The 56,918-nt window shown below is 53.4% G+C and carries 55 protein-coding genes and 1 other annotated feature (2 of these 56 running past the window's edge); of the genes, 29 read left to right on the top strand and 26 right to left on the bottom strand.

Translation table 11 applies throughout. From position 1 onward, the window contains the following. The 9 genes from ACMGG1_RS16270 to ACMGG1_RS16230 form a co-directional block, all read left to right on the top strand. On the top strand, window positions 1–583 hold the 3' portion of the coding sequence (locus ACMGG1_RS16270; RefSeq protein ID WP_122077940.1) for an ABC transporter ATP-binding protein. The gene continues 158 nt to the left of window position 1, outside the view; only the last 583 of its 741 coding nucleotides appear in the window; the start codon falls outside the window, past its left edge; it ends in the stop codon at window positions 581–583. Window positions 584–614: 31 nt separating this feature from the next. After that, window positions 615–2,513, top strand: a complete 1,899-nt coding sequence (locus tag ACMGG1_RS16265) for a DUF4422 domain-containing protein (RefSeq protein ID WP_414160858.1) — start codon at window positions 615–617, stop codon at window positions 2,511–2,513. Between the two features lie 7 nt (window positions 2,514–2,520). After that, window positions 2,521–3,675, top strand: a complete 1,155-nt coding sequence (gene glf, locus ACMGG1_RS16260; protein WP_414161455.1) for a UDP-galactopyranose mutase — start codon at window positions 2,521–2,523, stop codon at window positions 3,673–3,675. Further along, entirely contained in the window at window positions 3,672–4,568 is an 897-nt protein-coding gene (locus ACMGG1_RS16255) for a glycosyltransferase (protein WP_128864049.1), read from the top strand. The genes glf and ACMGG1_RS16255 overlap by 4 nt, the downstream gene beginning before the upstream one ends. 14 nt (window positions 4,569–4,582) lie before the next feature. Continuing rightward, the gene (locus tag ACMGG1_RS16250) at window positions 4,583–5,725 is read left to right on the top strand and encodes a glycosyltransferase family 4 protein (protein WP_122077945.1); all 1,143 of its coding nucleotides are present in this window, start codon (window positions 4,583–4,585) and stop codon (window positions 5,723–5,725) included. A 16-nt stretch (window positions 5,726–5,741) separates the two neighbouring features. Next, window positions 5,742–6,932 carry a polysaccharide pyruvyl transferase family protein gene (locus ACMGG1_RS16245; RefSeq protein ID WP_259216717.1) on the top strand — a complete coding sequence of 397 codons (1,191 nt, stop codon included), beginning with the start codon at window positions 5,742–5,744 and terminating at the stop codon, window positions 6,930–6,932. Window positions 6,933–7,069: 137 nt separating this feature from the next. After that, window positions 7,070–8,476: an NADP-dependent phosphogluconate dehydrogenase gene (gndA, locus tag ACMGG1_RS16240; RefSeq protein ID WP_020826040.1), complete on the top strand. Its 1,407-nt coding sequence runs from the start codon at window positions 7,070–7,072 to the stop codon at window positions 8,474–8,476. A 174-nt stretch (window positions 8,477–8,650) separates the two neighbouring features. Continuing rightward, window positions 8,651–9,496 carry a glycosyltransferase family A protein gene (locus ACMGG1_RS16235; protein ID WP_122077953.1) on the top strand — a complete coding sequence of 282 codons (846 nt, stop codon included), beginning with the start codon at window positions 8,651–8,653 and terminating at the stop codon, window positions 9,494–9,496. A 28-nt stretch (window positions 9,497–9,524) separates the two neighbouring features. Further along, complete coding sequence (locus ACMGG1_RS16230) at window positions 9,525–11,468, top strand: HAD-IA family hydrolase (RefSeq protein ID WP_414160857.1); 1,944 nt, start codon at window positions 9,525–9,527, stop codon at window positions 11,466–11,468. Between the two features lie 106 nt (window positions 11,469–11,574). Here ACMGG1_RS16230 and hisIE read toward each other — a convergent pair whose 3' ends face one another. The 9 genes from hisIE to hisL all read right to left on the bottom strand — a co-directional run bounded on the left by hisIE (window position 11,575) and on the right by hisL (window position 18,979). Beyond that, window positions 11,575–12,189: a bifunctional phosphoribosyl-AMP cyclohydrolase/phosphoribosyl-ATP diphosphatase HisIE gene (gene hisIE, locus ACMGG1_RS16225; RefSeq protein WP_128864052.1), complete on the bottom strand. Its 615-nt coding sequence runs from the start codon at window positions 12,187–12,189 to the stop codon at window positions 11,575–11,577. After that, window positions 12,183–12,959 carry an imidazole glycerol phosphate synthase subunit HisF gene (gene hisF / locus ACMGG1_RS16220; RefSeq protein ID WP_046374042.1) on the bottom strand — a complete coding sequence of 259 codons (777 nt, stop codon included), beginning with the start codon at window positions 12,957–12,959 and terminating at the stop codon, window positions 12,183–12,185. Before hisF ends, hisIE begins: the two co-directional genes overlap by 7 nt. Next, window positions 12,941–13,678, bottom strand: coding sequence for a 1-(5-phosphoribosyl)-5-[(5-phosphoribosylamino)methylideneamino]imidazole-4-carboxamide isomerase (hisA, locus tag ACMGG1_RS16215; RefSeq protein WP_020826043.1), 738 nt, complete (start codon window positions 13,676–13,678; stop codon window positions 12,941–12,943). Before hisA ends, hisF begins: the two co-directional genes overlap by 19 nt. A gap of 5 nt (window positions 13,679–13,683) precedes the next feature. Beyond that, the gene (gene hisH / locus ACMGG1_RS16210; RefSeq protein WP_046374040.1) at window positions 13,684–14,274 is read right to left on the bottom strand and encodes an imidazole glycerol phosphate synthase subunit HisH; all 591 of its coding nucleotides are present in this window, start codon (window positions 14,272–14,274) and stop codon (window positions 13,684–13,686) included. Next, window positions 14,274–15,341 carry a bifunctional histidinol-phosphatase/imidazoleglycerol-phosphate dehydratase HisB gene (hisB, locus tag ACMGG1_RS16205; protein WP_128864053.1) on the bottom strand — a complete coding sequence of 356 codons (1,068 nt, stop codon included), beginning with the start codon at window positions 15,339–15,341 and terminating at the stop codon, window positions 14,274–14,276. The genes hisH and hisB overlap by 1 nt, the downstream gene beginning before the upstream one ends. Next, window positions 15,338–16,426 (bottom strand): histidinol-phosphate transaminase, encoded by a 1,089-nt coding sequence (hisC, locus tag ACMGG1_RS16200; RefSeq protein WP_128864054.1) that lies wholly within the window; start codon window positions 16,424–16,426, stop codon window positions 15,338–15,340. Before hisC ends, hisB begins: the two co-directional genes overlap by 4 nt. After that, entirely contained in the window at window positions 16,423–17,730 is a 1,308-nt protein-coding gene (gene hisD, locus ACMGG1_RS16195) for a histidinol dehydrogenase (protein ID WP_122077964.1), read from the bottom strand. The genes hisC and hisD overlap by 4 nt, the downstream gene beginning before the upstream one ends. A gap of 4 nt (window positions 17,731–17,734) precedes the next feature. Beyond that, a complete protein-coding gene (gene hisG, locus ACMGG1_RS16190; RefSeq protein WP_041414374.1) occupies window positions 17,735–18,634 on the bottom strand; it encodes an ATP phosphoribosyltransferase in 900 nt (299 codons plus the stop codon). Window positions 18,635–18,829: 195 nt separating this feature from the next. Then, window positions 18,830–18,956 (bottom strand) — a sequence feature (His leader region). Beyond that, window positions 18,932–18,979 carry a his operon leader peptide gene (gene hisL / locus ACMGG1_RS16185; protein WP_101495319.1) on the bottom strand — a complete coding sequence of 16 codons (48 nt, stop codon included), beginning with the start codon at window positions 18,977–18,979 and terminating at the stop codon, window positions 18,932–18,934. Its footprint overlaps the feature before it by 25 nt. A 229-nt stretch (window positions 18,980–19,208) precedes the next feature. Between hisL and ACMGG1_RS16180 the strand changes: the two genes are divergently transcribed. Beyond that, entirely contained in the window at window positions 19,209–20,033 is an 825-nt protein-coding gene (locus ACMGG1_RS16180; protein WP_020826049.1) for an SDR family oxidoreductase, read from the top strand. Here the strand turns inward: ACMGG1_RS16180 and ACMGG1_RS16175 are convergent. Next, entirely contained in the window at window positions 20,026–20,967 is a 942-nt protein-coding gene (locus ACMGG1_RS16175) for a LysR family transcriptional regulator (RefSeq protein WP_020826050.1), read from the bottom strand. The genes ACMGG1_RS16180 and ACMGG1_RS16175 overlap by 8 nt on opposite strands. Before the next feature lie 246 nt (window positions 20,968–21,213). On the opposite strand from ACMGG1_RS16175, the gene speB reads away from it, so the two are divergent. Both speB and ACMGG1_RS16165 read left to right on the top strand, forming a co-directional pair. After that, the gene (gene speB / locus ACMGG1_RS16170; protein ID WP_414160856.1) at window positions 21,214–22,146 is read left to right on the top strand and encodes an agmatinase; all 933 of its coding nucleotides are present in this window, start codon (window positions 21,214–21,216) and stop codon (window positions 22,144–22,146) included. Window positions 22,147–22,219: 73 nt separating this feature from the next. Beyond that, window positions 22,220–23,602, top strand: a complete 1,383-nt coding sequence (locus ACMGG1_RS16165; protein WP_149573128.1) for a sodium:solute symporter — start codon at window positions 22,220–22,222, stop codon at window positions 23,600–23,602. A gap of 39 nt (window positions 23,603–23,641) precedes the next feature. On the opposite strand, the gene corA is transcribed toward ACMGG1_RS16165, so the two are convergent. Together corA and ACMGG1_RS16155 are read right to left on the bottom strand one after the other, a co-directional pair. Next, window positions 23,642–24,622: a magnesium/cobalt transporter CorA gene (corA, locus tag ACMGG1_RS16160; RefSeq protein ID WP_122077970.1), complete on the bottom strand. Its 981-nt coding sequence runs from the start codon at window positions 24,620–24,622 to the stop codon at window positions 23,642–23,644. Between the two features lie 11 nt (window positions 24,623–24,633). Further along, a complete protein-coding gene (locus ACMGG1_RS16155) occupies window positions 24,634–25,053 on the bottom strand; it encodes a GNAT family N-acetyltransferase (RefSeq protein WP_115059333.1) in 420 nt (139 codons plus the stop codon). Between the two features lie 131 nt (window positions 25,054–25,184). On the opposite strand from ACMGG1_RS16155, the gene ACMGG1_RS16150 reads away from it, so the two are divergent. Continuing rightward, on the top strand, window positions 25,185–26,330 hold the full coding sequence (locus ACMGG1_RS16150; protein WP_217330991.1) for a PQQ-dependent sugar dehydrogenase: 1,146 nt from the start codon (window positions 25,185–25,187) through the stop codon (window positions 26,328–26,330). On the opposite strand, the gene ACMGG1_RS16145 is transcribed toward ACMGG1_RS16150, so the two are convergent. Then, on the bottom strand, window positions 26,322–26,942 hold the full coding sequence (locus tag ACMGG1_RS16145; RefSeq protein ID WP_020826056.1) for a glutathione S-transferase family protein: 621 nt from the start codon (window positions 26,940–26,942) through the stop codon (window positions 26,322–26,324). The genes ACMGG1_RS16150 and ACMGG1_RS16145 overlap by 9 nt on opposite strands. A 106-nt stretch (window positions 26,943–27,048) precedes the next feature. Then, window positions 27,049–27,705, bottom strand: a complete 657-nt coding sequence (locus ACMGG1_RS16140; protein WP_048761769.1) for an HAD family hydrolase — start codon at window positions 27,703–27,705, stop codon at window positions 27,049–27,051. A gap of 294 nt (window positions 27,706–27,999) precedes the next feature. Here ACMGG1_RS16140 and ACMGG1_RS16135 point away from each other — a divergent pair, with 294 nt between their 5' ends. Continuing rightward, window positions 28,000–29,019 (top strand): isopenicillin N synthase family dioxygenase, encoded by a 1,020-nt coding sequence (locus ACMGG1_RS16135; RefSeq protein WP_129940971.1) that lies wholly within the window; start codon window positions 28,000–28,002, stop codon window positions 29,017–29,019. Between the two features lie 69 nt (window positions 29,020–29,088). Here ACMGG1_RS16135 and ACMGG1_RS16130 read toward each other — a convergent pair whose 3' ends face one another. Further along, window positions 29,089–30,234: a trans-sulfuration enzyme family protein gene (locus ACMGG1_RS16130; RefSeq protein WP_046374031.1), complete on the bottom strand. Its 1,146-nt coding sequence runs from the start codon at window positions 30,232–30,234 to the stop codon at window positions 29,089–29,091. A 14-nt stretch (window positions 30,235–30,248) separates the two neighbouring features. Then, window positions 30,249–31,616: a pyridoxal-phosphate dependent enzyme gene (locus tag ACMGG1_RS16125; protein ID WP_122077983.1), complete on the bottom strand. Its 1,368-nt coding sequence runs from the start codon at window positions 31,614–31,616 to the stop codon at window positions 30,249–30,251. 464 nt (window positions 31,617–32,080) lie between these two features. Between ACMGG1_RS16125 and ACMGG1_RS16120 the strand changes: the two genes are divergently transcribed. Further along, complete coding sequence (locus tag ACMGG1_RS16120; RefSeq protein WP_020826062.1) at window positions 32,081–33,286, top strand: serine hydrolase; 1,206 nt, start codon at window positions 32,081–32,083, stop codon at window positions 33,284–33,286. A gap of 68 nt (window positions 33,287–33,354) precedes the next feature. On the opposite strand, the gene ACMGG1_RS16115 is transcribed toward ACMGG1_RS16120, so the two are convergent. The 4 genes from ACMGG1_RS16115 to deoC form a co-directional block, all read right to left on the bottom strand. Further along, complete coding sequence (locus ACMGG1_RS16115; RefSeq protein WP_020826063.1) at window positions 33,355–34,722, bottom strand: L-serine ammonia-lyase; 1,368 nt, start codon at window positions 34,720–34,722, stop codon at window positions 33,355–33,357. A gap of 90 nt (window positions 34,723–34,812) precedes the next feature. Beyond that, on the bottom strand, window positions 34,813–36,108 hold the full coding sequence (locus ACMGG1_RS16110) for an HAAAP family serine/threonine permease (protein ID WP_020826064.1): 1,296 nt from the start codon (window positions 36,106–36,108) through the stop codon (window positions 34,813–34,815). Between the two features lie 968 nt (window positions 36,109–37,076). Further along, window positions 37,077–37,841, bottom strand: a complete 765-nt coding sequence (gene deoR / locus ACMGG1_RS16105) for a DNA-binding transcriptional repressor DeoR (RefSeq protein ID WP_046374028.1) — start codon at window positions 37,839–37,841, stop codon at window positions 37,077–37,079. 141 nt (window positions 37,842–37,982) lie between these two features. Next, complete coding sequence (deoC, locus tag ACMGG1_RS16100; RefSeq protein WP_020826066.1) at window positions 37,983–38,663, bottom strand: deoxyribose-phosphate aldolase; 681 nt, start codon at window positions 38,661–38,663, stop codon at window positions 37,983–37,985. Between the two features lie 218 nt (window positions 38,664–38,881). Between deoC and ACMGG1_RS16095 the strand changes: the two genes are divergently transcribed. After that, window positions 38,882–39,721, top strand: coding sequence for a hypothetical protein (locus ACMGG1_RS16095; protein WP_217330994.1), 840 nt, complete (start codon window positions 38,882–38,884; stop codon window positions 39,719–39,721). Window positions 39,722–39,755: 34 nt separating this feature from the next. Here ACMGG1_RS16095 and ybjG read toward each other — a convergent pair whose 3' ends face one another. Both ybjG and ACMGG1_RS16085 read right to left on the bottom strand, forming a co-directional pair. Then, window positions 39,756–40,361 (bottom strand): undecaprenyl-diphosphate phosphatase, encoded by a 606-nt coding sequence (gene ybjG, locus ACMGG1_RS16090; RefSeq protein ID WP_041415284.1) that lies wholly within the window; start codon window positions 40,359–40,361, stop codon window positions 39,756–39,758. Between the two features lie 5 nt (window positions 40,362–40,366). Continuing rightward, window positions 40,367–41,101, bottom strand: coding sequence for a phosphatase PAP2 family protein (locus ACMGG1_RS16085; RefSeq protein ID WP_115061067.1), 735 nt, complete (start codon window positions 41,099–41,101; stop codon window positions 40,367–40,369). Between the two features lie 160 nt (window positions 41,102–41,261). On the opposite strand from ACMGG1_RS16085, the gene ACMGG1_RS16080 reads away from it, so the two are divergent. The 3 genes from ACMGG1_RS16080 (at window position 41,262) to ACMGG1_RS16070 (ending at window position 43,936) form a co-directional block, all read left to right on the top strand. Next, a complete protein-coding gene (locus tag ACMGG1_RS16080) occupies window positions 41,262–42,110 on the top strand; it encodes a 5'-methylthioadenosine/S-adenosylhomocysteine nucleosidase (protein ID WP_129940208.1) in 849 nt (282 codons plus the stop codon). Window positions 42,111–42,250: 140 nt separating this feature from the next. Continuing rightward, window positions 42,251–42,763 carry a serine protease inhibitor ecotin gene (eco, locus tag ACMGG1_RS16075; RefSeq protein WP_046374026.1) on the top strand — a complete coding sequence of 171 codons (513 nt, stop codon included), beginning with the start codon at window positions 42,251–42,253 and terminating at the stop codon, window positions 42,761–42,763. 204 nt (window positions 42,764–42,967) lie between these two features. After that, window positions 42,968–43,936: a threonine/serine dehydratase gene (locus ACMGG1_RS16070; protein WP_197820445.1), complete on the top strand. Its 969-nt coding sequence runs from the start codon at window positions 42,968–42,970 to the stop codon at window positions 43,934–43,936. Window positions 43,937–44,220: 284 nt separating this feature from the next. Here the strand turns inward: ACMGG1_RS16070 and ACMGG1_RS16065 are convergent, their stop codons facing one another. After that, window positions 44,221–45,909, bottom strand: coding sequence for an aspartate:alanine antiporter (locus ACMGG1_RS16065; protein ID WP_041414378.1), 1,689 nt, complete (start codon window positions 45,907–45,909; stop codon window positions 44,221–44,223). Window positions 45,910–46,336: 427 nt separating this feature from the next. On the opposite strand from ACMGG1_RS16065, the gene ACMGG1_RS16060 reads away from it, so the two are divergent. Further along, window positions 46,337–46,726 (top strand): inner membrane protein YbjM, encoded by a 390-nt coding sequence (locus ACMGG1_RS16060; protein WP_048761796.1) that lies wholly within the window; start codon window positions 46,337–46,339, stop codon window positions 46,724–46,726. Between the two features lie 43 nt (window positions 46,727–46,769). Here ACMGG1_RS16060 and ACMGG1_RS16055 read toward each other — a convergent pair whose 3' ends face one another. Then, window positions 46,770–47,033 (bottom strand): GrxA family glutaredoxin, encoded by a 264-nt coding sequence (locus ACMGG1_RS16055; protein WP_012006074.1) that lies wholly within the window; start codon window positions 47,031–47,033, stop codon window positions 46,770–46,772. Between the two features lie 242 nt (window positions 47,034–47,275). On the opposite strand from ACMGG1_RS16055, the gene ACMGG1_RS16050 reads away from it, so the two are divergent. From ACMGG1_RS16050 to rlmC, 9 genes are all read left to right on the top strand, one after another. Beyond that, a complete protein-coding gene (locus tag ACMGG1_RS16050; protein ID WP_044549449.1) occupies window positions 47,276–47,581 on the top strand; it encodes a YbjC family protein in 306 nt (101 codons plus the stop codon). A 56-nt stretch (window positions 47,582–47,637) separates the two neighbouring features. Then, the gene (gene rimK, locus ACMGG1_RS16045) at window positions 47,638–48,540 is read left to right on the top strand and encodes a 30S ribosomal protein S6--L-glutamate ligase (RefSeq protein ID WP_046374023.1); all 903 of its coding nucleotides are present in this window, start codon (window positions 47,638–47,640) and stop codon (window positions 48,538–48,540) included. Between the two features lie 161 nt (window positions 48,541–48,701). Continuing rightward, on the top strand, window positions 48,702–49,181 hold the full coding sequence (locus ACMGG1_RS16040; protein WP_020826077.1) for a YbjN domain-containing protein: 480 nt from the start codon (window positions 48,702–48,704) through the stop codon (window positions 49,179–49,181). Window positions 49,182–49,589: 408 nt separating this feature from the next. Beyond that, entirely contained in the window at window positions 49,590–50,699 is a 1,110-nt protein-coding gene (gene potF, locus ACMGG1_RS16035) for a spermidine/putrescine ABC transporter substrate-binding protein PotF (RefSeq protein ID WP_020826078.1), read from the top strand. A gap of 137 nt (window positions 50,700–50,836) precedes the next feature. After that, window positions 50,837–51,970 (top strand): putrescine ABC transporter ATP-binding subunit PotG, encoded by a 1,134-nt coding sequence (potG, locus tag ACMGG1_RS16030; protein WP_020826079.1) that lies wholly within the window; start codon window positions 50,837–50,839, stop codon window positions 51,968–51,970. A 25-nt stretch (window positions 51,971–51,995) separates the two neighbouring features. Then, the gene (gene potH / locus ACMGG1_RS16025) at window positions 51,996–52,961 is read left to right on the top strand and encodes a putrescine ABC transporter permease PotH (RefSeq protein ID WP_020826080.1); all 966 of its coding nucleotides are present in this window, start codon (window positions 51,996–51,998) and stop codon (window positions 52,959–52,961) included. Next, entirely contained in the window at window positions 52,958–53,803 is an 846-nt protein-coding gene (potI, locus tag ACMGG1_RS16020) for a putrescine ABC transporter permease PotI (protein WP_020826081.1), read from the top strand. The genes potH and potI overlap by 4 nt, the downstream gene beginning before the upstream one ends. A gap of 225 nt (window positions 53,804–54,028) precedes the next feature. Beyond that, window positions 54,029–54,508, top strand: a complete 480-nt coding sequence (locus tag ACMGG1_RS16015; protein WP_116691166.1) for a YbjO family protein — start codon at window positions 54,029–54,031, stop codon at window positions 54,506–54,508. 68 nt (window positions 54,509–54,576) lie between these two features. Next, the gene (rlmC, locus tag ACMGG1_RS16010) at window positions 54,577–55,704 is read left to right on the top strand and encodes a 23S rRNA (uracil(747)-C(5))-methyltransferase RlmC (protein WP_413510696.1); all 1,128 of its coding nucleotides are present in this window, start codon (window positions 54,577–54,579) and stop codon (window positions 55,702–55,704) included. 63 nt (window positions 55,705–55,767) lie between these two features. Here rlmC and artJ read toward each other — a convergent pair whose 3' ends face one another. Then, window positions 55,768–56,502, bottom strand: a complete 735-nt coding sequence (artJ, locus tag ACMGG1_RS16005) for an arginine ABC transporter substrate-binding protein (protein WP_116690833.1) — start codon at window positions 56,500–56,502, stop codon at window positions 55,768–55,770. Between the two features lie 207 nt (window positions 56,503–56,709). Beyond that, window positions 56,710–56,918, bottom strand: the end of a protein-coding gene (gene artM, locus ACMGG1_RS16000) for an arginine ABC transporter permease ArtM (RefSeq protein WP_129940212.1). 460 nt of this gene lie beyond the right edge of the window; the window shows 209 of its 669 coding nt (coding positions 461–669); its start codon lies off the right edge, out of view; its stop codon occupies window positions 56,710–56,712.

Below are 56,918 nucleotides of genomic sequence, written 5' to 3'. Positions count from 1 at the left end.
ACAGAAAGGAGAGTCCGTCGCACTTATTGGTCGTAACGGTGCAGGAAAAAGTACTTCACTTGGTTTGGTCGCTGGAGTAATGAAACCATCGTCGGGTACGGTTAGCGTCGTTGGGCGTGTTGCATCGATGCTGGAGTTGGGCGGGGGATTCCACCCTGAACTCACTGGGCGTGAAAATATACGGCTTAATGCCACCTTATTGGGGCTACGTCGTAAAGAATTAAAACAACGTCTGGATAAAATTATAGAGTTCTCTGAATTGGGTGAGTTTATCGATGAACCCATCCGTGTCTATTCAAGTGGTATGTTGGCGAAGTTAGGATTCTCCGTGATAACACAGGTAGATCCGGACATATTAATCATCGATGAGGTTCTGGCTGTAGGTGATATTGCTTTTCAGCGAAAATGTCTGAATACTATTAATGAATTTAAGAAAAAGGGCGTTACCATTCTTTTTGTTAGTCATAATCTTGAAGATGTTGAAAAAATTTGTGATAAAGTCATTTGGATTGAAAACCATAAAATGAGAGACATGGGGGAAGCCCATTCTGTTATCTCTCAATATAAAATAGCAATGGCCTGAAATTTATGATTATGACTATTAGGTAATTAAAATGAATTCTATTAAAATTTACACTTGCCATCATAAACCCAGTGCATTTCTTGATTCCACACTGATTCAGCCGATACATGTTGGTAAGGCAAATAATTTAAATGAGATCGGTTGTCCTGGTGACGATTCTGGCGATAATATCTCTTTCAAAAACCCATTTTACTGTGAATTGACCGCTCATTATTGGGTATGGAAGAATGCGCAACCAGCAGACTATGTTGGGTTTATGCATTATCGACGTCATTTTAACTTCTCTGAAGATCAACAAGTCCCGGAAGATAACTGGGGCGTAATTAATTATGAGAAGATTGATGCGTTATATCATGAGAAATTTGGTTTAAACGATAAGAATATATCTGATTGTCTGGCAGGTGTTGATATTATCTTGCCGAAAAAATGGGATGTTAGTGCTGCAGGTAGTAAGAACAACTATCAACATTATAAAGTATCTAACTACCTGCATATTGAAGATTACGATGCCGCATTAGAAATTCTTTCAGATATTTATCCGGAGTATAAGTCTGCCGCAGATATGTTTAATAACTCATCAGATGGTTATTATACTAATATGTTTGTTATGCGGAAGGATATCTTCAATGATTATTCTGAGTGGCTATTCGCAATTTTGGAAAGGCTTGAGGATAAACTTCGCTTTAAAAATTATAATGCGCAAGAGAAGCGCGTTGTTGGTCATATATCTGAACGATTGTTAAATATTTATCTGGCGTACCAAATCGAGCAGCGCTCTTTTAAAGTTAAGGAGTTACAACGAACCTTTATCGAAAAAGAAACTTTCAATGCTACTCTAAGACCTGCATTTTCGACAAGAAATGTTCCTGTAGTGATTTGTTTTGATGATAATTATGCTATTAGTGGTGCAGCGTTAATTAATTCTATTCTTGCTCATGCAAATCCAGAGCTAAATTATGATCTGGTTGTTCTGGAGAATGGGGTTTATTTAAAAAACAAGCACCGCTTCTTATCGCTTGTTGCCGATTTTAAGAATGTTAGCCTTCGTTTTTTTGATGTGAATGCTTTCACTGAGATAAAAGATGTCTTTACTCGTGCTCATTTTAGTGCTGCAACCTATGCGCGTTTGTTTATCCCAAATCTATTTTCCGAGTTTGATAAAGTAATATTTATTGATGCGGACACGGTAGTTGAAAGTGACTTGGCTGAGTTAATGAGTATCCCTCTTGGGAATAACTTGATCGCTGCGGTAAAAGACATTGTTATGGAGGGCTTCGTTTTGTTCGGCGCGATGTCCCAGTCCAGTGATGGTGTAATGCCAGCCAAAGAGTATTTGGAAAGTTCATTGGGAATGGATAACCCAGATGGCTATTTCCAAGCTGGGATTTTAGTATTTAATATCGCGCAGATGAACCAAGAAAATACATTTTCCAGCCTGATGGATGCGATGAAAAGCAAAACCTATTGGTTCTTGGATCAGGATATTATGAATAAGGTATTCCATGGCCGCGTGCACTATTTGCCAATGGAGTGGAATGTTTATCATGGTAACGGCAATACGGAAGATTTCTTTCCCAATCTACCCTTCAAAACTTATATGAATTTTCTTGAGGCGCGTAGAGATCCGAAGATGATTCATTTTGCGGGTGAGAATAAACCGTGGAACACGCGTCGCGTTGACTTTTTTGATAACTATCATAAAAATATCGTGAATACGCCATGGGCGTATGAAGCTTATGAACGTCTGATTGGCACCGCAGTATCACATGTTCCTACAGTGCAACTTGTGAGTAATACGCCGGTTTTGCTGCAGACTAAATTAAAACGCGCTCTGATGCCCATGCTTAACAAATGGGCACCAATAGGCACGTCGCGACGCAATTTTATGACGAAATACTACTACAAAGTTAGACGCGCAATTCTTGGGTAACTTAATGATAAACGGTAAAAAAATACTAATTGTGGGTGCTGGTTTCTCTGGTGCGGTAATCGGCCGTCAACTGGCAGAGCAGGGGCATTTGATCCAAATCATCGACAGCCGGGATCATATTGCAGGAAACTGTTACGATGCCCGCGATGTGAAGACGGACGTTATGGTGCATACCTATGGCCCCCATATCTTCCACACTGACAACGAGCAGGTATGGAATTTTGTTAATCGTTACTCCACCATGATGCCCTACGTGAATCGGGTTAAAGCGACTGTTGGTGGTCAGGTTTTCTCGTTGCCGATAAATCTTCATACGATTAACCAATTCTTTAGACAAACCTGTTCGCCAGCGGAAGCCAAAGCGCTAATTGCTGAAAAGGGTGACCGCAGCATTACTGAGCCACAATCGTTTGAAGAGCAGGCTCTGCGTTTTGTCGGCAAAGAGCTTTATGAAGCCTTCTTTAAAGGCTATACCATTAAGCAGTGGGGGATGTCTCCGGCGCAACTGCCAGCATCGATCCTTAAACGTTTGCCTATCCGCTTTAATTATGATGATAACTATTTTAATCATAAGTTTCAGGGGATGCCGAAAGATGGCTATACCAAAATGGTTGAAGGTATTTTAAACCATGCAAACATTACCGTATCGCTAGGCGTACAGTTCCAGCCGCAAGATCGCGAGCAGTATGATCATGTTTTCTACAGCGGGCCACTGGATGCTTTTTATGACTTCCAGTTTGGGCGTTTAGGTTACCGTACGTTAGACTTTGAAAAATTCTCGGTGGAGGGTGATTATCAGGGGTGTGCGGTTATGAACTATTGTGAACAATCAGTGCCTTACACTCGTATCACTGAACACAAATATTTTTCGCCTTGGGAGCAGCATGAAGGCTCGGTTTGTTACAAAGAATACAGCCGTGCATGCGAGGAAAACGACATTCCTTACTACCCAATTCGACAAGTTGGTGAAATGAGCCTTCTGGAAAAATATGTCGATTTGGCGGAAAAAGAAAACGGTATGACTTTCATCGGCCGTTTAGGGACTTACCGCTATCTGGATATGGACGTGACTATTGCCGAAGCGTTGAAAACCGCTGAGATTTATCTGAGCAGTCTGGAGCAAAAAACGACTATGCCAGTCTTTACGGTCAGCATCAGATGAAAGCCACGGCGTTAATTGTTACTTTTAATCGCCTGGAAAAATTGAAACAGTGCTGGATGGCAACTGCTGCGTTGTCATTTGAGCACATTGTTATTGTTGATAATGCTTCAACCGATGATACTCAGGCCTGGTTGGAAGGTATTGAGGATACGCGCCTGCACGTGCTCCGCGCCGGTCAAAATGATGGCGGTGCCGGTGGGTTTAAACTCGGAGCGGAATTCATTGCTGAAAAAATAGATACCGATTGGGTATTTATGTTTGATGATGATGCTTACCCGCAAGCTGAGTTGTTGGCGCGTTTTGCTAAGTTGGAACAAACCAATCATGCTGCATACTGTTGCCGTGTGATAGATAAGCAAGGCATGCTTTGTAAAATGAACGTGCCCTTCAGTAAGATGCCAACATCACTGATGCGCACGCTCGATTATATTGCAAGACCTGATCGCTACACTCCGACAGGGCTGGAGGCGTCAGAGGTGATTACGCTTTCATTCGTTGGTGCAATAATTCGCAAAGACGTTTTAGCTGCCAACACAGAGTCTATCCGCTCGGAGCTTTTTATTTATTATGATGATCTTTACTTCTCTTACAGGTTGAGTCAACAGGGGTATCGCTTTCGATACTCACCAGAGTTGCTGTTCTTGCATGATGTGGCACCAACCAGTGGGGGAATAAATCCACCATGGAAGGTGTATTACCTGGTCAGGAATTTGCTTCTTTCTAGAATGTTGTTTAAAAAAAATGAGAGGCCTTACTCATTTGGAGCCATCGTGTTACGTATTGCTAAATATTTACTTTCTTTTACCTCTCAAGGTAATAAAATCGAATATATTAGATATGTAATACGCGGTATTGTTGACGGTATATCACTTAAAAATGGTAAGCGACATTAGCCGGTAAGAGTTTAATGAAAAAGATTTGTTATTTTATCAACTCGGATTGGTACTTTGAACTTCACTGGGTTGAAAGAGCCTTGGCAGCTAAGGCTGCAGGCTATGAAATTCATGTTGTCAGCCATTTTGTGGGGGGCGACATTCAGCAAACGCTGACAGAAAAAGGTTTCATTTGCCATGACTCTTCTATCTCGGAACAGTCTGTTAATCCGATAAATTTTTTCAGTTCGTTGGTCAAGGTATGGCAACTGCTCAGAAGAATTAATCCGGATGTTCTACACTGCATCACCATCAAGCCTTGCTTGATGGGGGGATTTTTTGCCCGCTTTTATAACAAGCCTATCATTCTTGGCTTCGTTGGGCTGGGGCGCGTGTTTATGGAAGATAAGCTGTCAATGAACGTTATTCGATTTCTGACGCTACACTCCTATAATCATATAGTTAAGAATAAAAAGTGTCTGTTGGCTTTTGAACATGAGCACGATCGCGATCGACTCATTGCCATTACTGAAGCCAAAAAAAGCCAAACAGTGGTGATCGATGGTGCCGGTATCAATCCGGATATTTATCATTATTCACTGGAAATCAACCGCGAAAAACCGATTGTGTTGTTTGCGAGTCGCCTATTGTGGAGCAAGGGGCTGGGTGACTTGGTTGAGGTGAAAAAGCGACTGGCGCTTAAAGGCGTGGACTTTGTTCTCAATGTAGCAGGGATTTCGATTGTTGATGATCCTGACGCTATACCCTTGTCACAAATCGAAGAGTGGCATCAGCAGGGGCTGATAAACTGGCTTGGCCGCTGTACGGATGTCTACAGTCTTATCGAGGCTTCTAATGTTGTGGCACTGCCTACCACATATTCTGAAGGTGTTCCCCGTATCTTGCTTGAAGCCTCGTCCGTAGGGCGTGCTTGTATCGCTTACGATGTTGGTGGTTGCCAAAGTCTTATCATCGATGAATACACGGGCAGTTTAGTGGAGAAACGTAACATCAAGCTTTTGGCAGAAAAGTTAGAAAAGTTGCTTACCAGTCCAAACAAGCGTGTAGAGATGGGGGTTCGTAGTCGTGAGCGAATTGAAAGCAAATTTGCATCATCATTGATTATTGATGACACTCTGAAACTTTATCAGCGCGCAATTGCCACCGGGAACTATTAATTTGAGGGGCACTATTTTGGCTTTTTTCGCGAAATTATGGACGAAAAGGCAGGATAGGGATGTTCAAGCTCCATCAGTACAGAAGAAAACATTGTATTTAGTTTCAGCCGCAGGTATGCCAAATTTTGGTGATGACATGCTAACGCGATACTGGATAAATGAATTGCAACGGCAGTTTCCTGATAGCGTTATCTATCTTGATGCGGTTGATGCTGTGGTGGCGTCGGAGCTGTTTCCGGGGGTTAAATGTGTAGATTATCTATGGCGTTTGGCCCAAGCGCTGGGTGACAAGGGGTCCGTTCAGGACAAATTTGCCGATCCTCATGCGCTACCGATTCGTGAGCGCTTAATGTCCGAGGTCTTTATCTCTGCGGAAAGTATCCATCTGTTGGGGGGGGGATACATCAATGAACTCTGGGGGGCCAATGCGCGATTGATAGAACTTGCGGCTTATTTTGCTGAAAAGCATCAGTTGGCCTGTTACGCAACCGGGCTTGGATTGCAGCCGCTCTCGCCTGAAAATGCTGCTAAATTAGCACCGTTCATCCGTCAGTTTAATCACTTTGATGTACGAGACGAAGCCAGCTATAAAGTATTGGAATCTTTTGGAATTCCTGTACTGGGTTTCTCCGGGGACGATTATTTTGCTTTCCCCGATTCTCCAACCGGACGTCTTGTGGAGCGTGAACAACCCACTCTTCATCTGTGTATCCATACCGAACTGTCTGAAGATGGTATTCTAGCCGAGAATCTGTTGACGCTGTTGCAGACGGTCGTAGCCAGGTTTTGTCAGATTTATCCTGCGGCCGCGATCAATTTTTATGAGTTTCGTCCAGGAACAGATGGTACATTTTTTCACCAGGTGCAGGAGCGTTTTCCTCACGCAAGTTTCGTGCCGTTCGAACAGATTTGGCAAGATGGTTTAGCATTTGCCACTAACGATTTTTGCATCAGTTCACGCTTCCACTTTCAGGTCATTGCTGCAAGTCTGGGTATCGATGGTATTGCGTTATCGTGGTCAGATTATTACGACAACAAATTCGCCAGCTTACAACCCATGTCTGACTGGCCTATGGTCAGGCCGGATATCAGTGCGGACGCATTGGTACCCCTGCTGTCACCTGTAGTACGCATTGACCGTCAGCCGGGAAGGGTTCTGATTCAGCAAGCCAAACAACGTTTATTGGCACAACTGTATAATTTCTGATGGTTTATTATCTGTTATAAAGCCTATCGCACCAATCACTACCCACGCGGCTCAATCCTGAGTTAACATGTGTGCCACATCACAAAACCTGTTGGCCACAGTTGTTAACAGGGTCATCCTCAGACAGGAGTTCTTCAATGTCCAAGCAACAAATCGGCGTTGTCGGCATGGCGGTAATGGGCCGCAATCTGGCACTGAACATCGAAAGCCGTGGTTACACCGTTTCGATCTTTAACCGTTCAGGCGATAAAACTGATGAAGTTATTGCCGAGAATCCAGGTAAAAACCTGGTGCCGCACTACACCGTCGAAGAGTTCGTTGAATCGCTGGAAAAACCACGCCGCATCTTGCTGATGGTGAAAGCAGGTGAAGCGACTGACAAGACCATTGCTTCCCTGACTCCGCACCTGGATAAAGGTGACATTCTGATCGACGGTGGCAACACCTACTATCAGGACACCATCCGTCGTAACCGCGAACTGTCTGATCAAGGCTTCAACTTCATCGGTACCGGTGTTTCCGGTGGTGAAGAGGGCGCGCTGAAAGGGCCTTCAATCATGCCTGGCGGCCAGAAAGAAGCTTACGAGCTGGTGGCGCCAATCCTGGAGAAAATCGCTGCGGTAGCGGAAGGCGAGCCTTGCGTGACCTACATCGGTGCTGATGGCGCCGGTCACTATGTGAAGATGGTGCACAACGGCATCGAATACGGCGACATGCAGCTGATTGCAGAAGCCTATTCCCTGTTGAAGCAGGCGCTGAACCTGAGCAATGAAGAACTGGCTGACACCTTTGCCGAGTGGAACAAAGGCGAACTGAACAGCTACCTGATCGACATCACCAAAGATATCTTCACCAAGAAAGATGAAGAAGGTAAATACCTGGTTGATGTGATCCTGGACGAAGCTGCCAACAAAGGTACCGGCAAATGGACCAGCCAGAGCTCTCTGGATCTGGGCGAGCCGCTGTCGCTGATCACCGAGTCGGTATTCGCACGTTACCTGTCCTCACTGAAAGACCAGCGCGTTGCCGCATCTAAAGTGTTGACCGGTCCTAAAGTGACGCCAGTCAGCGGTGACAAAGCCGAATTCGTCGAGAAAGTGCGCCGCGCGCTGTACCTGGGCAAAATCGTTTCCTATGCGCAGGGCTTCTCTCAGCTGAAAGCGGCTTCCAAAGAAAACAACTGGGATCTGCACTACGGCGACATTGCCAAGATCTTCCGCGCCGGCTGCATCATCCGTGCACAGTTCCTGCAGAAAATCACCGACGCTTATGCACAGGACGCGGATATCGCTAACCTGTTGCTGGCACCTTACTTCAAGCAGATTGCTGACGAATATCAGCAGGCGCTGCGTGACGTGGTGTCTTACGCGGTGCAAAACGGCATCCCTACGCCGACCTTCTCTGCGGCTATCTCTTACTACGACAGCTACCGTTCAGCGGTTCTGCCTGCCAACCTGATCCAGGCGCAGCGTGACTACTTCGGTGCTCACACTTACAAACGTATCGACAAAGAAGGCGTATTCCATACCGAATGGATGGAATAAGTTAATTAATATAAGATAGCCGGGCTATGCCCGGCTTTTGCTATTATAAGATTTGATCTTTGATTGTTATATCGGTCTTGAATTGTTATATCGGTAGTGAATCAGAGGTTACTATAATTATTTAATATGTTTCCATGTTAATTAATTTGCCTAGATAGTATTCATAGAGGAATTATGAAAGGCTCAGTTGCTATTATTTTGAGACATCATGAGACTAGGAAGCGCTTGCTTTTGCGAGCTCTTGAGTCCGTGAAGAATCAATCATATCAAAATTATAAAGTTTTTATCATGACTAACGGTTCTGGTATACCGTCAGATATTGAAGAGTTGGTTTTTATTTCTGAAAGCGACAAAATTCATGCTGTCTCTTCTCAGGAAGAACTTATTAAAACACTACACAGCTTCCCATTTGAGTATGCATGTTTTCTTGATGACGACGATACTTGGGCGCCAGAGTATTTATCCCGTTGTATCTCCGTTTTTGAAAAGAGTAAAGTCAGATACCCATCTGTTGGTGCTGTTGCCAGCCATGTTAATAAAGTTTATGAAATAGCTGAAGGCAACAGGATAAAGATCGACAGAACCGAACCGTGGAATCATTATTTCTCGGTTGGCCCGGTGAATATCGATGCGTTGTATTATAGAAATAGTATCCCAGCATCGTCATGCATTTTTGACTTTTCTGCATTTATACGCACTGTCGTGTCTCATAATATCATGGAGCCAGCGTTTTTCTGGGTGTTCTTGATTTCATTTATGAGCAAGAATGATGTGTGGATCGTTCCCGAATCTTTGTCTTTTTATCATTTCCGCCGGGAAGATGACTTTAACCTGGGCAACTATAGCATTATTCATGCCGAAGAGTATGGTTTTTCATCAAAAGTCATTCTCAATAGTATAGCTAGAAATACCTCTGACGATTATACCTGTCGGTTTATTTCTAATTTTATCTTTAACGAAACTATGTTTCATCGAATAGCTTCGATTGAGAATAAAATTTGTCATCACTTCGGCCATTGAATAATTATGCTCAGGAGTAGAAGGAACTATGGATTTTAATAATTACGACTTCGTGAGTTTCGACATATTTGATACACTTTTGAGTCGAAAAATTGCGCGGCCCAAGGACTTGTTTTCACTGATTCAAGCCAATTTATCGTATGATAGTCAATATATCGCATGGCCCGATTTGGTCGATAATTTTTCTGTTATCAGGGAAAAGGCGGAAGAAAAAGCCAGGCAACATAAGGTAAGTTTGCACGGAGGCGAGCCTGAAATTCTGATATCCGACATCTATGATCAGGTCAGCCAAAGGATCCCGACATTGCCTAAGCATGTTATTAACATGCTTATTTCTCTAGAAATAGAGATGGAGAAGGCTGTTCTTTTTAAAAGTATAGAGGCAGAAGATCTTTTTAATAAGGCCAGAGCCGCAGGATGTAAGATTATCGTTATCAGCGATATGTATTTACCTTCGAAAGTGCTACGCGAGTTACTGGAAAATGCTGGCTACAAAAATCTTGATGATGTTGCCATTTTTTCTTCAGGTGAAGAAGGGGTGTCTAAACACTCCGGAGAGTTATATCCTAAGGTTAGGAATAAACTTAACCTTACTGGAAAACGTTGGTTGCATATTGGCGATAATAAGCATTCTGATGTTGAAATGGCAAAGCATCATTCGATAGATGGGCTACATGCTGATTGGTCTGAATATGATGGCGGTGTTTCACGTCATTGGCAGATTAAAGATGTTATTGGCGAGTCTATTAATATCTCGGTAACGAATATTCAGGCGAGACAGTTTTTTTCTGATGACCCGCTCACTGAGATTGGTTTCAAGATCTTTGGTCCATTGATGCTGGGTTACACATCCTGGATCCATGCTACGGCCAAAAAACTTAACGTTGAGAAGCTATTGTTTTTGGCGCGAGATGCGCATTTGATTCGCGATATTTTCCTTGATTTCTATAATAAAGATCGCCAGTTCGACTATCAGTATGTTTATCTTTCCCGTGCATCTACTTACAAAATGGGAATGACTGATTGGCCAATGCATCGTATCTGGCATCTGTTTGGTGGTAAGAATAGAAAAAGCATAAAAAACATTCTTTCTGTTATTGGACTAAATGCTGAAGAGCATCTTTCCGATATTCACGACGTTGGCTTCCCTGACGTAAACTATGTTCCAAGCCACGGCGAGCGTGATAAAGTCCATTGGCTGATTAATAAGCTGTTCATGCATGCTTTGCTGCAAAACAAGAAATATCGGGATGAATTCTCAGATTATTTCAAAGAAGCAGTAGGGGATTATTCTTCAGTGGCGTTAGTCGATATTGGTTGGATGGGAAACATTCAATCAGTCTTCAGCCGTGCTTTAGGAGATATCTGGGCAGATAAGAAAATAAGCGGGCTATACTTGGCAACCTTTGAAGGGGCTAAGGATAACAAATCCTATTATAATGACATGAAAGGTTGGTTGACTAATTTTGGGGAGCCTAGAAATCAACATGATTTGATCCTCTCTGGTGGGGTCGAGCTGTTGGAGTTTGCAATGGCGGACAATACCGGGTCGACCAAAGGTTACCAAAAGATTGATGGTAAAACTCAGCCAGTGAAAGAAAATGTGAGTGAGGAGGAGTTGGAATATCTTAAAAAAGCACAGCTTTTGCAAAAAGGTATTCGGTCATTCTTTGAATACATTTCTTCTATTCTTGCGGTTGTACCGTCAGAGGCCATGAGTAGCCGGTTGCTATCCGAACCTTTCTTTGAGCTTGTGTCAAATCCAAGCAGCTACGAGCTGGATGCGTTGGTTGGCATCACTCATTCGGAGGCTGCGGGGGCCAATAATGGCCGCATTGCCTTGGCGGAGAAATTAAGTCTAAAAGAACGCTTGCTTCAGGGGCATAAGTATTCTGAAATGTTTGAGCAGAGCTACTGGAAAGAAGGCTATAAGCGTATAAACAGGAAGAAATTCTGGAAGAAATATATCTAAATTATTGATATAAGATTCTAGTCAATAACCGGCATTAAAATATCGTCCGATGATATTTAATGCCGGTTTTTTTATGCCAAAAAATTGTGGCATTCATGACGTAATTTTATCTTTTATGCCGCTCACGCAGCCGACCAATCACCTTGCTCAAATCCAGATCCTGATCCTGCAGCAGCACCAGCAGGTGATAAATCAGATCGGAGGCTTCGTTGGTTAGCTCTTCGCGATCGTTCACCGTCGCGGCCAATGCGGTTTCCACGCCTTCTTCACCGACTTTCTGTGCGATACGCTTGGTGCCGCTGGCGTACAGGCTGGCGGTGTAAGAGCTGTCGGGGCTGGCGTTTTTACGCTCCGCCAGCAGTTGCTCCAACTGATACAGAAAACCCCAATCGCTGGCGGCCGGGTGGAAGCAGCTGGTATTGCCCAGATGGCAGGTCGGGCCAATCGGATTGACCAAAATCAACAGCGTGTCGTTATCACAGTCTGGGGTGATGCTCACTACGTTGAGGAAGTTGCCAGAGCTTTCGCCCTTGGTCCACAGGCGCTGCTTGGTACGAGAGAAGAAGGTGACCTTGCCGCTTTGCTCGGTAGCGGTCAGCGCTTCCTGGTTCATGTAGCCGAGCATCAGCACTTCGCCGGAGACGGCATGCTGCACAATCGCCGGCAGCAGGTGGTCAGTTTTTTCCCAGTCGAGCTGGCTTCTTTGTTGTTCTGTTAACACAGGCGGATCTCCACACCTTGGGCGGCCAGGAACTTTTTCAGTTCGCCGATATTAATGATTTGCTTGTGGAACACCGACGCGGCCAAGGCGCCGTCAACGTCCGCATCACGGAACGCTTCCAGAAAGTGTTCCATGGTGCCCGCGCCGCCGGAGGCGATCAGGGGCACTTTACATACCTCACGGACCTTCCGCAGCTGTTCCAAATCGTAACCGTTGCGTACGCCATCCTGGTTCATCATGTTCAACACAATCTCGCCGGCACCGCGTTTTTGCACTTCTTTAACCCAATCCAAGGTTTCCCATTGAGTGACGCGGGTGCGGCTTTCGTCGCCGGTGTATTGGTTAACGTGATACTTGCCGGTTGAGGCTTCGAACCAGGTATCAATACCCACCACGATGCACTGTACGCCAAAGCGATCTGCCAGACGGCTAATTAGATCGGGGTCGGCCAGCGCCGGAGAGTTGATGGAAATCTTGTCGGCGCCGAAAGAGAGGATCTGGCTGGCATCTTCCGGGCTTTTGATACCACCGGCGACGCAGAAGGGGATATCAATCACTTCCGCCACCCGCGACACCCAGCTTTTGTCCACTACACGGCCATCGCTTGAGGCGGTGATATCGTAGAACACCAGTTCGTCCGCACCTTCCTGCGCATAACGTTGCGCCAGCGGCACGATGTCACCGATGATCTCATGGTTGCGGAACTGCACGCCTTTCACTACTTGCCCGTCTTTGACATCCAGACACGGGATTATCCGTTTTGCCAGCATGCGATTGCCTCCTCAACGCTAAACTTACCTTCCAACAGGGCACGCCCCACAATCACACCTTTAACGCCACTGCCACGCAGTTGGGCGATATCGTCCAGATTGCCGATGCCGCCGGATGCCTGGAAGTCAATCTGCGGATAGCGTTGGCTGATTTCCTGGTACAGCGCTACGTTGGAGCCAGCCAGCGTACCATCGCGGGAAATATCGGTGCACAGCACGTGCTTGAGGCCGTAGGGCAGGAACTGTTCCACCACCTGTTCCAAAGTGGCGTCTGAATTTTCTTGCCAGCCGCTGATCGCCACGCGCTTGGTGCCGTCGGCGTCGATACGCACGTCCAGCGCCAGCACCATGGCCTCTGCGCCATAGCGCTCAAACCAGCCCTGCACCAACTGCGGTTGTTTCACTGCTGTGGAGCCGATGACCACGCGGGTCGCACCGGCTTCCAGCAGTGCCGAAACGTCCTGCTCATTGCGAATGCCGCCGCCAACCTGTACCGGCACGTTAACCCCGGCGAGCAGTTGGCGCAGCAGCGGGATCTGGCGTGCAGCAGGATCTTTGGCCCCGGTCAAATCGACCAGATGCAATACCTGTGCACCCTGTTGTTGATAGTCCTGCAGGCGTGAGCGCGGATCGTTACCGTAGTCGCGCTGTTGGCCGTAATCACCCTGATGCAAACGCACCACGTTGCCGTCGATCAAATCCAAAGCTGGAATAATCATGCTGCCTACATCTCCAGAAAGTTTTTCAACAGTTGCGCACCGGCTGCTCCAGAACGTTCTGGATGAAACTGCACGCCGAAGAAGTTGTCTTTTTGCACGGCGGCGGTGAAGGGCTCGCCGTAGTTCGCCTGGGCGATGGTGCTTGGGCATATCGGCATCGCATAGCTGTGAACGAAGTAGAAGTAGGCACCGTCTTCAATGCCGCGGAACAGATGGTGGCCGGCCTGTGCCGACACCTGGTTCCAGCCCATGTGCGGCAGCGGCAGACCGAAGTCGGTCATCTGGGTGACCGGCGTCTCGATAATGCCCAGCGTGTCGATACCGCCATTCTCTTCGCTGCTTTTTGCCAGCAACTGCATACCGAGGCAAATACCCAGCACCGGCTGAGTGCAGGCTTTGATCAAATCGATCAACTCGCGTTGCTTCAACTGATCCATGGCCGCCTGCGCTGTGCCGACGCCCGGCAGGAAAAGCTTATCGGCGCGCAACACGATCTCCGGGTCACGGCTTACCTGCGGCTGATAACCCAGTCGCTGCACCGCGTAGGTGACAGAAGACAGGTTGGCGCAGCCGGTGTCTAAAATCACCACGTTCATCACAGCACTCCTTTCGAGCTCGGGAGGGTATTGCCCTCAACGCGGATCGCCTGGCGTAGCGTACGGCCAAACACTTTGAACAGGCTTTCGACGCGGTGATGGTCGTTTTTGCCTTTGGTTTTCAGGTGAAGCGTGCAACCCATGGTGTAAGACAGCGAGCGGAAGAAGTGTTCGACCATTTCGGTGCTCAGATCGCCGACGCGCTGATAGTTAAACTCAGCCTTGTATTCCAGGTGCGGGCGGCCGGAGATATCCAGCGCGCAGCGCGCCAGGCACTCGTCCATTGGCAGCACAAAGCCGAAACGTGCGATGCCGCGTTTGTCGCCCAACGCCTTGTTCAGGGCTTCGCCCAGCGCCAGACCGGTGTCTTCTACCGTGTGGTGATCGTCGATATACAGATCGCCCTTAACATTGATGTCCATGCGGAAGCCGCCGTGGGTGGCGATCTGATCCAGCATGTGATCGAAGAAACCCACGCCGGTTTTGATCTTGCTGCCGCCTTCGCGATCCAGCCAGACGTTGACGTCGATCTGGGTTTCTTTGGTGGCGCGGTTAACCTGCGCATGACGATCGCGCTGGGTCAGTTGGCGGGTGATCTCTTTCCAGCCCAGGGTATCGCGCTGATAGCGCAAGCCCTGAATGCCCATGTTTTCCGCCAGTTGAACGTCGGTGGGGCGATCGCCGATCACGTAGCTGTGAGCGGTATCCATCACGCCGGGCTCCAGATAGCCTTTGACCAGCGCGGTTTTGGGTTTGCGGCAATCGCAGTTGTCCGCCGGCAGGTGTGGGCAGATCAGGATATCTTCGAAGTGAATGCCCTGGGAGCTGAGGATCTGCATCATCAGGCCGTGCGGCGGATCGAAGGTTTCCTGCGGAAAACTGGCGGTACCCAGGCCATCCTGATTGGTGATCATCACCAGTTGGTAACCTGACTGCTGCAATTCAAGCAGGCAAGGAATGACGTCCGGCTCCAGCGCCAGCTTGTCCAGGCGATCAACCTGGAAGTCTTCTGGGGGTTCAGCAATCAGCGTGCCGTCACGGTCAATAAAGAGGAATTTCTGGCTCACATTGGCTCCTGGCGAGTCTCGGTTGCACCGGGCAGGGCAGACAGCGCGTCAACCACGCGCTGGCATTCGTCACGGGTGCCGATGGTGATGCGCAGGCAGCCGGACAACCCAGGTTGTTTATTTTGGTCTCTTAAGATAATGCCCTGATCCCATAAGGTTTTAAACACATTACTGGAAGCAGTGAAACGAGCCAGCAGGTAATTGCTGTCGCTGGCGAAAACCTGCTCAACGCAAGCGCAGTTTTGCAGCGCCTGCTGCAGCCAACTGCGGTTGGCGGCAATCTCGGTAACGCGCTGACGCATCACGCGGATCCCCTCGGTGCTGAGCGCCTGTGCAGCGATATCGGCGACCGGAGTAGACAGCGGATAAGGTGCGATCACCTTCAGCAGCAGGGCGATCAAGTCCTCGTTGGCCAGAGTAAAACCACAGCGCAGGCCAGCCAGCGCGAAGGCTTTTGACAGAGTGCGCAGGACAGCCAGGTGCGGATAGTCGCTCAGCCAGGCGGCCACGCTGGCCTGCGGGCAGAATTCGATATAGGCCTCATCAACCGCGACGATTGCCTTGCCTTTGGCCATTTCCAGCAGGGTGCGCAGATCGTTGGGATCGATCAGATTACCGGTTGGGTTGTTTGGGCTGCAGACGTATATCAGTTTCACGTTATCCAGGCTGTCGGCGATGGCAGCTAAATCCAATTGCCAGTCCTTTTTGGCCGCCACGGTGCGACGCTCCACGCCAAAGGTTTCAGCGCTGACGGCGTACATGCCGTAAGTCGGCGGGCAGAACAGGATGGCGTCTTTGCCCGGCTCGCAGAAGGCGCGGATCAGCAGTTCAATGCCTTCGTCCGCCCCACGACTGACCAGCACCTGTTCCTTTTTAACCCCGGCGTAATCGGCGTAGCGCTCGATCACCCGTACCGGCTGGCACTCCGGATAGCGGTTAAAGGTTTGAGCGGTCAGTTGGAATTCCGGGGCGATCGGGTATTCGTTGGCGTTCAGCCACACATCGCCATTGCCCCCCAGGCGGCGAGCCGATTGATACGGGGTCAGCTCGCGAACGTTGGCGCGCGCCAGGTTTTCAATGCTCATGCTTGCTCCTTCAGTGCGGCAACGCGCAGGGTGACGGCGTTTTTGTGGGCAATCAACTGCTCGGCGGCAGCCAGGGTTTCAATGGTGGCGGCCAGGTTCATAAAGCCTTGCGGCGTCAGTTCCTGCACCGTCATGCGTTTTTGGAAATCCGCCAGGCCCAGGCTGGAACAGGTCGCGGTATACCCGTAGGTCGGCAATACGTGGTTGGTGCCGGACGCATAGTCACCGGCGGACTCTGGCGACCAGTCACCAAGAAATACCGAACCGGCGCTGGTGATGCTGTCGACCAGGGCGCGGGCATCGCGGGTCTGAATGATCAGGTGTTCCGGGCCATACTGATTGCTGATCGCCACACACTCGGCCAGATCTTTGGCGACGATCAGTCGGCTACTGGCCAGCGCCTGACGAGCGGTTTCGGCGCGAGGCAGTTGCGCCAGTTGCTGTTCGACCGCTTCGGCTACCGCCTGTGCCATAACGGCGTCCGGCGTCAGCAGAATCACCTGCGAGTCTGGGCCGTGCTCCGCCTGCGACAACAAATCTGAGGCGACAAACGCCGGCGTCGCACCGGCATCGGCAATCACCAACACCTCGGAAGGACCGGCCGGCATATCGATCGCTGCGCCGTCCAACCGTTGGTTGATTTGGCGCTTGGCTTCGGTGACAAAGGCATTGCCCGGCCCGAAGATCTTCGCCACGCGCGGTACGGAGTCGGTGCCGAATGCCATAGCGGCAATCGCCTGTGCGCCGCCAACCTGAAACACTTCCTTTACCCCGCACAGCTGCGCGGCATAGAGAATTTCATCGGCAATCGGTGGCGGTGAGCACAACACCACGCGGCGGCAACCGGCGATACGTGCCGGCGTCGCCAGCATCAGTACGGTAGAAAACAGCGGCGCGGAGCCACCGGGAATATACAGCCCGACCGAGTCGATCGGGCGGGTGACCTGTTGGCAACGCACGCCCGGCTGGGTTTCCACATCCACCGGCGGCAGCTTTTGTGCATTGTGGAAGGTTTCGACGTTAGCGACCGCGACTGCCATCGCCTGTTTTATATCATCACCCAGACGAGCGCTGGCGGCGGCGATCTGGTCGGCGGTGATGCGCAGCGCGCCAACCTCGGTTTTATCAAATTTGGCGCTGTAATCGCGCAGCGCCTGGTCACCGTTGGCCTTCACGTTGTCGAGGATCTCGCTCACCGTGCGGGTGATGCTGTCTTCGGCTGCGATCGCCGGGCGCATCAACAGTGCCGCGCGCTGTTCGGCGCTGCAACCTGCCCAATTGACCGGAGTATTGAAAGTCGACATGGCGTTACTCCATCATCTTCTCAATTGGTAACACCAGAATCGAACTGGCACCGAGCGCTTTCAGCTTTTCCATGGTTTCCCAGAACAGGGTTTCACTGCTGACCATGTGCATTGCCACGCGATTTTGCGCACCGGCCAGTGGCAGAATGGTTGGGCGTTCCGCGCCCGGCAGCAGCGCAACGATTTCGTCGAGGCGCTCGCTCGGCGCGTGCAGCATGATGTACTTGGATTCGCGTGCCTGGATCACGCCCTGAATACGGGTCATCAGGCGGTCGATCAATTGCTGTTTGGCTTCCGGCATTTCGCCGTCACGTTGGATTAGGCAGGCTTTCGAGCGGTAAATCACTTCCACTTCGCGCAGGCCGTTGGCTTCCAGCGTGGCACCGGTGGAGACCAGGTCACAGATGGCGTCGGCCAGACCGGCACGCGGTGCCACTTCCACCGAACCGTTCAACAGGCAGGATTTGAAGCGCACGCCTTGTTTATCGAGGTATTGTTTCAGCAGGTGCGGATAAGAGGTGGCGATGCGGGCGTCTTGCAGGCTTTGCGGGCCGGTGTATTCCGTGTCGAGCGAGGTAGCCAACGACAGACGGCAACCGCCGAAGTCCAGGCGACGCAGGGTGAAGTAACGGGGATCTTCGCCCTGAGCGCGGCGGGTGAGCAGCTCTTCTTCCAGCACGTTCTCACCGATAATCCCCAGATCGACCACGCCGTCCATCACCAGCCCTGGGATATCGTCATCACGGACGCGCAGGATATCAATCGGCATATTCTCCGCGAAGGCAATCAGGCGCTGTTGCTGCAGGTTGATTTTAATGCCGCAGCGCGCCAGTAACTCCTGGGATTCATCACTCAGGCGGCCTGACTTCTGCATTGCTATCCGTAAACGTGTTTTGTCCAGCATGGTAACCTCTGTTTAATCTGTAATTTTATACCCGTCATACTTCAAGTGGCTTGGGTGTTGGCTGCCTTCATTCACTCCAGTCACTTACTTGAGTAAGCTCCTGGGGATTCACTCAGCTGCCGCCTACAAGCAACTCGAATTATTTGGGATATTTGAATTTATTTTAAAAATTATTTTTTCTGTCTGTCCGGAGCCAAAAAAAAACCCTCGGAAGAAATCTTCCGAGGGCTCTCTCTTGCATTCTGCGCGCCACTGGAAGATTAAAAAACCGTCTTCCAGCACACATCGCCTGAAAGACTAGTCAGGATGATGGTGATGATGGTGGCTGAACTGAATGCGTGTCATGGTGTTTTCTCTGTATAAAGTCGCTACAAACTCAATTGCTAATTAACCTAAACTATCCGCCGTCTGTCACGCAACCCTTTTTTACGGTCATAAATTTAATTTATTGAAACAGGTTGAGTTATTAGCTGGACGCGACTTTACCTAAGCTTAAACTGGGTGGATTGTATCACTTCACGCAGTGGCGTAGCCTTAATGGGTAAAGCGCTGCGATCTTCAGGAGAGGAAGGTGATGAAAAAGGTAGCCATTATTGGTCTGGGCTGGCTGGGCATGCCGTTGGCCCTGTCGCTGATGAGCCGTGGGTTTGACGTCGTTGGCAGTAAAACGACGCCGGATGGCGTTGAGGCCGCGCGGATGAGCGGCATTGAATGTTATCAGTTGGAAATGACGCCGGAGCTGATTTGCGAACCCGAGGATCTGGAGTCTTTGCTGCGCGTTGATGCGCTGGTGGTGACATTGCCTGCGCGCCGCACTGTCGAGGGCAGCGAGAACTACTTCAATGCGGTACGCATGCTGGTGGACAGCGCGATGGCTTTTGGCGTACCGCGTATTCTGTTTACCAGTTCGACTTCGGTATACGGTGAAACTACCGGCACGGTACGCGAGGATTCGCCGCTGCAGCCGGTTTCGCCTTCGGGGCGAGTGCTGGTGGAACTGGAGCGTTGGCTGCATGAACTGCCGAACACGTCGGTGGATATCTTGCGGTTGGCGGGACTGGTGGGTGTGGATCGTCACCCCGGTCGTTTCCTGGCCGGCAAAGTCGACGTCAAAGGCGGTTCGCAAGGGGTGAATCTGGTGCATCAGGACGATGTGATCGCCGCGATTCAACTGTTGCTGAAACTGCCGAAAGGCGGTCACGTTTATAACCTTTGCGCCCCGGCCCATCCCACCAAGCGTGAATTTTACCCGGCGCTGGCCGAACAGCTGCATCTGGCCCCGCCGCAATTCGCCATTGAGGCAGAGCAGGGTGGGCGCCTGGTGGACGGTAGCCGCATCTGCAATGAGCTGGGGTTCGAATATCAGTATCCGGATCCGGCGCGCATGCCGGTCAATTAATATCAGTATCTGACCCCGCGCCTGCGGGGTTTTTTGTCTGTGGCGCTCGCGCCAATCCGCTCAAATCCTCTATCAGCGCCAACAAGGCCTCCTTTGGCGCTCCGGGTCGGGTCACCAGGCTCAGGGTTGCCTGGTAGGAGAGCGCCTGCCCGCCTAACTGCCGCAGTGCCCCCTGTTCAACCCAGCGCGCGGCGTAATGGGTCGGCAGGTACCCGAGATATTCGCCGCTGAGCACCAGATGGGCGACCCCCTCCATATGGTGGGCGACGGCACCGAGGTTTAACGGCGCCAACGGGCAGAGCTGCTGCGCCAACAGATAACCTCGCTTGACCCAACGCGCATTTTCAATTTGTTCGCGACCAGGTTGCTCTGCGGTAAACAGCGGATGATCGCTGCTGCAGTAGACCGCCTGCGTTTCGCTTATCCAGGGTTGATACTGCAATGCTTCCAACTGCTGGCCGAAATAACCGATGCCCAAATCGAGCTGCTGATTCAGCAGCCCCTGTTCAATTTCGCCGGGGGCGCAAATTCGGCACTGCAACTGCACGTCCTGATGGCGGCGTTGAAACTGTTTGATAGCACGGCTGAAGGGGTTGCCCGGCAGCGACACCAGATTATCCACCAGCCCGATTTGCAGATCGCCGGTCAGCAGACCGTTCAGCGACTGGCTGACCCGGGTGAAGTCGCGTGCGGCGTTAAACAGCGTGCGGCAGGCGATCAATATGCGCTCCCCTTTGGGCGTCAGCATAAAGCCGGAGCGCCCTCGCTGGCACAGACGAAACCCCAGCCGGGTCTCCAGCGTCGCAAGATGGGTGCTGATGGTCGACTGATTCATCAACAGCGGCTCCTGGGCGGCGCTGACGCCATGGGCCTCCGCGACGGCGACGAACACCCGCAGCAGCCGCAGATCGATGTCGCTTAGATTAGTGAGCATCTTTTCCTCCGCAAAACTTCCCTTGTTAACCGATTGGTAACATCCATGGCGTCACCCTGACGGGCCAAAATCACTCTTTTTATGTCACAGATTACAAATAAAACCAACAGTTCAACGCGTTACAAAACATCGGTGTTTTCAATGCTTACATCACAAAGATGGAATGGTAGACCTGTCGGCCATCGGGGTAGCCTGTATTTGTTATCTAAATGTTGAAATTAAATCATGCCAGAACGAGGAAAACACATGCTTAATCAACCCCAAAGTGGCAACGACATGCCGCGGTTTGCCGGTATCCCTACCATGATGCGCCTGCCCGTTGCCGAAAATGCGCGCGGTCTGGATGCGGCCTTCGTTGGCATTCCTCTTGATATTGGCACTTCAAACCGCAGCGGCACGCGCTATGGGCCTCGGCAGATCCGTCAGGAGTCGGTGATGATCCGCCCGTACAACATGGGTAGCGGCGCTGCCCCTTTCGAACGGTTGCAGGTTGCCGATCTGGGGGATGTCGCCATCAATCCCTACAGTCTGGCGGACAGCGTTCGGCGTATCGAACTGGCCTATAGCGACATTCTGGCCCATGGCTGCATCCCGCTGACGCTGGGAGGCGATCACACGCTGACGTTGCCGATCCTGCGTGCCGCCGCCGGCCGTCATGGCCCGGTCGGTTTAATTCACGTGGATGCGCATTCAGACACCAATGAGGAGATGTTTGGCGAGCAACTGGCGCACGGCACCACTTTCCGTCGCGCTTTTGAAGAGGGGCTGTTGGCACCCCAGCGGGTTGTGCAGATTGGGCTGCGGGGCAGCGGCTATGAAGCTGCCGATTTCGACTGGTCGCGCCGGCAGGGGTTTCGCGTGGTGCTGGCGGAAGAGTGTTGGTATCGCTCTTTAGCGCCGCTGATGGCCGAAGTGCGCGAGCAGATGGGCAGTGGGCCGGTTTATCTCAGCTTCGATATCGATGGGCTGGATCCGGCGTTTGCTCCGGGTACCGGCACGCCGGAAGTTGGCGGGTTGTCGGTATGGCAGGGCCTGGAAATTGTCCGAGGATGCCGGGGGCTGAATCTGATCGGCGCCGACGTGGTGGAGGTCTCACCGCCTTACGATCGTTCCGGTAATACCGCGCTGCTGGCGGCCAACCTGCTGTTTGAAATGTTATGCGTGCTGCCTGGGCGATAAGACGTCGCCATACCTGACCGGCGGAGCCGTTGCGCCTGGATCCAATAACAATAATAAACATGCGGAGTGACTCATGAATCTCGATCTGCTGGTAGTGGTGTTTTACTTTTTGGTGATAGGAGCGGTGGGTTGGTTAGGCGTTCGCCGGGCGACGACCAAAGAGGATTATCTGGTTGCCGGACGTAATCTGGGGCCCTGTTTGTATCTGGGCACCCTGTCTGCGGTGGTGCTGGGCGGGGCGTCAACCATCGGCAGCGTCAAACTGGGTTATACCTACGGCATCTCTGGCGTGTGGCTGTGCGGTGCGCTGGGGGCGGGCATCGTGGTGCTGAGCATGGTGTTGGCAAAGCCGTTGCTTAAGCTAAAGCTCTACACCGTCAGCCAGGTGCTGTCGCGTCGTTATCACCCAGCGGCCAGAGTCACCAGCGGCGCCATTATGTTGGCCTACGATCTGATGGTGGCGGTGACGTCGATCATTGCCATCGGCAGCGTGATGCAGGTGATGTTCGATCTGTCGTTTATCACGTCGATTTTGCTCGGTGGCGGTTTGGTGGTGCTGTATTCAACGTTGGGCGGCATGTGGTCACTGACGCTGACCGACATTATCCAGTTTATCATCATGACCGTTGGCATGATGTTGGTGCTGATGCCGATGAGCATCGTCAAAGCCGGGGGTTGGACGGCGTTCAGTAGCCAACTGCCGGATAGCTACTACCGGCTATCATCCATCGGGCTGGATACTATCGCGGTGTTCTTCCTGATCTACTTCTTCGGCATTTTGATTGGTCAGGATATCTGGCAGCGGGTATTTACCGCCCGCAGCAACACTATTGCTCGTTATGCCGGATTAGGGGCCGGCGTGTATTGCGTGCTGTATGGCGTAGCCGGTGCGTTGATCGGCATGGCCGGCAAGCTGGTGCTGCCGCAGTTGGCTAATACCGACGGGGCTTTTGCCGCCATTGCGCAGGCGGTGCTGCCGCCGGGCGTCAGCGGATTGGTGGCCGCCGCCGCACTGGCTGCGCTGATGTCGACCGCCAGCGCCTGCCTGCTGGCGTCATCGACCATCGCGCTGGAGGACGTATTGCCGGCGATTCGCAAGCGCCCCTCGGGCGGACTGGCTGCCGGGCGATTTACTACGCTGATCATGGGCTGCATCATGCTGGGGTTGGCGTTTGTGGTGCGGGACGTGATGGCGGCGCTGACGCTGGCTTATAACCTGCTGGTGGGCGGCATGCTGATCCCGCTGATTGGTGCGATTTTCTGGCAACGGGCCACCAGCACCGGCGCTATCGCCAGCATGCTGACCGGCAGCCTGAGCGTTTTGGGGCTGATGTATTATCAGGGTATTGAAGCCAACAGCCCTATCTACGGCGGCTTGCTGGCGGGCGGCGCGGCCTTCCTGATTGGCAGCTTACTGACCCGGCCAAGCCCACAGCCGCAGGTACAGCCCGAGTAACCGGTAATCAGGGGCTGCCATGCGCAGCCCCATCCTCGTTTAAAGCCAGCCGGAGCGCTTCAGCTTCTGGTAGAGGAAGAAGCAGCCGACGACGGTGACCCCCAGCGTGGCGTGGTAGGCCCAGGGGAACTTCAGCTCTGGCATGTCGGCGAAGTTCATGCCGTACAGGCTGAAAATCACCGTAGGGATCGCCAGGATCGCCCCCCAACCGGCCAGGCGTTTCACCACTTCGTTCTGTTTTACGGTGACCAGCGCCAGATTGACGTGCATCGCGTTGGTCAGCATTTCGCGCATATCGTCGATATTGCTGACCACCTGATGCGCATGGTCTTGCACGTCGCGTACGTAGGCGCGCAGCTCTTTCGGAATCACTTCTTCATGCAGGCGGATCAACTGATTGCAGATTTCGTCCATCGGCATCGCGGCATTGCGCAGCGCCAGCAGGTGCCGCCGCAGGGTGTAGACGTTCTCGATGGCGGCCTGATCAAATTCCGATTTGAACATGTTGGCTTCAATGCCTTCAATGGTCGCTTCGAACTTCGCCACCACGCTACGGTAGTTATCTACTACAAAGTCCAACACAGAATACAAGGCAAAGCCCGGGCCGCGGCACATTTGCTTATGGTTCTCTTCGGCCTTGGCGCGGATTGGGGCGTAGCTCGGTGATTCGCCGTGGCGTACCGTGATCAGGAAGTTCTTGCCCACGAAGAAGTGTGTTTCGCCGTACTCAATTTCGTCATTGCCCCATTGCGCGGTTTTGACCACGATAAACAGCGAGTCACCGTAAGCTTCAAGCTTCGGTCGCTGGTGGGCGCACAGCGCATCTTCAATCGCCAGATCGTGCAGCCCGAACTCCTCCTGCACTTTGCGCATAAAGGCGTCTTCCGGCTGCCACAGCCCGAGCCAGACGAAGGTATCCGGCTGTTTGACCACCTCGCTGATATCATCAATGGTCACTTCGCCCAGCCGTTCACCGGCCTTGTATGCCACGCAATTCACAACCATGGTTGCGGTTTCCATCAGGTCACCTGCTATTCAATTAGGGTTTTGGTGAGAAAGTAACATTCATGTTCCACCGGGTAATTCTGCAGCGTCATCTGCAGTTGATAACCGAGTTTTTCGTAGAACGGCCGCGCCTGAAAACTAAAGGTATCCAAACGAACATAGCGGCAGCCGCGTGCTTTCGCCTCCCGTTCCGCCGCCAGCAATACTTTACGCCCCAGGCCGCTGCCGCGTTGCGAGTCCGCTACCCATAGCCATTCAACGCTCAGCCAGTTGCCCCAGGTCTCGCCGGTCAGGCCGGCGACCACCTGGCCGGCGGTGTCCCGGGCGTAAATGCCAAGCGGCTTACGCAAGCTGGGATCCACATAGGGGCTGTTGTGGGCTCTAAGCCCCTGACGAATAACGTCGAGGGTGTCTTCATTGAGCGTCTCGGTTACGGTGATGTTCATCTTTCCTCCTTGGTGAACCCTTAACTTAAGCACAGTCTGACTAAAAGGCAACACGTTGAAATTTAAAACAAACGTCAAAATCAGCCTGCTGGACTACACTGAGTAGGTTGTTTTTTGTCCAGGAGGACGCTATGCACCGATTGACTATGATAGCCGCTTTGCTGTTGTTCAGCGGCTTGCTGCACGCCGCGCCGACGGTAACGCAATTGCAGGACAAGTTGGAACACCCGTGGTCGCTGGCATTTCTGCCCGGCGAACAGGGAATGTTAATCACCGAACGGCCGGGGCGTTTACGGCTCTGGCTGCCGGGCCAGGGCCTTTCGGCGCCTATCGCCGGTGTGCCGCAGGTATATGCAGAAGGCCAGGGCGGTTTGCTGGAAGTGTTGCTGGCGCCCGATTTTTCCACCAGCCGACGAGTTTACCTCAGCTTCGCCGAAGCGGGCGATGAGGGTAAAGCGGGGACGGCGGTAGGCTACGGGCAACTTAGCACCGACAACCGACGGCTGGAGAATTTCAAGGTGATTTTCCGCCAGCAACCCAAGCTGTCGGTCGGCAATCATTTTGGGGGCAAGCTGGCGTTTGATCGTCAGGGGAATCTGTTTATCGCGCTCGGGGAGAATAATCAGCGGCCGACGGCGCAGGATCTGGACAAGTTACAGGGCAAAATGGTGCGCTTAACCGCCGACGGCGCGGTACCGCCGGATAATCCTTTTGTCGGCCAGGCCGGCAAGCGGCCGGAAATTTGGTCCTACGGCCACCGTAATCCTCAGGGGCTGGCGTTGAATCCGTGGAGCGGGGTGATGTGGGAGAACGAACACGGTCCACGCGGTGGCGATGAGGTCAATATTCCGCAGGCAGGGAAAAACTACGGCTGGCCGATAGCCACCTATGGCATCAATTACTCCGGGCTGGCGATCCCGGAGGCGAAAGGGCAGAAGGTCGCGGGCACCGAACAACCCCTGCATTATTGGCCGGTGTCGCCGGGTATCAGCGGCATGGCATTCTATGATTCGCCGCGTTTCCCTGCCTGGAAGCATTCGCTGTTTATTGGTGCGCTGGCCCAAGAAGCGCTGATCCGCCTGACGCTGCAGGGAGACAACGTGGTTTCTGAAGAAAGGCTGCTGGAGGATCGCGGTGAACGCATTCGCGAAGTGCGGGTCGGGCCTGACGGCTATCTTTACCTGTTAACCGATGCAAGCAACGGCAAGCTGCTGCGGGTAGGGCTCCAGGAGAGAATTGCGCCCCAGCGGATGCGGGGCGCAGGAAACTCAGGTTAACTCACTCATCACACCGCGCTGATAGGCTGGCCGCTCGGTCAGTTGCTTATACCAGCGCTCCATGTTCGGGCGAGCTTGGCGCTTGATCGGCATGGAGAACCAGGCGTAGGCGAAACTGCCCAGCGGGATATCGCCGATGCCGAAGTCTTCACCGGAAAGGTAAGGCTGACGACCCAGGGTGTCTTCCACAATGTCGAAATGCTTTTCCAGTGTGGCAATCGCCGCTTCGATCTTCGCCATGTCACGCAGTTCCGGCTTGGTACGCACCAAACCCCAGAACACCACGCTAAAGTGACTGACAATGGTGGCCGTGGTCCAGTCCATCCATTTTTCGGCACTGGCACGCGCCTGCAGATCCTGCGGGTAGAAAGGTTCGCTACCAAACTTCGCAGCCAGATAGCGCACTATGGTGTTGGACTCCCACAGCACAAAGTCATCGTCTTGCAGCAGCGGCACCAGGCCATTCGGGTTCAATGAACGGTAGAGTTCGTCGTTCACCTTGCCGAAAGCGCCTCCGGCGTTGATATGGCTGTAACTCAGCTCCAACTCTGCGGCGCACCACAGCACTTTCCTGACGTTGTTCGAATTTTCACGACCCCAAATGGTCAGCATAGAACGCCTCTTTTACGTGGGTTAATCAACCTAACTAATTATTCCTACTCCACAATTCAGCGCTTGTCACACTGGAAGGCATTTTTTGCCGACGTGGGCGACACATTCAGCGTTCCCAGCGGCAGATCTCCCAGCCTTGCTCCAGCGCCAACGCGTTGAGTTCGCTGTCGGGGTTGATTACCGTGGCGCTGTCGACGTATTCCAGCATCGCCTTGTCGTTGAGGGAATCGCTGTAGCCGTGGCTGTGCTCGAAGCTCAGTTCCGGATGTTCAGCCAACCATTTTTTCAGGCGGATAACCTTGCCCTGTTGGTAGGTCATGGTGCCGTAGGTGTTGCCGGTGAAGCGGCCGTCTTGCACTTCGACGCCGATGGCCAGCGCGCCGTCGGCGCCAAGCTGGGCGGCAATGGGGGCCACCAGGTGCTCGCCCGTGGCGGAAATGACCAGAATGCAATCACCACGCTCGCGGTGCCACAGCAGCCGCTCGCGGGCGGCAGGGTAGACTCGCGGCAGGATATCGCGGCGAATATAGCGCTGCACCCAGCCGGCCACCGTTTCGGTACTCAGGCCGGCCAGCGGCGCCAGCGTGGCCTGCATGTAGTCCTCCATGGACAGCTTGCCCTGATAATAGTGCTGCATCAGTTGCTGTTCCTGCTGTTCCAGTTCCGCCGGTGCAAACCCTTCAGTGACCAACCAACGCATCCATAGGCTGGCGCTGTCTTCATCAATCAGGGTTTCATCCAGGTCGAATAAGGCTAAATCCATCAGTATTTCTCCGGCAGGCAGGGAGGGGGAATGGGGCTGTTTATAGAATAGCGGATAGCGTTAGTCGCCAGCCAGTGGCGACAACGAAATTGCGCAGAGCATAAGTCACATTGATGACAGTTTTGCGACGCTTTGTTGAAGGTTTGCATAACTTAGAACGCAACAATATTGGCTGACGCTTGAGCCGCAGTGGTAACTATAGGGGTAATACGCTGGCTATCCAGGAGTTGAAGATGCTGATAATTCGCCTTTATACCGGCCCGATTTTTGTCGGGGATGAAGAGGAACAGGATGATGACACCCCCACTGACGCTGAAGAAGCTGCCGCTGCTGGATCTTTCGCAGCTTGATGGCGACGCCGGGCAGCGGCAGGCGTTTCTTGACGGTTTGCGTATTGCGGCGCGTGACGTCGGCTTTTTCTATTTGCGTGGCCACGGCGTTGATAGTGCCCTGAATGCACAGCTGCAACGGTTGGCGAGGCAGTTTTTCGCCCTGCCGGAAGCCGACAAACTGGCGGTGCAGATGGTGCATTCGCCGCATTTTCGCGGCTATAACCGTGCGGCGGCTGAATTGACCCGCGGCCAGCCGGACTGGCGCGAACAGTTTGATATCGGTGCAGAGCGAGCGGCGCTGCCGTTGGCTGAAGCAACCCCACGCTGGGCGCGTTTGCAAGGGCCGAACCAATGGCCGGAGGCATTGCCCGAACTGAAACCGCTGTTATTGCAATGGCAGCAGGCGATGACCGCCATGTCGCTGCGGCTGTTGCGCGCCTTTGCCCTGTCGCTTTCACTGCCGGAACAAGCATTTGATTCGCTCTACGGCGACAAACCCAATGAACATATCAAACTGATCCGTTATCCAGGGCGTGAAGCGACCGCGAGCGGGCAGGGGGTTGGCGCCCATAAAGACTCCGGTTTTCTCAGCTTCCTGCTGCAGGACCGGCAGAAAGGTCTGCAGGTTGAAGTGGATGAAGGGCGCTGGGTTGACGCCGAACCGCTTGAGGATACCTTTGTGGTCAACATTGGCGAATTGCTGGAGCTGGCAACCAACGGCTACCTGCGCGCCACGGTACATCGGGTGGAGACGCCGCCGGCGGGGAGCGATCGACTGTCGATTGCTTTCTTCCTCGGGGCGCGACTGGACGCGGTGGTGCCTGTGTATCAGCTGCCTGAATATCTGGCCGCGGAAGCCCATGGCCCAACCAGCGATCCGCATAATCCGCTGTTGCGCGACGTAGGCTTTAACTACCTGAAAGGACGCATCCGTTCCCATCCGGATGTGGCGCAGCGTTATTACCAGGATGTGGTTGCTTAAGGGAGGAGGCCGCATACCGCGCCCAACCGGGTGAGTCGGGTCGAACATGTTCGACCCGATTGTTTTGAATTACTCTGCCAGTGCCTGCTGCAGATCGGCGATCAAATCTTCCGCATCCTCAATCCCTACCGACAGGCGCAGCAATTGCGGCGTAATACCGGTTTTCATCCGCTGTTCCAGCGGGATAGAAGCGTGAGTCATGCTGAACGGCTGACTGATCAGGCTTTCCACGCCGCCGAGGCTCTCTGCCAGGGTAAACAGCTGTGAACGTTTGATCACCCGGCGCGCATAGGCATCATCGCCTTTCAGCCGTACGGAAATCATGCCGCCAAAGCTGCTCATCTGCCTGGCCGCCAACGCGTGCTGCGGGTGGCTCGGCAGACCAGGGTAGTAGACTTCTTCTACCTGAGGTTGGCCTTCCAGCCACTGGGCAATACGCAAGGCGCTATTGCTGTGACGCTCCATACGCAATGCCAGGGTGCGGATGCCGCGCAGCGTCAGGAAGCTGCTGAACGGATCGAGAATGCCGCCCACCGCGTTTTGCAGGAAGCCGAGCTGCTCGGCCAACTCTGGGTTATTCCCCACCGCAGCGACACCGGCGACCACGTCGGAATGGCCGTTGAGGTATTTGGTGGCGGAATGCACTACCACATCAAAGCCGAGATCCAGCGGACGCTGGATATAAGGCGAGGCAAAGGTGTTGTCCGCTACGCTGATCAAACCGTGTTTTTTAGCGATGGTGGCGATGGCGCTCAGATCAGCCAATTTCAGCAGTGGGTTGGTCGGCGTTTCAACCCAGATCATTTTGGTATCCGGTTCGATTGCCTGTTCCAGCCCGGCAAGGTCCGCCGGGGAAACATAGGTGACGCGCAGGCCTGCGGTACGGCTGCGGACCTTCTCCAGCAGGCGATAGGTGCCGCCGTACAGATCGTCGACCGCCACCAGATGGCTACCCTGATCGAGCAGCTCCAGCACCGTTGAACAGGCGGCCAGGCCAGAGGCAAAGGCATACCCACGGCTGCCGCCTTCCAGTTCGGCAATGGCGCTCTCCAATGCGGTGCGCGTTGGGTTGGCGCTGCGTGAATATTCATAACCGGTATGCTCCCCCGGCGCCGGTTGGGCGTAGGTGGAGGTCGCATAAATGGCCGGCATTACCGCACCGGTGGCATCTGGCGTGTAACCGGCATGAACCGTCAACGTATCAAACTTGGCCATACAATCATTCCTTATTAACGTAATTTTTGGCGCCAGGCGTTAAGCACGTCTGTGCGGGTAATCAAACCGAGGAAACGCTCACCGTCGAGGACGACCGCTACGTGGCCGTGATTGAAGGTGGCCAGTAAATCCTGATAGCTGGCTTCTTTTTGCAGCGTCTTGACCGAATGGGTCATGGCGCGGGCGGCCGGCAGACTGAAGTGGCTGGCGTCCGCCTGCACGGCATTGAGCAGATCCCACTCGTCGATCAGGCCGACAACCCGATCGCCTTCCAGCACCGGCAGCTGCGAGATGTCATACAGCCGCATACGGGCATGAACGATAGCCAGCGTGTCTTCCGGTGCGACCGAAACGGCGGCCCCTTCGTCATGACGGTAGGCGATCAAATCGCGTAAATCCTGATGCTGCGGCTTGCTCAGCAGGCCTTGTTCCAGCATCCAGTGGTCGTTATACATTTTAGACAGGTATTTGTTGCCGCTGTCGCAGACGAAGGTGACCACGCGTTTCGGCTCTGTTTGTGCCTGGCAATAGCGCAGCGCTGCTGCCAACAGGGTGCCGGTGGATGAGCCTGCCAACACGCCTTCTTTGCGCAGCAGATCGCGCGCGGTGGTGAAGGCTTCGGCATCGCCGATACGATAGGCATTGCGCACCTGGTTAAAGTCGCTCAGCGGCGGAATGAAATCTTCGCCGATCCCTTCCACCAGCCAACTGCCGGCCTCGCCGATCTGGCCGTTATCAAGATAGTCCGCCAGGATCGAGCCAGCCGGATCCGCCAACACGAACTCGGTTTGTGGCGAGACTTCGGCAAAATAGTGGCTCAGGCCGCCGAGTGTGCCGCCGGAACCGACGCCAACCACGATGGCATCGACCTGATGCTCCATCTGCTGCCACAGTTCCGGCGCGGTGGTGCGGGTATGGGCCGCCGGGTTGGCCGGGTTGTTAAACTGATCGATATAAAACGCACCGGGGATTTCGTCGGCCAGCCGTTTGGCATAATCCTGATAGTAAGCCGGGTGCCCCTTGCCCACGTCGGAGCGGGTCAGCACCACTTCTACTCCCAGGGCGCGCAGATGGAAAATCTTCTCGCGGCTCATCTTGTCCGGCACCACCAACAACAGCTTATACCCCTTCAGGGCCGCCACCAGCGCCAGGCCCAAGCCGGTGTTGCCGGCGGTGGCTTCAATGATGGTGCCGCCGGGCTGCAGGCTGCCGTCGCGTTCCGCTTGCTCGATCATCGACAGCGCTACGCGGTCTTTGATGGAGCCGCCGGGGTTTTGATTCTCAAGCTTGACGAACAGGCGGCAGGGGCCGGTATCAAACTGAGTCAGTTCCAGCATCGGGGTGTTACCGATCATATCGATGACGGAATGCGGTATTGCCATGAGGATCTCCAGAATAATTCGGTTTAAAGCCGTTATCTGGATGATAGCGCTGTCAATAAGCCCATTAAAAAGAACAAATAACCACTCAATATGCTTTTTTGGAATATATTAATTCAATTTGGACGTATGGAGGCATGGATGTTCAGCGGTGCAGATGTTCAGCCGTATGGCCGTGGGCCGTTTAAAAAAACGACGCGCCGTCGGCTTTTCATCCAATTTACGCGTAACAGCGTACAGTTATGTAAAAATGCTGAAAATTCGCGCTAAACCCTGCAAAAATAAGATGAATCTAATAAACTCACAGCAAGGGCATTTTCGGTACGCCGCTCAACCCGTCATGGGGCCGCAGGGAGTTTGCGGTTGGAAAACGCGTATCGGGCCACTCTCGCTGGTTGGCTGAAAACGTGAATATGTTTGAAAGTTAACGCTATTTCAATGATTTGAATGGATACTCTGGCGACGTCATGATGAAAAAAAACTTTTCCACTACCCTGAAAAAATTAACCTTTAGCGTCAGCATCCTGTTGTTGGCTGCGCCTGTCGTACAGGCGGCGGAAGCGCCGGCTGCCCCGCAGGTCGATGCCAAAGCTTTTGTGCTGATGGATTACAACAGCGGCAAAATTCTGACGGAGGGCAATGCCGATACCCGGCTCGATCCCGCCAGCCTGACCAAGATCATGTCCAGCTACGTGATTGGCCAGGCGATCAAGGCCGGCAAGATCAAGCCGGAAGACATGGTCACCGTAGGTAAAGATGCCTGGGCAACCGGTAACCCGGCGTTGCGTGGCTCCTCGCTGATGTTTATCAAGCCGGGCGACCAGGTGCCAGTGATGGAGCTCAACAAAGGCATCGTCATTCAGTCGGGCAACGACGCCAGCATCGCGCTGGCCGATTATGTCGCGGGTAGCCAGGATTCGTTTGTCGGCCTGATGAACAACTACGCCAAATCGCTGGGCCTGCAGAATACCCACTTCCTGACGGTGCACGGGCTGGATGCGGAAGGGCAGTACAGTACCGCACGTGATATGGCGCTGCTGAGTCAGGCACTGATCCGCGACGTGCCGGATGAATATGCGCTGCATAAAGAAAAAGAGTTCACCTTCAACAAGATCCGCCAGGTTAACCGCAACCGTCTGTTGTGGAGCTCCAACCTGAACGTTGACGGCATTAAAACCGGTTACACCGGTGGCGCCGGTCATAACCTGGTGGCCTCGGCCACCGATGGCCCGATGCGTTTGATCTCGGTAGTGCTGGGCGCGCCGAGCGATCGCGTCCGCTTTAGCGAAAGTGAAAAGCTGCTGACCTGGGGCTTCCGCTTCTACGAAACCGCCACCCCTATCAAAACCGACAAGCCGTTTGTTACCCAGAAAGTGTGGTTTGGCGACGTTGGCGAGGTGCCGTTGGGCGTAGCGAAAGATGCGGCGGTCACTATCCCGAAAGGGCAGATGAAAAACCTGAAGGCCAGTTACAAGCTGAACCAGCCGACGCTGGAAGCGCCATTGGCAAAAAATCAGGTGGTTGGCACCATCGATTTCCAGCTTGACGGCAAAACCATCGAGCAATATCCGCTGGTGGCGATGCAAGAGGTGAAAGAAGGGAACTTCTTCAGCCGTATCTGGGATATGGTGATGATGAAACTGACCCAGTGGTTCGGCAGCGTGTTCGGCTAGTTATCACGAGGGTTCAAAGACCACGTTGTTATCAAACAGAGGGCGCATGATTGCGCCCTCTGCTTTTATCAGTTACAGGCGACCACCTTGATCGCCAGACCGCCCTGCGACGTCTCACGGTATTTGGCGTTCATGTCCTTGCCCGTCTCATACATGGTTTCAATCACCTTATCCAGGCACACCCGCGGCTCGCTGGTACGACGCAGCGCCATACGTGCTGCATTGACCGCTTTCACCGCGGAAATCGCGTTACGTTCGATACAGGGCACCTGAACCTGGCCAGCCAATGGATCGCAGGTCAGCCCCAGATGGTGCTCCATGGCGATCTCCGCCGCGATGCAAACCTGAGCTGGGCTGCCGCCCATCAATTCTGCCAGACCGGCCGCCGCCATGGAGCAGGCGACGCCCACTTCCCCTTGACAGCCCACTTCTGCACCCGAAATAGAGGCGTTCATCTTGTACAGCGCGCCAATGACGCCGGAGGTCAGGAAGTAACGGCTATAGGAATTAGGGTTCACCGGGCGAATAAACTGGTCGTAATAGGCCAGTACCGCCGGGATGATGCCGCAGGCACCGTTGGTTGGGGCGGTCACCACGCGGCCACCGGCGGCGTTTTCTTCATTCACGGCGAAGGCGAACATATTAATCCAATCAACGACGTTCATCGGATCGATGTTGTTCTTGTCGCCGGTCACCAGAATACGGCGCAGAGCTGCGGCGCGGCGCTGAACCTTCATTGGGCCGGGCAGCAGGCCTTCGGTATTCATGCCGCGTTCAATACCGGCACGCATCACTTGCCAGACTTCGGCGAAGTGCGCGTCGATCTCGGCCTTGCTGTGCAACGCCAGCTCGTTTTGCATCACCAGACCGGACAGCGAAAGACCGGCGTCCTTGCAGTGCTGTTGTAAGTCACGCGCCGAATTGAACGGGAAGGGCACCTGAACCGGATTCGCCTCCGAAAGGCCAAAATGTTCCTCATCGACGATAAAACCGCCGCCGGTAGAGTAATAGGTTTTGCTGTGCAGCAGACGTTCGTCGGCGAAGGCGCTAATGCGCATGCCGTTTTCATGCAGCGGCAGATTATTGCTGTGGAAGTTCATGCTGGTTTGCAGCGGAAAATCCACTTCGTGATGACCCTTGGCCATCAGCAGGCGACCGCGTTGCTCAACGTCACGGATAAAACCGGCGATACCGTCGATATCCACGTCGTGCGGCAGGTTACCCGCCAGGCCCATAATGATGGCGATATCGGTGTGGTGTCCTTTGCCGGTCAGAGACAGCGAGCCGTAGACGTCCACCACGACGCGGGTGGTATCCATCAACTGTTGGCTAGCGATCAACTCATCGGCGAACAGCTTGCCGGCTTTCATCGGACCGACGGTGTGGGAGCTGGATGGGCCAATACCAATTTTAAAAATATCGAAAACGCTGACCATGGTTTCGCCTCCTTCTTCAGGTGTTAGGCGTTAATGCAGGAAAGGGGGCCGTGCAGAGAAGCCGGCGCACAGGGCGCCGGCCGGGCTGGATTAGAGGCTGTACAGGATTGCGGAGATGGCGATCAGGCCCATCACTACCACGAACACGTTGCTGATGTGGCCGCTGTACTTGCGCATGGCAGGCACTTTACGGATAGCGTACATCGGCATCAGGAACAGCAGCATGGCGATGATTGGACCACCCAGGTTCTCGATCATGCCGAGGATGCTTGGGTTCAGGGTCGCAACAATCCAGGTAGTCACCAGCATGAAGATGGCGGTGATGCGGTTCAGCTTGTTGGTGCTGATGGTTTTACCGCGGCTCTTCATCGATTTGGCGATCAGACCGTTAAAACCTTCACGTGCGCCCAGGTAGTGGCCCAGGAACGATTTGGTGATGGCGATAAAGGCGATAACCGGCGCGATGTAGGCGATCATCGGGTTGTTAAAGTGGTTGGCCAGGTAGGACAGAATGGAGATGTTCTGTGCCTTGGCTTCCGCCAGGTTTTCCGGCGACAGGCTCAGCACGCAGCTGAACACGAAGAACATAACGGTCAACACCATCATGATGTGAGCGAAGCCCAGAATGCGAGAACATTTCTTCTCGGCTTCTTCCTGGCCGTATTCTTCACGTTTGGCTACCGCAAAGGCGGAGATGATCGGCGAATGGTTGAAGGAGAACACCATGACCGGGATCGCCAGCCACAGGGTGATGATCAGGCCGTGGCCCATACCGGTACCGGCGCCGGACAGGGAAACGTTGTCGAAGATGGCGGTGGACCAGTTAGGGATCAGGTACAGGGCCAGCAGCATCAGCACGCCAACAAACGGGAACACCAGGATGCTCATGGTCTTCACGATAGCTTGCTCACCGAAACGAACGATGGTCATCAGGCCCACGATCAGGATCAGCGACAGAATGGCGCGCGGTGGCGACGTCATGCCCAACTGGTGAGTAATGAAGCTGTCGACGGTGTTGGTGATCGCCACGCTGTAAACCAGCAGGATTGGGTAGATGGCGAAGAAGTAGAGCAGGGTGATCAGCTTACCGGCGCCGATACCAAAGTGTTCTTCAACTACTTCGGTGATGTCTTCACCGGCATTTTTACCGGAGAGCACGAAACGGCACAGGCCACGGTGGGCGAAGAAGGTCATCGGGAAAGCGATGATGGCCATGATGATCAGGGGAATCAAACCACCGATACCGGCGTTGATTGGCAGGAACAAAACGCCTGCGCCGATCGCGGTGCCGTACAGGCCCAACATCCACATGGTGTCGGTTTTACGCCAGGTACTGGTAGAGCCAGAAGCCGCAGAGGCAATGGTGCCGGTCTGTGTAGTGTCCATAAATATCTCCGAAGTGAACACGTTAATTTAAAATTAAAGGCAAAACTTAAGGTTAAAACCGAATGTCGCAAGAGCAGATGGCGGCATCGGTAAGAATCAGGTGTTGCTTGCGGGGATAATTGGCGTCCCCCTGGTTGTTTATTATGCTAATTACCGTTGGCCAGTGTGGCGGATAATTAATCAAATGATATTCCGCTCCCGAAGGGCCTCACATCGATACTGCTGCCGGAAGGTCATGGCCTGCCGATTTTCGTTGGCGGCAAGATAACGATTTACAGTAGAAACAACCGTGATCATGCTCTCAAATGCGTAATATGTGCGGTTAATTGCTTTTTTATTGGTTTTTCATGCATATGTTGCGCACTTGTGTAAGATTTCATGCTGAAAACGCTCTCATGGATGTTTCAGGATTTATCCGGTGTGGACGATCTGTAACCAGATAAAACGCTGCCGTTGTCAGCAAGCCGAGCAATATATTTTAAGCGTGGGTTTGGATCTAGCTAAAAACCCGGAATAAGCGGTTTTAGTGACGTAGATCACATTGTGATTTTAAGTGAATTAACTTTTAATTAATTGTTTTATATGGTTTTATTTAAAATATCCCGCTAATAACGAAGGTAAACTACTTAACTGGATAGCGGATAAAAATGCTTAACCATTCATCATATAAATAAACCAAATTGGTTATATTTAAACCGAATTGGTTGCGCAATTGTTGATATTTATCTTGTAGATGTTATTGCGATTTATCATATAAAACCCCGTAGATACCGGGCGTGAAAGTAATATTGTGTGGGATTTATCCGTGCTAAAGGAATAAGCAGGAAGAACTGTTGCAATTTATTAACCTGAGATTGGCTGTGGATAAAGAGATTTGCGCATCAATCGAAGATTATTTGTTCAATTTTTGCAGAGAGAAGGGAACCAGGGAAGGGCACCGTCGGCTGGAACCGACGGTAAAATTCAGCTTAAAAACGAATGGCGATCGCGTTTTCACTGAAAAAGTCCGCAAACTGCGGCTCGGGCTGACGATCGGTAATCACCCGGTCGAACTGCGTCAGCGGACCAATGCAGGCGGGCTTGGTTTTACCGAACTTGCTGTGATCGGCCACCAGGATTTTTTGCTGTGCCATGGCCATTGCCCGGTGCTTCATTTCCAGCTCGTCAAAATTAAAGCAGGTGGCGCCATGCTGCAGGCTCAGACCGGCGGCGGAGATAAAGGCGATATTCGGGCAGATATGATCCAGCTCGTTGTGCTGGCCGACGGCGGTGAAAATGTAGTTGTTCGGCTTGAATTCACCGCCGCACAGGATCACTTTGCAGTTCGGTTTGTCCTGGAGCGCCAGAAAGGTATTTAGCGAGTGGCATACTGCGGTGAACACCAGATCGTCGGCAATGGCATCGATGATCGCCGGGGTGGTAGTGCCGCAGTCGAAAAATACGGTGTCGTTTTCGTTGATCAACGCTGCGGCCAGCAGGCCGATACGACGCTTTTCCGTGACCTGTTTGGCCTTTTGATCGGAGACAAAATAGTTGGTGACGCCATTGCTGCGGGGATCGGCGACCACATAGCCACCCAACAGCACCACGGCGGCCGGTTCCGCGCTGAGATCGCGGCGGATGGTCATTTCTGAAACGCCCAACAGCACGGCGGCTTCTTTTAAATGGATCTTGTCAGAGCGCTTTAACGCCTGGACTAACCGGTTGATTCGTTCTTCGCGCCGAGTTTCCATCTGTCTTCCCACAGGGTTAAGAGCCATTCTCCAGGGCCGAACACACAAATGCGGGGTAATAGTTGACCAGCCTAAGGCTGGACACATTACCCCGCATCAGATTATCACGGCGCGCGCCCGGTACTGAGGCGCCTCAGTTTATCAGTAGCTGCCGGCGGCAGCCTGATCACCGGAAACGATTGCTACGCCAGAGCTGGTGCCGATACGAGTAGCGCCTGCTTTGATCATCTTCTCGGCGGTTGCGCGATCGCGCACGGCGCCGGATGCTTTAACCCCCATCTCACTGCCTACTGTCGCACGCATCAGCTTGACGTGCTCTTCACGAGCACCGCCGGTGCTGAAGCCGGTAGAGGTTTTAACGAAGGCCACATCAAGTTCGCGACACATTTCACAAACCTGAACGATCTGCGCATCGCTGAGCAGGCAGGTTTCCAATATTACCTTCAACGGGATCGCCGCGCAAACCTCGCGCACGGCGGCGATGTCGGCTTTGACTTCATCCAGCAGGCCGCTTTTCAGCCAGCCTACGTTGATCACCATGTCAATTTCCTGCGCGCCGGCTGCAATCGCCGCTTTGGCTTCGAAGGCTTTGGCTACGGTCAGGCCGGCACCCAGAGGGAAGCCGATCACCGAACAGATTTTCACTTCGCTTTCCTGCAGCAGATGCGCAGCCAGCGGCACATAGCCGGAGTTAACGCAAACGGCGTAGAAGTTGTGCTGCTGCGCTTCTTCACAGAGTTTGGCGATTTGCTCTTCGGTGGCATCCATCGCCAGCAGGGTGTGGTCGACATAGCGGGCGTAATCAATGTTTTCAGTCGTCATTTCGATTCCTTGTTGAGGTTTGATCAAAGCACAATGTGAATAATGTTAGAATAATAACATTCATCTGACGGTTAGGATAGCGTGATTTTAAAAATGAAGCACAGATCATCGTTTTTAGGCTGTGTGGTGTATAACATTGGCAGTGATGATATGTTATTTAAATAACATTTTGGTGCTGAATGCAGGTTTGACCTGCGAGAACACCCAGGGGAAAAACTATGGATATGCTAATAAATCTGGTGCCACAGCGGTTTGGGGCACAACCAGATGAAGTTTTCCGCAATGCGGATTTTGTGGTTACCGTTGTTGATTGTGCTCAGGCAGGACCGATGCTGACGTTGGAAAATAGCCGCGGCTCGCTGCGGGTATTGCCCTACAGTGGGATGACGATTTGGGATGCCGATTTTGATGGCTACTCGCTGAAGTCGGGCCGTCGTAGCGTCAAGGCGGCCCGTTGCCATCCTCATAGCGGCATTGCTTTCCATTCACCCTGGCCGTATGAGGATGATTCATCATCAGAATTAAACATGCAGCGTGTAGCGTTGCAGCTAGAGGGGAATACCCTGACGCTGTACGGCAGTGGCGAACTTGCCGATCGGCAGTGCAGGTTGCGCCCGGCGGTGAGCTTGACGGCGGACAGCGCACAATTTTCCATTGATATGCAAATCACTAATCTCGCCGAAGCGCCTTTACCGCTGAATTATGTCTGCCAATTAAATTATGGCTGCATCCCAGCAGCCATTTTCCGGCAGAATTTACCGGCACCGGCCTTGATGCCAACGGGGAGCATCGCCGATCGGGGCGTGCTGTGTTCGGACGATTTGTCGTTGTATGTCGATCAGGCCGAGTTTTTTATGTTGGCCTCAAAGGGCAGACGATACGTCACGCGTTTTTCCACCGCACAATTTAACTATGGTCTGCGCCCCGTCACACAACAGGGCAGCCAGCGTTTGTTCAGGTTTATCCAACCGGCCACCGGTAAGGGCGACAAACTGTCTACGATGGTGATAGAGGCGGGGAAAATGAGAGCCTTCAGTGTCACCACCGGGGTGGTGTGAAACAGGGGCGAAGCAGCCCCTGTCTGAAGAGAGATTACTCTTTAACCCACCCTTTACGGATCGGGAAGGCGAACAGGAAACGGTACAGGCGCGTCAGTTTGGCGGCAATGATGTCGCCGAACAGGTTCCACACCAGTTGGGCAAACAGGCAGCCTACCAGACCGAGCAGGAAGCCACCCACCATGTCCAACGGCCAGTGCACACCCAGATAGACACGGGACCAGGCGATGCCAGCCGCCACGATTAACAATAAAATCCCCGACCAGACACGGTGCCAGAACAGGAAAGCCAGTGCGAAAGTAAAGATGGCGGTACCGTGATCGCTGGGGAATGAACTGTCCGGCGCATGCGCCAGGAAGGTATACCCCACACCGGCGACGAATGGCCGTTCATGTGGCAGCAGCATGCCGATAGTGGCGGCAGAAAGCATGGCAAACAGCAGAGCAATTGTCGTCTTAGCCACCACTTCACGTTGCGACACCAATTGGTTCTGCGGCCCCCACAGCCATAGTCCGATAATCAGCATCGGCACGATAGCGATCAGATCGCGAGCCAGAAAAGTGGCGACATCGATCGATCCTTCGGGGGACGCCGGGGTCGCGTTGATCCAGGCGAAAAGAAGATAATTCAACTGCTCTATCATAGTTACCTCGTCTTGCGGCGGACAAACCCGCTCGCCATGCAATAAACAGCCAGTTGGCTGAGCCAGACCCACCAACCCGCCCACAGGTTATGGGTAAGAAAATGTGCGCCGCGCATGACCTGACCAAAACCCATCAGCATGCCGAGCACAATGCCGCCGAACCAACACCAGTAAGCCAGGCGTGGGCGTTGCGGATAAAACAGGAAAAACAGCGCCATCACGGCAAAGCCGCTGGAGGCATGACCGCCAGGGAAGCAGCGCCCCGGTCCAGGTACTGCCGGTATTGCGCCGAACAGAGGGTAGGACATCGCCTTACCGCCGTATTCGATTAAATCCCAAGGGCAGGAATGTGCGCTGGTGGCTTTCAGAATCCCGACCACCAAGGGACCAATGCCGACCAGCAGCATGGTGACAATCATGCGCGGGTTACGGCGATAAATGCCCCAGAACAGCGCCAGCACCGCACCGGTAATCACGCCGATTTTCAGCAGGCGGTGGTTAATCAAGTCCAGCCAGTGATTGTTCTGCCACGGAAAATGCCCGCTGGCGGCGTCGAACCAGTAATTGCTGATGGCCCAGTCCAGCTGTTCATTGCGCGACAGCCAAAGGAACAGCAACCCACTGGCTATCAACCCAAAAACCTGCCAACGGTAAAAGGATGCCGGCAGCGAGTAAAGGGCGTTAGTCTGAATTTGGGGTGTTGTTGAGGATTGATTTAGTGAAGGTTTTGGATTCACGCAGGGCTCAGATTCAATCAGAGTGATAGAGAGCCCCACTGTAATAATTCTGTCTTAAGAAAACCTTAATGCCCGGGCAAGCCTGCTGCGAGAAAGGGATAGGCGAGCTATCGGCTTTCCGTTAAGGTAATCGTTTGCTTTTTATTGGGAAGATGTGGCGATGACAAAAAAATTGAATCTTGTGCTGTTGGCGGCCTGTGGCGCGCTGATTTCTCCTCTGACGGTGGCGCAGCAGGGCGTTGCCCCCGGGCCGATTGTGGTTCAGGGCGCAATGCCGGTGGAGGCGGAACGTTTCGCCCAACGTCTGGACAACCCGCGTGAAGAACAAATTGGCGGCTGGCGCTTCTGGCGCGGCACCGTGGACGGTTATCCGGTCGTGGTGTCGGAAACGCTGAAAGGCATGTCTAACGCGGCGGCGGCTACGGCGATCGCCGCGACCCAGTTCCGGCCGGTGGCGATCATCAATCAGGGGACTGCCGGCGGCCACGATCCTGCGCTGAAAGTGTATGACATCGTACTGGGAAAATATTCGGTTAGCCTGGGCGCGTTTAAAACGCCGAAAAAAGCACAGGGCGAAGGCAGTGATTCACGGCAGTGGCAACCTATGGATTTGCTGGCTTCGAAAGGCAGCGCCGGTGAGGATAAAAATCCCCATACGATCCGTCAATTCCCGGCAGACGCTAAACTGTTGGCGATAGCGGAGAGCGTTAAGGGCAGCTACGCGCAGGGCAAGGTCGTTGAAGGAGTGATTGGCTCCGCCGACGTCTGGAACAGCGAACTGGATCGCATTCGTGACTTCCGCGAAAAATATCATACCTCGGTAGAAGAGATGGAAACGGCTTCGGCCGCTCAGATAGCCGCGGCTTTCAATATTCCTTTTGTCGGCATTCGCGTCCTGTCTAACAATATTACCAACCAGGGTAAATACGATCCGCAGACCGGGCTTGCGTGTCAGGATTATGTCTACCAGGTGGTGAAGGCTTATATCGCTGAAAACGCATCTCGCTGATTGCTTATCCTGATTTTTGGTCGGCATTCTGGTTGTTGTTGCTGACCATTGTCCATTGTAAAGAAGATTAAACTGCTGGCGAGCTTGTCAGGAGTGTATTAGCTTATGGGCGAAGCATTTAATCATTGTAGGGATAAAACATGAACAAGGCATCCGTCGTATTTTCCGGCCTGCTGATGGCCGTTTCCGCCAGCGCCATTGCTGCCACCTCTGCCGAAGACACTGATATCAGCAAACAGCCGCTGGAAAAGGTCGCGCCATACCCTAAAGCGGAAAAAGGCATGAGCCGTCAGGTGATTTACCTGCCTAAACAGGAACACGAAGAGAACTTCAAGGTGGAACTGCTGATCGGCAAAACGCTGGAAGTGGACTGCAACCACCACATGATCGGCGGCACGCTGGAAAGCAAAACCCTTTCCGGCTGGGGCTATGACTATCTGGTGTTGGAAAAACTGTCCGATCCGGCCTCCACCTTGATGGGGTGCCCAGACAATAGCAAACAGCAGAAATTTATCGCTGCCAATTTGGGTGACGCGTCCATGCAGCGTTACAACAGCCGCTTGCCGATTGTGGTCTACGTGCCGAAAGACGTGGAAGTGAAATACCGCGTGTGGAAAGCCGAAGAGACGGTGAACAAGGCCGAGCAGAAATAATATCGATGCGTGCTAACCATTAGCACGGCTAAGTCATTACCGGATAAAAGCCCGTTTGGGGGAGTGCATTGCGCCGTTGGCCATAGCCCCCCAAACGGGCTTTTTTTGTGTGTCGCACAGTGGGGTATAGCAATAGAAAACGGCAGTAAAAGTATGTAGTTTGGTGTCGATACACAGCACCGCAATCTACCTAACTGGGCCAACATGACAAAATTAATTGAATTTAACGCCATCATTGAAGCAGCGGAGCGTTTATCTGGGAAAGTGATTCGCACGCCGGCCATTCCCGGTTCGAAACTGGCTGAAAAGATCCTGCGGCCCGTCTTCCTGAAGCTGGAAAACACCCAGCTTGGCGGCTCTTTTAAAGCTCGAGGGGTGCTTAACAAATTTTTGAAACTGGCGGATGATCTCAAAGATAACCGGTTTGTTGCGGTGAGCGGCGGTAATTTTGGTATTGCGATCGCCGAGGCTGCGAAAATCTTTGGCGCTGACGTCACCATTATTATGCCACCCAGCGCACCCTCCACCGCTATCGACCGGGTCCGTCAGTTGGGCAGTAGCGTCATGATAGAAACGGATGTTCATGCGGCGTTTGAGCGAGCGAAGGCCTTGGCAGCCGAAGGTTATATAGTTATCGATGACTGTAACGATTCGCTAATAGCCGAAGGACATGGCACCCTGGCACTTGAGTTTATCGCCGATTGTCCTGATTTAACCGATGTTTTCGTTGCTGTAGGTGGCGGTGGCATGCTGGCCGGTGTGGCGACGGCGCTGAAAACCATCAAGCCGGAGATCAGGATTTGGGGTGTTGAAACTGCGGGCGCGAATTCAATGCATCAGGCGCTTGGCGCCGGGAAACCTGTCGAGATTGAGGTCACGTCCATTATTTCCACGCTGGGGGTGCCCGTCATTGACGAAATGATGCTTGCGCATGCTCAAGCTTATGTCGAAGACATAGTGGTTGTTTCAGATAAGGCTGCCATCGAAGGGATGATCGCTTTTGGCGAAGAGGCTAAGCAGTGGGTTGAATTGGCTTCCGGAACGCTCATTCCCGCTGTGCTGGCCATTGCGCCCAAGCTGCCCGCCAATGCGGTGATCGGGATGGTGGTGTGCGGTGGGAATATATCCCATCAAGACATGGCGAAATGGGTGAGTTATTCGCGCAATCTTTGAGTTCATCGCAATTTTCGGATGAGTGACGCCTGCTTATAAGTCACGTCTGAGCATCAATGAATTTAATGGTTTTGTTGGGCCGAACCACCGGCTCACTTTATTTCAGGCAACAAAAAACCCGATAGTCTTGAACCTAAAAAGGCGGGACTAACGGGCTCCACAAAATGGGGACATCAAAGAAAAGCAGTGGCACTAATTCAGACTACCCCCGGCAAGGAAAGTTCTCACCGGGGATAAAAATTTCAAAATATTTTTGCCACTGATTCATCTTCATTGCTTATCGTTTAGCCGAGGATCCCCGGCCACAACACTACAATCAGCGAACCGGCCAGGGTTAACAATACGTTAGCGATAGCATAGGTACCGGCATAGCCCAGGGCAGGGATATTGCTGCGTGCGGTGTCGCTGATAATCTCCATCGCCGGCGCACAGGTGCGGGCCCCCATAATGGCGCCAAACAGCAGGGCACGGTTCATGCGCAGCACGTAAGCGCCGAACAGGAAGCAGATCACCACCGGCACCAGGCTGACGATCAGTCCGGCGATCAGCATCTGGCCGCCAACGGCACCCAGGCTGTGGCCAATACCGGCACCGGCGCTCAGGCCAACACCGGCCATAAACACCATCAGACCGAACTCTTTCACCATATTCAACGCGCCCTGCGGAATGTAGCCAAAGGTCGGGTGGTTGGCACGCAGGAAGCCGAGCATGATGCCGGACATCAGCAAGCCGGCGGCGTTACCGATGCCGAACGAGAAGTTGCTGAACTGGATGGTGATCTGGCCAATCAATAGCCCGATGATAAAGAAGGCGCAGAATGCCAACAGGTCGGTGACCTGACTGTGGATCGAGATAAAGCCAATCTTCTCCGCGACGCTTTTCACCCGGCGAGCGTCGCCGCTGACCTGCAGTACATCGCCTTTGTTGAGCACGATACTGTCGTCGATAGGCATTTCAATCTGGCTACGGATCACCCGGTTGAGGAAGCAGCCGTGATCGGTCAGTTTCAGCTGGCTCAGGCGCTTGTTCACCGCATTGCTGTTCTTGACCACAATCTCTTCGGTGACGATGCGCATGTCCAGCAGATCGCGGTCGAAGACCTCTTTGCCGTTGCGGAAGCTGGGATCCAGCCGTGCATGGGCATCAGGGTAGCCAACCAGCGAGATTTCATCACCTACTTGTAGCACCGCGTCACCGTCCGGGTTCGCCAAAATACCGTTACGACGAATGCGTTCGATATAGCAGCCGGTCTGGCGATAGATGCCCAGTTCGCGCAGGTTTTTGCCATCGGCCCAGGCCACCAGCTCCGGTCCCACGCGGTAAGCGCGGATAACCGGCAAATAAACCTTGCGTTGGCTGTCCGTGTCCAGGCCACGTTCGCGGGCAATTTGCTGAGCGGAGGTGGAAAGGTCCTGGTGTTGCAGCTTAGGCAGGTAACGTGCGCCGAAAATCAGACTCACCAGGCCAATCAGGTAGGTCAGGGCATAGCCGAGGCTCAGATGATCCTGTGCCGCCAGCAGCGCCGGGCCGTTGGTGATGGTATTGCGCAGCGTATCGCCGGCGCCTACCAGGACTGGGGTCGAGGTCATGGATCCGGCGAGCATGCCGGCGGTCAGGCCAATATCCCAATGGAAAAGTTTGCCGAGACCGATGGCGATCACCATCGCGGAACCGACCATTACCAGCGCCAGCATCAGGTAATTTTTACCGTCGCGGAAAAATATCGAGAAAAAGTTGGGCCCGGCTTCCACGCCAACGCAGAAAATAAACAGCATAAAGCCGAGATTTAGCGCTTCGGTGTTAATGGCGAAATGTTGTTGGCCAAGCAGCAGCGAAACCACCAAAACGCCAATGGAATTACCGAGTTGAACGGAGCCCAGACGGACTTTACCGAGGCACAGCCCCAGTGCGAGTACCACGAACAGTAACAGGATGTAGTTACCGTTTAACAAACTAGCGACGTTTATGTTCACGGAGGATAACTTATTGTTTACCAGTAAGTGCTTGATATAGATAACTATAAGATATAAATTCAGTCAAAAATCGACGTCATAAATAACTAACCAGCGGAAGGCGATTCGAACCATCGATCGGCGGCGTTTATTCTAGTCGCTATGGCGCATGACAGCCAGCATAAAGCTGAGTTCCTGCGCCACCGAACGCATTTTTACTCGTTGTATTTCAAGCCGCAACGCCGTCGTCTGCAGTCAGAGACGTGCTCTGCCCAACGGCATAGCCGCCGGTGCCGAGGATATGCAGCCTGAAATTTAGCGGGGTAGCTCTCTTTTAGTAGCCAAGGAAAAAGTTCAGTTCAGCGTTGCCGTTCTACGGCAAGGCGTCACCGGCTTTGTGACACGGCTGATTTCTACGGTGTGGTAACAGATTAAGGGGGAGTAGGGTATGGCGAGCGAACGGTATTGGTGGGGTATTTTGAGCTGTTTCCTGCTGTTCAGCCTGGTGTATCTCGGCCAGCAGAGCGGAGTCTTTGGCAGTACCGATCATGAGCATCGGGGGGAGACCGGCCTGTTGCTGTTCGTGATACCCGGCGTGGTTGCCAGTTATCTGTCGAGTAAAAAACGCATTCTCTGCCCGTTACTGGGTGCGCTCTATGCACTGCCGCTGTGCCTGATCATCCGCCACTTTTGGTTAACACCCTCTTATTCGTTCTGGCAGGAATTGGCTTACGCCACCAGCGCGGTATTCTGGTGCATGTTTGGCGCGCTGCTGGCGCTGTTTATCGGCGGCTTGTTGCAGGCTTATCTGCAATGTCACCGCCGTGAACGGCAATAAAAAAAGGCGCTCTGAGCGCCTTTTTGTCGTTGTTGCCTGAAACTTACTGGAACAGGTTCAGGTTTTCTTTGGCATAAGCTTCGAAATCGGTGCAGCCGCCGATGTGTTTCTCATCGAGGAAGATCTGCGGAACGGTTTCTACCGGTTTGCCAACGGTTTTTTCCAGATCGGCTTTGGTGATGCCTTCAGCGTGGATATCAACATAACGGAAGTTGAAATCGTCACGTTCTTCAGTCAGTTTTTCCGCCAACTCTTTCGCACGGACACAATAAGGACAGCCAGGGCGCCCGAAGATAACTGCAAACATGCAACACTCCTTAGATTGATATTCAATAATTTAATCGCAACTGCAATGACATTCTGTCAGTCAAAAAAGACTTAAGGTTGAGCATTACCCGCATTGATGGCGCCTACTATGCCCGTTGGGTCAGCGAAAAAAAAGCAGGAATTACCTGTTAATCTGATTCATCTAACCGATTAAGCCGCCGGGGCTGTCGCCATCGGGGGGAATTCACTACACTGGAGGCAGAGCTTCTGGAGAAGAAAAATATGCGTTCATTCGGTGACTTACCCCGTACGGTGTTGGTTTTGGAAGGCCTGGGCATGCTGTCATTAGTGCTGGCTTATCTGAGCATTCACGGTCACGTTCAATTGCCGGGCTGGTTGGCTTCCCAGCAGGCAGCGGTGGGCATGATTTTCCTCGGCGTGGCGCTGATGGTCCCGGCGGCGGCTTTTTTGGTTTGGCGCGTGGTGCAAGGATTCGGCCCGCTAATGCGCGGCGGTCAGCCGCCGCAGAACGATCGGCATAAGCCTCATTCGCCGGTCGATAAAAACGACAGTGAGCCGCGCGGCTGAGTGATGGCCGTCGGTGCAGGCCTGCCTGGCAGGTGATTGCCTTTTTGGGGTGACGAGTGAAAATTGCCATTCTTTCGCGCGATGGAACGCTGTACTCATGCAAGCGTTTGGTGGAGGCGGCAGAGCAGCGCGGCCACAGCGTGGATATTATCGATCCGCTTTCTTGTTATATGAACATTAACCCGGCCGCGCCGACCATTCATTATCGCGGCCGTCAGTTGGAACGCTACGATGCGGTGATCCCGCGCATCGGCTCCGCCATCACCTTTTATGGTACCGCCGTACTGCGCCAGTTTGAGCTACTGGGCAGTTACCCGCTGAATGAGTCGGTGGCGATCACCCGTGCACGTGACAAACTGCGTTCGCTGCAGTTGCTGGCACGCCAGGGGATCGATCTGCCAATCACCGGTTTCGCCCATTCGCCGGACGATACCGGTGATTTGATTGAGCTGGTCGGCGGAGCGCCACTGGTGGTGAAACTGGTGGAGGGGACGCAGGGTATCGGCGTGGTGCTGGCGGAAACCCGCCAGGCGGCGGAAAGCGTGATTGACGCCTTTCGCGGCCTTAACGCCCATATCCTGGTGCAGGAATATATTCGCGAGGCACAGGGCAGTGACGTGCGTTGTCTGGTGGTCGGCGGCAAGGTAGTGGCCGCGATTGAGCGTCAGGCCAAGCCCGGGGAGTTCCGGTCCAATTTGCACCGTGGCGGTACTGCCCGCAAAGTGAGCATCACCGCCAAAGAGCGAGCTGTTGCGGTTAAGGCGGCCACCACGCTGGGACTGGACGTCGCCGGGGTAGATATTTTGCGAGCGACTCGCGGCCCACTGGTGATGGAAGTGAACGCCTCACCGGGGCTTGAAGGGGTGGAAACCACCACGGGATTGGATATTGCCGGCATGATGATCGAGTATATCGAGCCGCGCGCCAGAGCGGGATTTCGTCTCAAGTCGGGCGGCTGATGTCGCCGACCAAAATCGGCTTTGCAATCGCCAGCTTTGCGGTTTTTTCCCGGCGATATTTGCCCAAATAGCGAATTAAGCCGCATTGATCGTGGCATCGCGGGGGAATATTCCGTAAGCTATGCGCCTTTTCGCGTTTTGAATATTGTGAGGCTGGTATTATGGATTCACTCATTGTCCCTGATTTGGCGTTGTTGCGACGCTGGCTGGATCAATCGGGCATTTCATTCTTTGAGTGCGATTCCTGTCAGGCGCTGCACCTGCCGCACATGCAAAACTTCGACGGCGTATTTGACGCCAAACTCGATCTGGTGGACAACGTTATTCTGTTTTCCGCCCTGGCCGAGGTGAAGCCGACCGCGCTGATCCCTCTGGTGGCCGATCTCAGCCAGATCAACGCCAGTTCGCTGACCATCAAAGCCTTTGTCGATATCCAGGATGATAACCTGCCGAAGCTGATCGTCTGTCAGTCACTAAGTATCGCCGTGGGCGTCACGCTGGAACAGTTCACACACTTTATGCAGCAGGGCGAAGAGCAGATCTCCATGGTGATCCTCGAGGCGCGGGCGAACGATCTGCTGTTTATGGGTGACGAAGAAGAGAACCCGGCTAGCGCCGAACGCCTGCCAATGTTGCACTGATCCCCGCTGTAGATTATGCATGTCGCCCTTCTGGCGGCATGCTGCCGTTATTCCCTTCCACGATAATATATTCTGCGTTTTACCCTATTTTGCCCGATATTTCTCGCCGTTTATGCCATTAATGGCGTATCACATAGAGAGAAACTGCATAAAAAATCGATAAAAGCCGTTTTTGCCCCCGGAGGCTGGTGCGTTTTGGCAACAGCGGTTATGCTGCTGATTCTGCTAAGGGCTTGCGATTCCCCAGGTGACCATGCGGGCTGGGCAGTTGAAAAAGGTGTCTGCAATCAACTGCATAGCTATTCAATCCGCGGTTGCAATGATTGCGCTCGATCAGGAAAGGTTTTGTATCAGTTTGCGATACAAGTTCAATTCTATGATTCACCCCTGTTTTGGAGGAAGTTACGGATGGTCACCCAACGTAAAAAGTGGTTATCGGGTGTTGTTGCCGGCCTGCTGATGGCCGCGTCCGTCACGGCGTCAGCCGAGGAAAAAACGCTGCACGTCTATAACTGGTCCGACTATATTGCGCCGGACACCTTAGCCAAATTCCAGAAAGAAACCGGCATTAAAGTGGTGTACGACGTCTTTGACTCCAATGAAGTGTTGGAAGGCAAACTGATGGCGGGCAGCACCGGTTATGATCTGGTAGTGCCTTCATCCAACTTCCTTGAGCGCCAGTCGAAGGCCGGTATTTTCGAGCCCCTCGACAAGAGCAAGATGCCGAACTACAAAAATCTTGATCCCGAAATGCTGCAGTTGGTGGCACATAATGACAAGGACAACAAGTACGGTATCCCTTACCTGATGGTGACCACCGGCATCGGCTATAACGTCGACAAGGTGAAGGCGGTGCTGGGCAAAGACGCGCCGGTCGACAGCTGGGATCTGATCCTCAAGCCAGAGAACCTCGAGAAGCTTAAAAGCTGTGGTGTTTCCTTCCTGGATGCGCCGAGCGAGGTTTACGCTACCGTGCTGCACTACCTGGGCAAGGATCCCAACAGCACCAACGCAGCGGATTACACCGGTGCGGCCAACGATCTGCTGCTTAAGCTGCGGCCGAACATCCGTTACTTCCACTCTTCCCAATACATCAATGACCTGGCGAACGGCGATATCTGCGTAGCGATAGGCTGGTCCGGTGATGTGATGCAGGCGGCCAACCGCGCCAAAGAGGCGAAGAACGGCGTGAACGTGGCCTACGCCATTCCTAAAGAAGGGGCGCTGACCTATTTTGACATGTTTGCCATGCCGGCAGATGCCAAAAACAAGGACGCCGCCTACCAGTTCCTGAACTTCCTGATGAAGCCTGATGTGATGGCCGGCATCAGCAACTACGTCTATTACGCCAACGCGGTGAAGGACTCCACTCCGCTGGTGAAAGCGGAAGTGCGTGATAATCCGAACGTCTACCCACCGGCCGATCTGCGTGCCAAGCTGTTCACGCTGAACGTGCAGTCGCCGAAGTTGGATCGTGTGATTACCCGCGCCTGGACTAAAGTTAAAAGCGGACGCTAGTACTCAGGGCCCAAAATGCCGGGCCCGGCTTTCAGTGTTGTCTTGACCAGCAGGCGGGGCTACCCGCCTGCATTGCCATTTTGGGCCATGGCAATCGCCGTGGTTTTTTGTACTGTTTGCACCGGAGAGCACCCCGATTGAACGACGCTATCCCTCGTCCTCAAGCCAAGTCGCAGAAGGTCTTCACCCCTCTGCTGGAAATCCGTAACCTCACCAAAACCTTTGACGGCCAAAATGCGGTCGAAGACGTTAGCCTGACCATCTACAAAGGCGAAATATTTGCCCTGCTGGGCCCCTCCGGCTGCGGCAAGTCGACGCTGTTGCGCATGCTGGCCGGTTTTGAACAGCCGACGGAAGGGCAAATCGTACTCGATGGGCAAGACATGTCGCACGTGCCGCCATACCAGCGGCCGATTAACATGATGTTCCAGTCCTACGCCCTGTTCCCGCACATGACGGTGGAGCAAAACATCGCTTTCGGCCTGAAACAGGACAAGATGCCGCGTGGGGAAATCACCGAGCGGGTCGCGGAAATGCTGTCGCTGGTCCATATGCAGGAGTTTGCCAAACGCAAGCCGCACCAGCTTTCCGGCGGTCAACGCCAGCGTGTGGCGCTGGCGCGCAGCCTTGCCAAGCGGCCAAAGCTGCTGCTGCTGGATGAACCAATGGGTGCGCTGGATAAAAAACTGCGTGACCGTATGCAACTGGAAGTGACGGACATTCTTGAGCGCGTCGGCGTGACCTGCGTGATGGTCACCCACGATCAGGAAGAGGCGATGACCATGGCAGGCCGTATCGCCATCATGAATCGCGGCAAGTTTGTGCAGATCGGCGAGCCGGAAGAGATCTACGAACACCCGAACAGCCGTTTCAGCGCCGAGTTTATCGGTTCGGTGAACGTATTTGACTGCGTGCTGCAAGAGCGTCAGGACGATGCCCTGATCCTGCAAAGCCCCGGTTTGCGTCATGCAATCAAGGTAGACTCCGACGCCTCGGTGGTGGACGGGGTGCCGATCCAGGTTGCGTTGCGACCGGAAAAAATCATGCTGTGCGAAGAGATCCCGGAAGATGGCTGCAACTTTGCCGTGGGGGAGGTGGTGCACATTGCCTACCTTGGCGATTTGTCGATCTACCATGTGAAGCTGCTCAGCGGCCAGATGCTCAGCGCACAATTGCAAAACGGTCACCGTTTCCGCAAAGGGATGCCGACCTGGGGCGACGAAGTGCGGCTGTGTTGGGAAGCCGACAGCTGTGTCGTGTTAACGGTGTGAATGGCGAAGGTGAGGAATAATCATTATGACAATGCTTGCTGAACGCACACCGCCGGAGCCGCCGGCCAACGGGCCCGGCCCGCTGAAAGCCTTTTTCCAGCGCCTGCAAATGGCCCACGGTCGCAAACTGGTGATTGCGGTGCCGCTGCTGTGGCTGACGTTGCTGTTCCTGCTACCGTTCCTGATTGTGTTCAAGATCAGCCTGGCGGAGCTGGCGCTGGCGGTCCCGCCCTACACTGACCTGATGAGTTGGGCTGACGGCAAGTTGGACATCGCGCTCAACTTCGCCAATTACCTGCAACTGACCGACGATCCGCTGTATCTGGACGCCTATCTGCAGTCGCTGCAGGTGGCGGCGGTGTCAACGGTATGTTGCCTGATCATTGGTTATCCGTTGGCCTGGGCAGTGGCGCACAGCAAAGCATCAACCCGCAATATTTTGCTGCTGTTGGTGATCCTGCCGTCGTGGACCTCATTTTTGATCCGCGTTTATGCCTGGATGGGCATATTGAAAAACAACGGTATCCTTAACAATTTCTTGCTGTGGCTTGGGGTTATCGATCAGCCGCTGGTGATCCTGCATACCAATCTGGCGGTCTATATCGGCGTGGTTTACTCCTACCTGCCGTTTATGGTGCTGCCGATTTATACCGCCTTGACGCGGCTGGATTATTCGCTGGTGGAGGCCTCGCTGGATCTGGGCGCCAAACCGCTGAAAACCTTCTTCAGCGTGATTGTGCCGCTGACCCGCGGCGGTATCATTGCCGGTTCGATGCTGGTGTTTATTCCGGCGGTCGGCGAGTTCGTGATCCCGGAACTGCTGGGCGGGCCTGACAGTATTATGATTGGCCGGGTACTGTGGCAGGAATTCTTTAATAACCGCGATTGGCCGGTAGCTTCAGCGGTTGCCACCGTGATGCTGCTGCTGTTGATTTTGCCGATTATCTGGTTCCACAAGCACCAGAACAAGGAAATGGGGGGGCAGGGATGAACAACTTGCCGGTAGTGCGCTCACCGTGGCGTATCGCTATTTTGGTGCTTGGTTTCACTTTCCTGTATGCGCCGATGCTGATGCTGGTGATTTACTCGTTCAACAGTTCAAAACTGGTGACGGTGTGGGCGGGCTGGTCGACGCGTTGGTATACCGCGTTATTCCACGACTCGGCGATGATCAGCGCCGTCGGGCTCAGCCTGACCATTGCTGCCGCTTCTGCGACCGCCGCCGTAGTGCTTGGTGCGATTGCTGCGGTGGTGATGGTGCGTTTTGGCCGTTTTCGTGGTTCAACCGGCTTTGCCTTTATGTTAACCGCACCGCTGGTTATGCCGGATGTGATTACCGGTCTGTCGCTGCTGCTGCTGTTTGTGGCGATGGGGCATACGTTGGGTTGGCCGTCGGAACGCGGCATGTTCACCATCTGGCTGGCGCACGTCACCTTCTGTACCGCCTACGTTTCAGTGGTGATCAGTTCGCGCCTGCGTGAATTGGATCGCTCGATCGAAGAGGCCGCGATGGATTTGGGCGCGACGCCGTTGAAGGTGTTTTTCGTGATCACGCTGCCAATGATTGCTCCGGCGCTGGTTGCCGGCTGGATGCTGGCATTCACACTGTCGCTGGATGACCTGGTGATTGCCAGCTTCGTCGCCGGGCCGGGCGCGACCACCTTGCCGATGCTGGTGTTCTCCAGCGTGCGTATGGGGGTTAATCCGGAAATCAACGCCCTGGCCAGTTTGATCCTGCTGGTGGTGGGAATTATCGGTCTGATCGCCTGGTGGTTTATGGCTCGCTCGGAAAAACAGCGATCGCGCGAATTACAAAAGGCCGCCCGTAGCTGAGTCTGATTAAACCTGCTATTTTTGCAATTATTGGTATTGCAATTGATTACCTGACTTTATATATCTCGTTTGAATATACCCTACAGCTTTAGAGTTACAGCCAGGCGGCCAGCTCGCTCACCCCAGGCGCTTACTTAAGTAAGTAACTGGGGTGTGAGCGCTGGTAACCACGCTGCAACTTGAAAGATGAGGGTATAGACGGCGTTTTCGTTGCGGAACATGGACATGGCAGACATGCTGAACAGCAGGCAGGGAATGAGAACGACTTCAGATGCGCCAGTACCGGTGATGGTGGCCGGTACGGCGATGGTGGCTATCAAATGCATCAGCGTGCTGTTGCTGTTGGGTGAACTGGGCGTCGATGGCGCTCAGGAGTTTGTCAGCACCAGCGCCCAAGCCTGGGATTCCACCCTGATATTTTTGGCTGGTCTAGTGCTGCTGTGCCTGCAAATCAGCTGCGGTTTTGCGGTAATGCGCGGTCGCAATTGGGGGCGTTGGGTCTATGTTGCCTGTCAGTGTGCGGTGGTCGGTTATTTGCTGTTGGCGACCATCGGCAGCTTTTTGCCCGAAGTCTTTACCGTGGAGGGCGAGACCAGCGGCCAAATTCTGCACGTGTTGATCCTGCAGAAAATCCCCGATGTCGTCATCCTGGCCTTATTGTTCGTTCCTGCCACTAGCCGCCGCTATTTCGCCGCGCGCAATTGAGATTTTAAGGGCGTAGAGTGATAAACTCTGCGCCCTTAATTATTCACCCCGAACTCAGAGTCAACTTAATGCATTGCGCTTTGTATACGGCGGGCACCTGCCGTTCTTGTCAGTGGCTGGAAAAGCCTTACCCGCAGCAGCTGGCAGACAAACAGCATCACCTGCAATCCCTGCTAGCCGAACGCGACGTCGCGCATTGGCTGGCGCCGATTGCCGGCGAGCAGAGCGCATTTCGCAATAAGGCCAAAATGGTGGTCAGCGGCAGCGTAGAGCGCCCGTTGCTCGGCATGCTGCACCGCGATGGCACGCCGGTTGATCTGAGTGGCTGTCCACTGTATCCCGCCAGTTTTGCGCCCATGTTCGCGGTGTTGAAAAGTTTTATCGCCCGCGCCGGTTTGACGCCCTATAACGTGGCGCGTAAGCGCGGGGAACTGAAGTACCTGCTGTTGACCGAAAGCACCCACAGCGGCGGCGTGATGCTGCGCTTTGTACTGCGCTCGGAGAGTAAATTGGCACAGCTGCGGGCGGCGTTGCCGTGGTTACAGCAGCAATTGCCACAACTCAGGGTGATCTCCGCCAATATTCAGCCGGTGCATATGGCAATTATGGAAGGAGAGCTGGAGATCCCACTGACCGAACAGCAGGCGCTGGAAGAGCAATTTAATCAGGTACCGTTGTATATCCGCCCACAAAGTTTTTTCCAGACCAACCCAAAGGTGGCGGCCGAACTGTACGCTACCGCTCGTGACTGGGTTCGTGCATTGGGCATCGAAAGCATGTGGGACCTGTTCTGCGGTGTGGGAGGATTTGGCCTGCACTGTGCGCAGACGGATACCCGCCTGACCGGTATTGAGATCAGCGCCGAGGCGATTGCCTGTGCGCGTCAGTCAGCGAAAACGCTCGGTCTGCAACAGGTTAACTTCCAGGCGCTCGATTCCACGAAATTTGCCACCGCTGAGGGTAGCGTCCCCCAATTAGTGCTGGTCAATCCGCCACGGCGCGGCATCGGCAAGGATTTGTGCGACTATCTGAATCAGATGGCGCCCGGCTATATTCTCTATTCGAGTTGTAACGCCGAGACGATGGCGAAAGACATTGGGATGTTGCCGGATTACCGCATTGAACGCGTGCAACTGTTCGATATGTTCCCTCATACCGCCCACTACGAAGTGCTGACTCTGCTGGTACGCCACTAAAGGCGTTTTGGGCAATAAGCATACAGTTTGAAATAGGGCGTGCATACCACGCCCTGAAGAGACTTACTGCGGGAACCACTTGTCGTTGATGGCTTTGTAGGTGCCGTCGGCCTTGATGGCGTCCAGAGCGGCATTCAGCTTGGCCAGCAGCGCCTGGTTGTCCGGACGCACAGCAATACCCAGGCCGGTGCCGAAGTATTGAGCATCGGTAACGTGCTCGCCGACCGGCGCCAATTGCGGGCTATTCTTCAGCCACTCGTTGACCACCGCGGTATCACCGAACACGCCGTCAATACGGCCATTTTTCAGTTCGAGAATGGCGTTCTGGTAGCTGTCGTATGAAACGGTATTAATCTCCGGGTGCTTATCCTGCATGTATTTTTGATGGGTGGTGCCGTTCTCCATGCCAATCTTTTTGCCTTTCAGATCCGCCAGCGAGCTGAATTTGCCTTTCTGCGCAATGACGATTGCCGAGTTGGCGTAGTAAGGTTGGGTAAAGGAAACCTGCTTGCTGCGCTCTGGCGTGATGTCCATACCGGAAATCACCGCGTCGTATTTTTTGAATTTCAGGGCGGCGATCAGGCTGTCGAACGCCTGGTTGGTAAAGGTGCATTCGGCTTTCATTTGCTTGCACAGCGCGGTAGCCAGATCGATATCAAACCCGACAATCTTGTTGCTGGCATCCAGCGATTCGAAGGGGGGATAGGTGGCGGAAGAGGCGAAGCGAATGGTCTCAGCTGCACTGGCGTTGAAGGCGATGCCCGCCAATACCGTAGCGGCAAGTAATAGTTTTTTCATGCGTAAAGCTCCTGTCTGCAAGTCTGCGTGTTTTTATCTCTTCACCGCTTGATTTTACTGACAATAACCCAAAGGTTTTGGCGGCTGTTTATCGACGTTTACCCTGACATTTAATGCATTAATATGCAATATAAATGATTAAAGAATTACAACGAAAATAAAAAAGCCCTGCACGATGGCAGGGCTCCGAGACCTGAGGGAGCGGGCTCAGTTGCGGCGCTCGAATGCCAGCGCCCGACGCTCGACCATGCGCATCAACAACGTCAGCAGGCCGTTGACGCACAGATAGACCAACCCGGCAGCACCAAACACCATCACGTCATAGGTACGGCCATACATCAGCTGGCTGTATCCCATCACTTCCATCAGGGTAATGGTGTAGGCCAGCGAGGTGCTCTTGAACACCAACACCACTT

It is taken from the genome of Serratia sp. BNK-12 (assembly GCF_047456085.1).
GTDB classification, from domain to species: domain Bacteria; phylum Pseudomonadota; class Gammaproteobacteria; order Enterobacterales; family Enterobacteriaceae; genus Serratia; species Serratia liquefaciens.
Note: the sequence above shows the minus strand (reverse complement) of the source record. Positions and strands in the feature narration are given on the sequence as shown.

Excerpts from the sequence above, each read along its gene's own strand:
- ACMGG1_RS16265 (WP_414160858.1), top strand. The coding sequence starts at position 615 with ATGAATTCTATTAAAATTTACACTTGCCATCATAAACCCAGTGCATTT.
- ACMGG1_RS16255 (WP_128864049.1), top strand. The coding sequence starts at position 3,672 with ATGAAAGCCACGGCGTTAATTGTTACTTTTAATCGCCTGGAAAAATTG.
- ACMGG1_RS16250 (WP_122077945.1), top strand. The coding sequence starts at position 4,583 with ATGAAAAAGATTTGTTATTTTATCAACTCGGATTGGTACTTTGAACTT.
- gndA (WP_020826040.1), top strand. The coding sequence starts at position 7,070 with ATGTCCAAGCAACAAATCGGCGTTGTCGGCATGGCGGTAATGGGCCGC.
- ACMGG1_RS16235 (WP_122077953.1), top strand. The coding sequence starts at position 8,651 with ATGAAAGGCTCAGTTGCTATTATTTTGAGACATCATGAGACTAGGAAG.
- ACMGG1_RS16230 (WP_414160857.1), top strand. The coding sequence starts at position 9,525 with ATGGATTTTAATAATTACGACTTCGTGAGTTTCGACATATTTGATACA.
- hisF (WP_046374042.1), bottom strand. The coding sequence starts at position 12,959 with ATGCTGGCAAAACGGATAATCCCGTGTCTGGATGTCAAAGACGGGCAA.
- hisA (WP_020826043.1), bottom strand. The coding sequence starts at position 13,678 with ATGATTATTCCAGCTTTGGATTTGATCGACGGCAACGTGGTGCGTTTG.
- hisH (WP_046374040.1), bottom strand. The coding sequence starts at position 14,274 with ATGAACGTGGTGATTTTAGACACCGGCTGCGCCAACCTGTCTTCTGTC.
- hisC (WP_128864054.1), bottom strand. The coding sequence starts at position 16,426 with ATGAGCATTGAAAACCTGGCGCGCGCCAACGTTCGCGAGCTGACCCCG.
- hisD (WP_122077964.1), bottom strand. The coding sequence starts at position 17,730 with ATGTCGACTTTCAATACTCCGGTCAATTGGGCAGGTTGCAGCGCCGAA.
- hisG (WP_041414374.1), bottom strand. The coding sequence starts at position 18,634 with ATGCTGGACAAAACACGTTTACGGATAGCAATGCAGAAGTCAGGCCGC.
- ACMGG1_RS16180 (WP_020826049.1), top strand. The coding sequence starts at position 19,209 with ATGAAAAAGGTAGCCATTATTGGTCTGGGCTGGCTGGGCATGCCGTTG.
- ACMGG1_RS16175 (WP_020826050.1), bottom strand. The coding sequence starts at position 20,967 with ATGCTCACTAATCTAAGCGACATCGATCTGCGGCTGCTGCGGGTGTTC.
- speB (WP_414160856.1), top strand. The coding sequence starts at position 21,214 with ATGCTTAATCAACCCCAAAGTGGCAACGACATGCCGCGGTTTGCCGGT.
- ACMGG1_RS16165 (WP_149573128.1), top strand. The coding sequence starts at position 22,220 with ATGAATCTCGATCTGCTGGTAGTGGTGTTTTACTTTTTGGTGATAGGA.
- corA (WP_122077970.1), bottom strand. The coding sequence starts at position 24,622 with ATGGAAACCGCAACCATGGTTGTGAATTGCGTGGCATACAAGGCCGGT.
- ACMGG1_RS16155 (WP_115059333.1), bottom strand. The coding sequence starts at position 25,053 with ATGAACATCACCGTAACCGAGACGCTCAATGAAGACACCCTCGACGTT.
- ACMGG1_RS16150 (WP_217330991.1), top strand. The coding sequence starts at position 25,185 with ATGCACCGATTGACTATGATAGCCGCTTTGCTGTTGTTCAGCGGCTTG.
- ACMGG1_RS16145 (WP_020826056.1), bottom strand. The coding sequence starts at position 26,942 with ATGCTGACCATTTGGGGTCGTGAAAATTCGAACAACGTCAGGAAAGTG.
- ACMGG1_RS16140 (WP_048761769.1), bottom strand. The coding sequence starts at position 27,705 with ATGGATTTAGCCTTATTCGACCTGGATGAAACCCTGATTGATGAAGAC.
- ACMGG1_RS16135 (WP_129940971.1), top strand. The coding sequence starts at position 28,000 with ATGACACCCCCACTGACGCTGAAGAAGCTGCCGCTGCTGGATCTTTCG.
- ACMGG1_RS16130 (WP_046374031.1), bottom strand. The coding sequence starts at position 30,234 with ATGGCCAAGTTTGATACGTTGACGGTTCATGCCGGTTACACGCCAGAT.
- ACMGG1_RS16125 (WP_122077983.1), bottom strand. The coding sequence starts at position 31,616 with ATGGCAATACCGCATTCCGTCATCGATATGATCGGTAACACCCCGATG.
- ACMGG1_RS16120 (WP_020826062.1), top strand. The coding sequence starts at position 32,081 with ATGATGAAAAAAAACTTTTCCACTACCCTGAAAAAATTAACCTTTAGC.
- ACMGG1_RS16115 (WP_020826063.1), bottom strand. The coding sequence starts at position 34,722 with ATGGTCAGCGTTTTCGATATTTTTAAAATTGGTATTGGCCCATCCAGC.
- ACMGG1_RS16110 (WP_020826064.1), bottom strand. The coding sequence starts at position 36,108 with ATGGACACTACACAGACCGGCACCATTGCCTCTGCGGCTTCTGGCTCT.
- deoR (WP_046374028.1), bottom strand. The coding sequence starts at position 37,841 with ATGGAAACTCGGCGCGAAGAACGAATCAACCGGTTAGTCCAGGCGTTA.
- deoC (WP_020826066.1), bottom strand. The coding sequence starts at position 38,663 with ATGACGACTGAAAACATTGATTACGCCCGCTATGTCGACCACACCCTG.
- ACMGG1_RS16095 (WP_217330994.1), top strand. The coding sequence starts at position 38,882 with ATGGATATGCTAATAAATCTGGTGCCACAGCGGTTTGGGGCACAACCA.
- ACMGG1_RS16080 (WP_129940208.1), top strand. The coding sequence starts at position 41,262 with ATGACAAAAAAATTGAATCTTGTGCTGTTGGCGGCCTGTGGCGCGCTG.
- eco (WP_046374026.1), top strand. The coding sequence starts at position 42,251 with ATGAACAAGGCATCCGTCGTATTTTCCGGCCTGCTGATGGCCGTTTCC.
- ACMGG1_RS16070 (WP_197820445.1), top strand. The coding sequence starts at position 42,968 with ATGACAAAATTAATTGAATTTAACGCCATCATTGAAGCAGCGGAGCGT.
- ACMGG1_RS16060 (WP_048761796.1), top strand. The coding sequence starts at position 46,337 with ATGGCGAGCGAACGGTATTGGTGGGGTATTTTGAGCTGTTTCCTGCTG.
- ACMGG1_RS16055 (WP_012006074.1), bottom strand. The coding sequence starts at position 47,033 with ATGTTTGCAGTTATCTTCGGGCGCCCTGGCTGTCCTTATTGTGTCCGT.
- ACMGG1_RS16050 (WP_044549449.1), top strand. The coding sequence starts at position 47,276 with ATGCGTTCATTCGGTGACTTACCCCGTACGGTGTTGGTTTTGGAAGGC.
- ACMGG1_RS16040 (WP_020826077.1), top strand. The coding sequence starts at position 48,702 with ATGGATTCACTCATTGTCCCTGATTTGGCGTTGTTGCGACGCTGGCTG.
- potF (WP_020826078.1), top strand. The coding sequence starts at position 49,590 with ATGGTCACCCAACGTAAAAAGTGGTTATCGGGTGTTGTTGCCGGCCTG.
- potH (WP_020826080.1), top strand. The coding sequence starts at position 51,996 with ATGACAATGCTTGCTGAACGCACACCGCCGGAGCCGCCGGCCAACGGG.
- potI (WP_020826081.1), top strand. The coding sequence starts at position 52,958 with ATGAACAACTTGCCGGTAGTGCGCTCACCGTGGCGTATCGCTATTTTG.
- ACMGG1_RS16015 (WP_116691166.1), top strand. The coding sequence starts at position 54,029 with ATGGCAGACATGCTGAACAGCAGGCAGGGAATGAGAACGACTTCAGAT.
- rlmC (WP_413510696.1), top strand. The coding sequence starts at position 54,577 with ATGCATTGCGCTTTGTATACGGCGGGCACCTGCCGTTCTTGTCAGTGG.
- artJ (WP_116690833.1), bottom strand. The coding sequence starts at position 56,502 with ATGAAAAAACTATTACTTGCCGCTACGGTATTGGCGGGCATCGCCTTC.